Here is a 48,370-nt window from a genome sequence, read left to right as displayed (position 1 = left end):
AGTTACGCATTTTTTTATTTTTTCCTATCCCTTATCTGTCACAGCCTCTTTTCATCTTAGTAAATTATAGAAGCCTTCGTAAAATAAACATTTTTTTACAAACCGGATTCACACGATCTGCCTGCTTTATTCCTTTTTCACCTGGTTTCCAATACGGCATTGGCTACCCAACCCAGTTGACCGTTCATTTTACAGAACGACCGGTCCGCGCAGGTCTGAATGACCGCGACTTCCTCCCCTTGGCGCAAAGCCAGCCAACAGCTTGTGCTGTTAAAACAATGGGACTTCCCCTCGATCATCCGCAGCGCGCTGCGGGGGATTTCCAACAGGCGCTGCGTTGCTTTATGCCGCACGCGCAGAAACTCGTTGTTTTCTCCCACGACTTCGATCTCACTTTCAAAATACCGCACGAATACTTGTTGATCCTCCGGAGTTCCCGCTTGATCCGCAAGAACCCTCAGCCGCGGCAGGCGATCGGCGCTGGCCGTCTGAAATTGTCGAAAGTTTCCGTTTTGAACGATCAGAGCGTTCAGCTGACCATGCGCATGCATCCCGCATCCGCCGTCAATCGCCAGAATCTTCCGATCTTTCAGAAAATGCACACCGCAATTTCCCTGTCGGTCGCTTAACGCCACCGTCGGCATGTGGCCCACGATCACCGGGTATGGAAATTTCACGGAAGACTTTAACAAAAAATCATTATCTTTTAAAATCAGGCGCGGATCATTATTCGTTAAATTCTGAGCATCCTGAAGACTGGAATGCACTGCGGCATAACCCGGACCAGCAGCGATCAGCGGCAGATTCCGCAGAAACGCAAACTCTGCGGCATAGGCTTCTGTCAAACGCCGGCGCAAAGCTTTAAAATCTGTCTTTTCATCGATCGTCATGCCCTGTTCACAGGCCATCTCGCTGATCAGCGACCGCCGTGTACGCAGATAACTCAGCTTCATCGGCAGCGGTATTTTATCCTCCAGCAGCTGTTCTGCTTCATCGTTATTCCCTTTTAACACGATAACGCGTTCGTTACGCGCCAACGTCATTACCCACCGCAGCGTTTCCAGACTGGCGCTGCCTTTTTCGATCAGATCTCCCAGCAGAAACAAAGTATCCTGTCCGGGAATATAATGAACCTTTTCCAGCAACACTTCAAACAGGTCTTTTTCGCCGTGGATATCTGAGATGAAAATTGCCCGGTGATCGCGGAGATCCTGAATCCGGAGTAAAGAACGATCCAGCATCAGCCGCGGACGCCGCTGTGTTTCAGCCAGCTGCCGCGTTTATAGTAGATAAACAACGTCACGGCCGATAACGTCCAGGTCAGCGGATAACTCCAGAACACGACGACGATCGAATTGACGAACATCATCGCCACCGCCAGGAATACCTGCCGGATGATGCAGTAATAGAAAACATTGATCAGCATCGGCACCGTCGTATTCCCCGTCCCGCGCACCGCGCCGGTCAGCACCTGCGCAATATTCAGAATGGAATAGAAAGGAACCAGCGTGCGCATCATCCACGATCCATAATAAATAACGTCCGCTTCCTGCGAAAACATCCGGATGCACAGATCTGAGAACAGATAAGCTGGAATTCCGATGGCGATGACGATGCCAATCCCCATGAACATACAGGTATTGATCCCTTTTTTCACCCGCTCAATCTGCTTCGCGCCCATATTCTGACCGACAAACGTCGTGATCGCCAGCATGAAGCTGTTGACCGGCAGGCCGAGGAAATTATCAAACTTGTTCGCTGAGCTGAAACCGGCGATTGCCGCCGAACCAAACCGGTTGACATACGACATGACGAGCACATTGGAGAAGGAAACGATCATCTGCTGCAAACCGCTGGGAATCCCCAGCCGCACGATCTGCATCAACATCGGCTTGTCAATTCGGATTTTCTTCGGAATAATCTGATAGCTTTCCTTTGACCGCAGCAAGGTGACCGCCACCAGGATGCAGGATACCGTCTGTGCGATCAGCGTCGCCCAGGCCACTCCGGCCACGCCCATGTTCAGCTGGATGACAAACACCAGGTCCAGAATGATATTCAGCACACTGGCAATCGTCAGGAAGCACAGCGGGCGGCGGGAATCGCCGACAGCCTGCAGGATCCCGGCTCCGGAGTTATACAGCATCGTGGGAATAATACCCAGGAAATAAATTCGCAGATACAGCACCGCCATGTCCATGATATCCGCCGGCGTCCCCATCCATTGCAAAAACAGCGGCGTCAGCGTAATCCCGGCCACCATCATCAGCACGCCGAACAAAAACGTAAACGCCACAAACGTATGGACGGCAATATGCAGCTCCTTCAGCTTCCGCGCACCGAAGAACCGCGAAACCAGAACGCCCGCGCCGGCGGCGACGCCCATAAAAAATCCGATCAACATGTTGATCAGCGGCGTGCTCGCGCCAACTGCAGCCAGCGCCTGATGGCCGACGAAATTGCCGACGACGATCGAGTCGACGGTGTTATAGAGCAGCTGGAATAAATTTCCGAGAAGCAAAGGTATTGAGAATAACAGAAGTTCTTTCCAGATCACGCCGGAAGTCATGAGTCCACGTTGTTTTGATGCCATGTCTTTCCCCCTTAGCCGATTTCTTTCTATTTAATTAAGAGTAATTATAATCCGTTTTACTAAAATTGTTAATCCTTACTGGTAAATTCTGTGTCCGGCGACGGCCAGCGCAGCGTCACGAAACCACCCCGTTTCGTGGTTGTTTTTAACCATAAGGAGAGATCCTCTTCCTTGATCTGGCTCTCGTCAAAAAACGTGATCACCCCGGTTTGCGGATTCAGCCCGCTGATCATCACCCAGTGCCAGTCGTCGATCCGCTTCTCCGCCCCCGCACACAGATTAAGAAAGGCGACCGGCTCATCCCGTTTCAAAGCTTCCTCCAGAAAACGGCTGACTGTCATCCAATCAGGTCTTTGCGCCGGATCCTCCGCAACTTCCAGCGCCCGGATCTCAAAGTTTTCCTTTTTCACCGCGCGGTATTTTTCCAGGCCTTCCGTAAACATGGAAACCCGGTTCACCCCGCCGCGGCTGGGCGTGATATAGTACCACATCTCATTCATCTGATCGAGCAGTGCCTGCCGCCCGGAGTACAATGCCTCCCGTTGTCTCAGCCGCTGCTTCTGCATCTGATAAAAAATAAGCGAGGCGGCCGCTGTCGGACCGCAGCCTGCCTTCCGCTGCCATAAATCGCCATACCATTCCTGATTCGCGCCCCAGCTCGTCTGCCCGCTGACGGGATCGACCAAACACATCGCTTCGGGAAATAAAATCGCTGTCATTGCTTCCGCCCCTTTCTTCCTGTGTCCTCTTTTCGATATCCCTTATCATAGTCCTATCCGGGTGGAAAAGCAAACGCCTCCCGCCCCTTTAGACAGCACCCTCCTTCGCATTTTTCTTTCAACGGAAATTGCCCTGCAAAGACCTCGCAGTTCTTCTGAAACAGCGACGGCTTTTCTTTCCAACCAGGGTGAAGATGATATAATAAAGGTAATCAAACTTCGTTGTTTTTCCCCAGTCCCCGATTAGCCGGACTTCAAATCATTTTATCCAGACAGATCAGGGATCACGCTGCACTAATCCCGTCCAGATTGCTCCGGCTGTCGTTTCATTTCATTTTCATGATAGAAAGGAAGGAGAAGCATGAAAATTAAAAATACGGTCACCACACTGTTCGAAGTCATCGGGCTGATCGCGCTGTTGTTCGCCATCAACGCCCATCGCAAGGCCTTGCTTCTGTTTGATCCCAAAGTCTTGATTTCCGTTTATTTCTGTTTTGGCCTGCTTTGCGGATTCGTTTTCCATCACAAGGATTTCCGCAAGATTTCCGGGACTTCCTTGATCACCGCCCTGATCGCCGGGCTGATTTACTTTTTCCTGCTTTCGCTGACCGGACGGCAGTTCAACGCTTTCCATTTCATCCTGATCAGCGACGTTTCAATGACCGCCGCGGGTTGGGGTTTCGTCGAAATCCTTTTTTCCGGGGAATGACTCTATCTTTTAAAAATGGAATCTGCTATAATCCAGATAAGTTAATATGTTAAGCTAAGGAGTGAAGTGAAATGGAGTACAAGGTTGCCAAGTATTTCCAAATCGAACAAGATATCATCGCCGCCATTAAATCCGGCCAGCTGAAACCGGGCGATAAGGTCGACAGCGAGTCCGTGCTGAAAAAGAAATATAATGTCTCGACCATTACGGTCCGCAAGGCGTTTACCGATCTGATCAACGAGGGTTACCTCACCGGGATTCAGGGACTGGGTACCTTTGTCGCCAAGAAGCAGATGATCCGCGGACTGACCTCGCTCAGTTTCAGTGACGAGCTGCTTCAGCAAGGTTATGAAATTGACATGCATGTGGATAAAATTGAACTGATCACGAACGCTCAGATCGCTGAGAAATTGACGATCGATCCGGAGCAGCCGATTCTCTGCGTCCGCCGCATCCGTCTGGCGAATGGGGAACCGATCGCTTATCAAAGTTCATTTGTCGACAGCCGCCTGCTTTCGCTGGAACAGGCACAGACAGTCTATGATACCAAATCCTTCTACAAGACGCTGGCTCAGGTCAACGTCACGCCCGTCTGGGTTAATGAAAACTACTCGGTCCGGGAGATCGGCAATGTAGAAATTGCCCGGCTCATGAACATCCGCAAGAATACCGCGACGTTCTTCGTGAAGCGGCTGACCTTTGATCAGCGCGATGAAATTATTGAATACGCAGAGACCTATTTCAACAAGGATTGGTATTCCGTCACGGTCAATATCAAAATGTAGAGGACATTCTTCGACAGAATGTTCTTTTTTTGGCTGAAAGGGCTTGCATATTCTGAGGGGGCACCGTATAATGAAATCAGTTAATATGTTAACATATCAATATTATAAGATAATTAAGATTGTTCGTTAATATACTGACTGAGGAGGATTAAAGATCTATGGAAATTCAGAATTATAATCAGCGCTACGAACAGGCGGTCGTCGATCTGTGGAACGCCTGTCTTCCCTGCGATCCGCTGACCTTACAGAAGTTCCGCAAGCAGGCGCTGCTGGACGACAACTTCGATCCGTCGCTGTGTTATGTGGCGTTGGCCGATCAGGAAGTCGTCGGCTTCCTGTTGGCAACCCGCCGCAAATTCCCTTATCTGGAACGGGGAACGGAGCCGGACCGAGGCTGGATCAACGTCTTGTTCGTCGAAGCCGAACATCGCCGCCAGGGAATCGGCCGGGCCTTAGTCGAGAAAGCCGAAGCCGACATGAAGGCGCGCGGCGCTAAAAACGTCACAGTCGCCGCGTACAGCCCGAATTATTTCTTCCCGGGCATCGACAAGCAGAACTATCCGGAATCGGCCGCTTTCTTTGACGCGATGGGCTATCAAAGCGGCGAGGAAAGTTACTCAATGTGCAAGGATCTGCATGGTTACCAGCTCGATGAAGCGGCGCTGGCCCGCAAGGCGAAAGCTGAAGCCGCGGGTTTTCGGTTCATTCCGTTCAGCTGGAAGTATTGCGTCGATCTGCTTGAATTTGCCAAGGTCGAATTCGGCGGCGGCTGGAAGCGCAACCTGCTGATCAGTATGCAGAACAATCTGGCCGAAGACAATGTGCTGTTATGCGTCGATCAAAACGATCAGCTCGCCGGCTTCTGCATGCGTCAGATGGACGGCAATCCGATGCGGTTCGGTCCGATCGGTGTTATGGCCAGTCAGCGCAACTGGGGCCTGGGCAGCATCCTGCTCGATCTGATGCAGCTGGAAATGGAGAAGCGCGGTATCTATCACATGTATTTCGTATCGACCGACGCGCCGGGACGCCGTTTCTACGAGCGCCACGGAATCACTGTTTTCCGCACCTTCACCGATTACCGCAAGAATTTAGATTAACTGAAATCTGCACGAAAACCATGCTCTATTAAAGAAAGGAAGAACACATTATGACATCAATCCAACGCGTCGTCAGCATCGGCGCACATTCGCTGGACGCCGAGCTGATGGGCGGACCGCTGATTCTCAAATATGCCCGGCAAGGCGCGCACTGCACGCTGATCCACGTCACTCAGGGGCGGCTGGAGGATCCGGCCGCAACGGAAGAAGCGAAACAGGCTTACCTGAAAGATCTCTTGACCATGAACCAGAAAGCCGCGGAAAAGCTGGGCGCCGACACGATCTGGCTCGGCTATGTTTCCAGCAATATGCCTTCGCTGGAAGACTTCGCCCAGCGGATGGAACAGTATTTCGTCGATGAGAAAGTCGATCTGGTCATCACCCATTGGCGCGGTTCAATGCATCCGCGGCACATCAACACTCACGACGCCGTCGTCACCGCCGTCAAGCGGCTGCGTGAAAAAGGCAATCCGATCCGCCTGGTTTACGGCGAAACGTTTGAGGATCTCGTCGGCTTCCTCCCGCAGGCCTACTTCACGCTGAATCCAGAGGAAGTCACCCAGTGGTACGACGCGATGAAGGAATACGCCGTCTTCCGCGGCGAGGTCAACGACTTCCCTTATCAGCAGTATTATCCGACAATCGGCAAAGTTCGCCAGATTGAATCCAACAACAGCGGCTATACCGTCGCGTATATGTACGCCAGCCTGATCGAACCGCAGCTGTGGTAAAAAGAGAGGAGAAATAACCATGGGTAAAATTGTAGTCCGCGTCGATGACCGGCTGATTCACGGCCAGACCATCGTCGCCTGGTGTCCGACCTTGGCGATCCAGGAAATTATTGCGATCGACGATGAAAGCGCCAAAAATCCAATGCTGAAATCGATCATGACGATGAGCGTACCGCCGCTTTATAAAACGCACATTGTCACCACGGAGGAAGCCCGCAGCCTGTTAAGCCAGGACAGCGGAAACAACCGTCTGGTGATCGTGCGCTTCCCGAAGCAGCTGGAAGACCTGGAAGACACCGTTCTGAAAGCTGACTTCGTGATGCTGGGCAACATTGCCAAACGTCCGGATTCCGTGCATAAGGTTTCCGGCGCAACCGGCATCTTCTATCTCAGCCAGCAGGACGTGGAAGTCATCGATGCCTTGAGCGCCAAAGGCGCAGACGTCTGCTTCCACCAGCTGCCGAACACCACCCGGACAAGCTGGGACGCTTTCCGCAAAACGATTGAATAGAAAGTCAGAGGGGTAATTATGTCAATCATTCAAATCATCCTGATCGCAATCTTTGTGTATCTGGGATCCATCGGTTCTATCGTCGGCAACACCATCGGCTGGTACACCTTAGGCCGTCCGTTAGTCGCGGCGCTGGTCGTCGGCGTCATTTTAGGGGATATTCAGACTGCCATGGTCGTCGGGATTCCGTTACAGATCATGTATATGGGCAACGTCACGCCGGGCGGCGCGGTTGCCTGGGACTTATCGTATGCCACCTACATCGGTGTCGCCGCAGCGATCGTCTTCGGTCAGGGGATGGACGCTACCGGAGCGATCGGTCTGGCCGTGGTCTTCGCCGGAATCGGCGGACTGGTCGGTCAGGTCATGTGGAATTTGTCGTATGCCTTAAACCTGCCGCTGAACCGGGTTGCCGCAAAATATGCGGAAGCCGGGGATACCCGCAAAATGATCGTTCCAAACGTCTTCATGGGTCAGGCAATCGGCTTCTTATGCCGCTTTGTTCCGGCGGTGCTCGTTCTGACGTCGATGACGGCCGCTTCCGGCCAGGCTGATTTCGCAACGCTGATTCCGGGCTGGGTCACCACTGCGCTGAGCATTTTCGGCGGCATGATGGCTTCGTTGGGAATGGGCATCATCTTATCGTTCTTGTTAAAGAAGAAATATCACATCGTTATCTTTTTAGCCGGATTCATTCTCGTCACTTATTTCGGTTTAAGCACGATGGCGGTCGCTGTTGTCGCGATCATCACCGCAGTTCTCTACTATGTCGCAGCCTCCTCGCTGGCTGATCGGAAAGGAGCTTAATCATGGCTAAGAAAATCAGTGAAAAAACATTAAAGAAATCCTTCCGGACCTGGTTCCTCTGGAACGGCTGTTCCCAGCAGGCGGAATCGATGCTGGGCATGGCGTTCGGTCAGGCAATGGCCCCGGTCATTGAAGAATTATACGACACAAAAGAAGAACGGGCGGCTGCGCTGCAGCGTCATATCACGTTGTTCAATACCGAAGCGCAGGTCGGTTCGATCTGTAACGGCATTGTCTGCGGTCTGGAAGAAGCTAACGCTAACGGCCAGTGTACGCCGGAACTGATCAGCAGCGTCAAAGTTGCGCTGATCGGCCCGACATCCGCAATCGGCGATTCACTGTGGGTTGCGACGATCATCCCGATCCTGCTGACAATCTGCCTGTCGATCTCTCAGGCTTCCGCCAATATGCTTTGGCTGGGACCGGTCATCTACATGCTTGTCTATCCGATCGGCACCTGCGCGCTGAGCTGGTTCCTGTTCAAGCTGGGCTATAAGTCCGGTCTGGAAGGGATGCAGACGTTTATGGCAACTGGCCGGCTGAATTTACTGACGGACACAATGACCGTCCTGGGCCTGATCGTTGTCGGCGCCCTGACCGCATCCTTCGTTTCCTGCACACTGCCGATCCAGATCGTCAAAGACGTCTATGACGCCACAACCAACACGATTCTGGAAAGCCAGGTACTGTTCAACGCCGATTCCGTACTGAACTCCATCTTCCCGCAGATCCTGCCGCTGGGCCTGACATTAGGCGTCTATGGTTTGTATGCGAAGAAGAAATGGTCGCCGTTGAAATTGATGGGTCTGATCCTCGTTCTGGCGTGTGTCCTGACCTTCATCGGCTATGCCACTGGTTTCTACGCATAAATTGATGTTTCTGCGTTAATTCTAAATCTATCCGGTTTATCCACGCTTCCGGCCCTCCGGCCGGGCATGGATACTCCATCCGCGCTGCTTCACTCACAGCCTGGATGGAGTTTTTTTTATGGAAACAGGACAGCCGTGAATCGCTGTCCTGTTCTCTATTCTTTTCGGATTAATTTTCACTTTCAGGTTGACTGCCAACCTTCTCCGCCGGCGTTGTTCCATCGGATAGATGAAGGAAAGGATTGTTTGCGGCCGCTTCCTGTAAGGTCGCAAGCAGCGCATCTGCATAGCTGCCTAAATTTCCATGCAATTCGTCCTTATTCAGGAATCCTATTTCAACCTCTTCCTGCGTGGTACTCAACATATCATAGAGCGCGTCGAGATTCTTTCCATAATAATCGGGAAAGGCGAGCTGATCTTTGAGCTGTTGATGCAGCGTCTGTTTATCCCGGCAGCTGCGGCCGTCGATCAAAGCACGCTTCATTCGATTCCCCTTACCGCTTCAAAGCTCGCGTAATGATCGTCGGAATAATATATCAGACCGTCATCGGAAAAGACAAGGCGTTCCTTTCCCCGGTAGCCGCCTTGATAGTCAATATCACATTCATACCAAGTCCGGCCCTGAGCGTTGGGAAGCAGTCCTTCACGGTTGCCAAAGCGGTCGCCGCCGATGGATTTCCCTTCGGCCACATCCCACAGATTCCCTTTCGCATTATCCCACCCCAAAGCCTGGGCTTCCTTTTTCGTGATGTAGTTCTCCGGCAAATGTCCATAGGCTTCCAGATACTCTGCAACTTCCTCCTTCGTGGAATACCAGCCGTCTTCCTGGACCGTTATCGTTTCTTCTGTCGGCAGAGACACCGCTGGCGTGATCTGCGGCGACGGTGATGAAGCACACCCCAGCAAGCTCAGCACCATCATTAGCGCCAAGCCTAATTTCAATCTCAGTTTCATAAACACGCTCCTTTTTTACCATGATAAAACAAAATGGAAAAGAACGCAAAGTCCATTCCTCTCTTTCCACAACATAAAAAGATTTGTTTCTTCTTTAATCGTCATTTTTATAAGGAATCTCTTGAAGCTCACCTTTTCCCGGTGCTAGAATAGTAACGTTGTTGGCTGATGAAGCCAACAAAGAAAGAGGGGATTTGTTGATGATCATTGAAGGAAATCCAAAAGAACTCGCCGCGATGGAACAATTCCATAACGGCAATCGTCAGGCCGGTCTGGCGCTTCAGGAAGAATTCGCCGCCGCTTTCCGCGAAGAGTACAAGGAAAAGGATCATTGTCCATGCCGGAAAGCCTGCCGCTATCATGGCAATTGCAAGGAATGCGTTGCTATCCACCGCGCTCATCAGGAACATGTGCCGAACTGCATGCGGCCGCTGATCAACAAGAAGCTTAAGCTGCTTTCCGAATTGACGGAACACACCCTCGCCCGCGAAATCGAAGCGCCGCAGGAAATTGAACGGAAAGAATTCCAGACCGTAAAGTAAAAAAGAATTTTCCTCAGTCCTGACGGCTTCACCTAAACAATCTGAACAGACTTAGCGACAAACAGCCTGAAACTTCCATAAACCGGAAATCTCAGGCTGTTTTCATTTTGGTTTTCAAACTGGCGGAAATGATAAGCAGGCAGATGAAGTTCAGTTCGCTGAATCGAAATTCAATTGAGCCGCGAGCTCCGTCATCTCATTGCTTTCCAGGATAAATTTCCGCAGTTCCTTTTTCTTCGCCGCTTCCAGCGCAGCTTCTACCGTCTGCGGGTCCAGAAAGACCAAACAGCTGCGTTCGGTACCGAATACCGATTCGCCCCACACAACTTCGCCGTCTTCCGTTCCCGCTAAATCCCGGTAGACGCGGCTGCAGAAGGTTTCCATTTCAGCGATCAGCTGAGCGGCGCAAGCTTCCCGCTTACGGATATAGACTTCCGCTTCCTCAATCGGAATCCACCAGGCGTCAACCAGAACTCCGCCCTGAGTAACCGGGTAGCCCATAAAGGTTTCCGGGCCGTTGTGTTTGGCTTGAAGTTTTCGGTTCAGCGCCCGGATTCTTTTCTTTCTTGAATTCACCGACACTGCCGCTTAGCGCCGATCATTGCGCTGAACGATATTCAAAAGACGCAGAAACTGGGTAATCGCGACCGCCAGCGCCGCAACATACGTCATCGCCGCCGCAGACAGCACTTTCTTGGTCGAGCCCACTTCCTCACTTGTCAGTAATCCGCAGTTTTCAATCGCAGCCACCGCTCGATGACTAGCGTCAAATTCAGTCGGCAAAGTGACTAACTGGAATACGACGCTCAACGCGAAGCAGGCCACGCCGATATACGCGATCGTGATCGCCGAGCGGCCCATGCTGGAGAAAAGCAATCCCATTAAAATCAGCGGCGTGGACATCCGGGATCCGATATTCGTCAGCGGAATGATCGCGTTGCGGATCTTTAACGGTGCGTAACCCCGAGCATACTGGATCGCATGTCCGGCTTCATGCGCGGCCACACCGACCGCGGCAGTAGATGCTGAACCATAAACTGAATCGGAAAGCCGGATAACATTGGTGCGGGGATCGAAATGATCGGTCAGATTTCCTGATACCCGTTCGATCCGGACATCATACAAACCGTTGGCATCCAGTACTTCCCGCGCCGCGTCATAGCCGGTCATCCCGTTGCGCGTGCGCTGCTGGCTATATGTGCGGAACGTCGAATTCACCCGGGCACTGGCCCACATGGAAAATCCGATCGCCGCCAGAACTAATAAATAAAAAATATCGTAAAATGCGTAGAACATAGACATTCCTCCCTATCAGGCAAGTTTATTCTACACGATTTCACGAAACTTTCCACTAGACAACCGCACAGCTTTGTCAATCTCGGTGACAAACCGGGAATTTCGTAATGAAACTAACCAAGAACCGTTCTTTCCATTAAAACTCGCCCATCCTTATCTAAAGCTCGATAGATTCCCGGCCAACAGGAAACAGATGCCTCCGGAATTTCCAGAGCGATCAGCGCAAAATCATCATGCCACTGTTCCGCGATCCACGTTAAACCGTTATTCAGCTGAGCTTCCACCCGCGCTACACACGGATCCCTGCGCACGATCACCGCTATATAAATTCCGTCATTTTCCACCATTTGAAGATCATAGGCTTCCTCCGAATTCATCACGATGTTGATAAAACCGCCGAACGGCTCATAAACGAAGCCTTTCCGCTGCGCGCCCATGACTGCGATCTTATCTTGTTCCTGATTGGTATAGAGATAGATGCGCTTATTGCCAACCTGAACTTCCGCAATCTTTTCCTCAGGATCAAAATACAACCCCCGCAAGGAATCCTCCGTGCAAATTTGCGAGGAAAAATACCATCCCTGTGTCAAACCAAGAAAGGTCAGACTGGCTAAAATAACACAGAAACCGATTCCCAACTGAGCGCTTCGTTTCATTTTAATGCGTTTCATGGTTTTCTCACTTGCTTCTCTCGATTTCTTTTGTTACAGAGAGGATCATGGATAGATCCGCTTCTCAACAAGATTTCCCTGCGCATCATAGGCCCGGTAGGTTCCCACCCATGTCGCCTCTTCAGAGTTTTCCAGTTGCTGGACCTTGATTGAAAAATCATGCTCCCATTGATCAAAAACAATTACTGGCCGGTTTTTACCGGGATCTATTTCCACCTTCATGATTTCAGGCTGGCTGCGATGGATGACAAACAACTGATTTTTCCCGTCACTCAGTCCGTCGATTTGAAATGCTTCGTCAGCATCCGCATAATCATTGTGTGTGCTCCCTCCGGTCGTGACGTAAAAAATACCCGCCGTCTTCCGTGCGCCATGCAGCGCATATTGATGGTCATTGGCGTACAGATAATAATAACGATCCCCAATCTGAACCTCGTCGATCTTTTCAGCCGGACTGAAATACAGTCCCCGCAGCGAATCTTCCACGCACGCCTGGGGTGACAGATAATAACCGCTCATCCATCCCAACACGACAAGGGTGATCAGAATCAAGGCTACGCCTATCAAAATCTCTCTTTTCCTTTTCATTTTTTCAACTCCAATTGTTTCAGGTCTAACGTTACCCGCTGTCCGTCGATCAAGGAAAGCTCAATCACGTCGGATGCCGGCGCTGTGAAAGTAAGCATTCCTTTCGATCCGAATAAAGAGGTTGCTTCAAAATAAGGATAGACCGGGAGGCTGTCGTCTCCATTTTGGATAGAGAAGAAGTCCACCGACCAGCCGGAACGGGAATAGGACAGCTTGTTCCGGATATGATACGTTAAGATCAACTTTCCTTCATCAGATTTCCAAAGAGCATCCAACGTCACGGTATGTCCGGCTAATTCAACCTTTTCATTCACGACTGCGATCTTTTCGGCCTGTTCAGGAGTCATAGGCAAAAGGTATTGAATTTCATTCCATCCTACAGTAAGCAATAAATAAACTAAGACAATCCCGGCAATCGCCGCACAGGACATCGTGATCAGCCAGAGCCATCCTAAAAGCGGATGATGAATTCGGTTCAGTTCCTGGCCGACTGCCTGCGGATCCCCCATTCTCGCAGCCGCTTCCGCCTGCGCTTGTTCCGGAGTTAAGCCTTCTTCCTGCATCAGATCTTCGGCGCTGTCCTGCAGATGAGCGCGCAATTCATCGCCGATTCGGCCGCGGTCCAGAAAGAAATGAATCTGCGCCGTCACAGCTTGGACATAAGTCTCAATCGGATTCATGATCCGCTGCCCTGAAACGAAAGCACCTGATTGACCGCCGAAGAAAAATGAGACCATTGTTCCTGCTGGACTTCCAACTGCTTGACGCCCCGGGCCGTGATGGCGTAGTACCGGCGCGTGCGTCCGTTGACTGTTTTGTTTTCCGAACGGATCCAGCCTTCGTTTTCCATTTTGTGCAGAATCGGATACAACGTGCCTTCCTTAAAATCAAAAGCGTCGTTCGATCGGTCTTTGAGCGTCTTGATCAGCTCATAGCCGTAGCGCTCCTGTTCCTTCAACAAACTTAATACCAGCAAAGCGGAACTGCCGGCGATCAAGCCTTTATCATAATTCATAAACAGCCTCCTTTCATACCTAGAGTTTCTATGCTTTCATTATACATAGTATTTCTAGGTATTACAAGGCAAGATAAATTAATTCTTTCTGCCTTAGGTCAGTTTCTTGGAAACCAAAAGAAAAGCTGTGTTCCTGACACTTCAAGTTCACAGCATTCCGTTCAGTTTTGCCGCAGCTTTAAAAACGTCTTTCTGCCGCACTATTTAACTTTCTTTTCAACCCTGCTTCTGTTGAAAATAAGAAAATAATCAGAACTGAGCTAATTCGCTTTCTTCCATCACCATAATTCTTTACTAATCGAGCTTTTCTCCATTTGAAGCGATCACCCGTTTCAGCCAGGCATAGCTATCCTTTGGGATTCTCCTTCGGCTTCCCTGACCTACATCATTCTGATCAACATAGACAAACCCGTAGCGTTTGGAAATCTCGCAGGATGAACAGCTGATAATATCGATCGGCGACCATAGATAAATTCCCCGCAGATCTACGCCGTCCGCCAACGCCTCCTTCATCTGTTCAATATGCAGTTGGTAATATTCACGACGGTCATCATCATGGATGGCACCGTCAGCGGACAGTTCATCCTTTAACCCTATCCCGTTTTCCGTGATATAAATGGGTTTTTGGTAACGGTCATAATAAGCATTCAACGCAATCCGCAAACCGATCGGATCTATGGACCAGCCCCACGGATTAGCCGGCAGGCGAGGATTCCGGTAGGCGCCGTGCCCATCTTTCCAACTTTTCTGATCGCAGATCCGCGTATAGTAATAGGAAAATGAAAAGAAATCTGCCGTATTCTTCAGGCTTTCAAGCTCTTCCTCCTTCACTTCTAAATGAAAGCCTTGATCGTGGAAATAACGCCAGGCATACCCCGGAATTGTTCCCCGCAGCAGGACATCGCCATAGAAATACTGCATCTGATTACGCTGCTGCGCAGCCAACACATCACTAGGATCACAGGTTGCCGGATAAGCTGGACCGCCGCACAGCATCATTCCGATCTGAACGTCCGGATAGCGCCGATGCGCATATTCCGTGATTTGCGAACAAGCAATCATTTCGTTAATCACGCCCTGCATCTTCGCTTCGTTGAGATGCCTGACACGATCAGCCGGAATTCCCAGGTGATTAAAACTCTCATGATCGATTAAATTGATCTGATTCACCAGAATCCAGCGATGCACCTGATCATGATACCGGTCGAGCACCGTTTTTCCGTACCGGACAAAGAAATCAATTGTCCGCTTATCTGACCAGCCGTTATAATTTAAAGCCAAATCCAATGGCATTTCATAATGCGACAGCGTAATCATCGGCTGCATCCCGTTTTCCAGAATCGTTTTAATGACCCGATCATAAAATCGCAAGCCGGCTTCATTCGGTAAGTCATCATCACCATGCGGATAGATCCGCGACCAGTTGATCGAGGTCCGATATCCTGTCAGACCCAGACCGTTTTTACCTAACAGCCGCAGATCCTCCGGATACCGGTGATAGAAATCTGTGCCCCACCGCTTTGGATAAATTCGGTCCTTCGCTTCCAGCGCTTCCTGTATCTGAACCGTCGTCATTTCGGTATTGCATTTCTGATCCAGAGGCAGACTTTCAACATATTCATTGATATCCGCCAGACAGACGCCCTTGCCATCCGCTTGCCAGGCGCCTTCCATCTGATTTGCCGCAAAGGCTCCGCCCCAGATAAAATCGGAGGGAAAAGCAGATGTTGTTTCGTTCATGATTTCAACTCCTTTCGTTTACTGAGCGCCAGGAGTCCCGCCAGTTCCATTCCATAGGCGATGAAGCTGACGAGCATCCCCCATTTTCCATATTGAATCATCATCAAAAGGAACAATCCCAGGCCAAACTCCGACAACCGCTTCACCGTTTTTTCCGTTAACATCCGCCGGAACAGCTGAGCCAGAATCAGGAAAACCAGGATCAGCTCGATCAGTGCCAGAACCAGCTCCAGCGGCCCGAGAGAAGCATAAGCGGCGCTCAATATCGCGGCCGATGCCGCGGGAAGCTGAGCAGTCTGACCGCTGACCTCCAGCAAGCCATACTGAATCAGCGGAGAAGTACCAGCCATTGTCACGACAAACGTATTGATCAGCGCATAGCCGCCGTAAATCAAACTGACTCTGCCAAGTGAAGCCGGACGTGAACGGCGGAAAAACAACGCTGCGGTCAGCGTCCAGGTCAAGACCGCCGTGATCAAATAAAAGACCGTGGAGATGGGCGTATCCAGATTCAGCGACCAGGCATTTTTGAACACATTCAAAAACAGATTCGCGGTTAAATAAAATGCGGCTCCCAACAAGACGCCTGGGATTTTCGGTTTCTCTTTCGCTGTGAGAATCAGCGTGAGCGGCAGAGCCAGCCCCATAACGCCCAGGACTGACAACAAAATCAATTTCAACATGGCTGAGTTCTCCTTCCCCTTTGAAACCGATGAATCAGCGGGCCGGTCGTGACAATGGAAATCACCGTGCCGACGCCCGCGATGCCGCCGGCCAGACAGCCCAGCACCGTCAGCGCCAGATCCGCACCCCAGCGCAGAATCGAATACGATATGCCCAACCGGGCCTGTGCCGCATGAAGCAGGCTGTCCAGTCCATTCATGCCCAGCTGACAGCGGATCAGCATCGCCAAGCTGAAGGCGTACACTGTCTGCCCGAGGAGAAAGACGAGCAGGCGTCCGGGCAGACTGATTCCGGCGATCAGACTGCCGGTCAGCGCCACCGTGCCGTCAATCGCGAAGCCGGTGACCAGCGCTGAAATCACAGTGCCGGCCCCAAAGTAGTTCCGCGCTGTCAAAAACGCCGCCGCGATCAAAACCAGATTGTACAGCCGCGACGCCTGACCGTAGCTGATATGCAGCTGGCAATGCAGCCCATCCTGGAAAACCGTGACCGTGTCCGAACCGATATTCGCGTTTAAGATCAAGCCGACGCCCACGCCGATGCCCACGCCGGCCAGCGCTGCCAGAACCGCTGTCTTCCACGACAGGCTAGAGATCCGCTCCATTCGTTTCAATCACCCGCTTATACCAGTCAAAGCTCTTTTTCTTAAACCGTTTCCGGCTGCCTGTGCCGTCGTCGTTCAGATCGACATACACAAAGCCATAGCGCTTGGACATTTCGTTGGTCGTGCAGCTGACAATATCGATCGGTCCCCACGCGCAGTAAGCGAACACGTCGACGCCGTCGCGGATCGCTTCCTTGATTGCCTTGAGATGCGCCCGCAGATAATCAATCCGGTAATCATCCTCGACCGTTCCTGCTTTCAGCTCATCCAGCGCTCCCAGTCCATTCTCCGCGATCATCAACGGCAGCTGGTAGCGGTCATAGTACACGTTGAGCGAATTGCGCAGTCCCAGCGGATCGACGCACCAGCCCCAAATCGAAGCCGGAAGCAGCGGATTGCGGGAGATATCATTCAGATCAGCCGTGTTGTGAACCGCTGAATTCATCCGCGAGTAATAATAACTGAATGCCATATAATCGGCAGTATAGCGGTGAATCAGATCCAGTTCCTCCTCCGTCATCTCAATGTTCAGCTGATGATCCTCAAAATACCGCAGTGCATAGCCCGGATACTGTCCGCGGATGCGCACGTCGCCATAGAAGAACTGACTCATCTGATTCTTCTGCAGGGTGCTGAACACATCTTCCGGCGACGCAGTTTCCGGGTAGCAGTTATGATCAGAAATCATCATGCCGAGCTTGAATTCCGGATCGATCTCCCGTCCCAGCTTGGTCGCCAGCGAACAGGCGACAAACTGATTGTGAATCGCCTGGTATTTCGCTTCTTCCAGGTTGTCGACCTGATCGCACAAAATTCCCAGGGAATTAAACGATTCGACATAAATCAGATTGATCTGATTGATCAAAATCCAATATTTCACCTTTCCCTGATAACGCTCAAAACAAGTCCGGGCAAAGCGGGCGTAAAATTCGATCAGGCGTTTATCGCGCCACCCGCCGTATTCCGTCACCAGCTTTAACGGCAGTTCGTAGTGAAACAGCGTGATGATCGGCTCCATGCCGCTGGCCACAATCGTATCGATCAGCTCATCGTAGAATTGCAGGCCTTCTTCATTGGGCTGTTCGTCGTCACCGTTGGGATAGATCCGCGCCCAGTTGATCGAAGTGCGGAAGGCTTTCAGTCCCAGCTGCTTCATCAGCGCCAGATCATCCTTGTAGGTGTGATAAAAATCAATGCCGCTGCGCTTGGGGAACTGCCAGTCCTCGCTGATCGCTAATAATTCGTTTAACCGGGTGCTGGTCATTTCTGAATCCGCGTCGCGCTTGCCGCCGCGGACTAAATGGGGATTGTGCCAGTCTACGTCCGGAACGGACAGCCCTTTGCCGCCTTCGTTCCATGCGCCTTCCGCCTGGTTGGCCGCGATGGCGCCGCCCCATAAAAAATTGTCTGGAAATCCGTGTTTCATCGCTTCCTCCTTATTTACATTTCGTGTTTCACTTTCACATTTCGCACTCGTGCGTTTCTTCCCTTCATCCTGCCGGCCTTACCGCCGCTAGATTGTTGAGCCTGAAACAGCCTGATTGGAAAAGAAGCTGCCTGGGATGCAGGCAGCTGTCTGTCGTTTATGCGTGCCGCAGGAAATACAGTTCGCTGAGTTCTTTAATCAGATCGATCGTCGCCATTGTCGTCATCAAATGATCCTGGGCATGCACGACGATGATCGAAAACTCGGCGTGCATCTGTCCGGCAGCCTCCTCCTGAAGCATCGCGTACTGCACTTTGTGAGCCTCGTTAATTTTATTTTCCGCTTCTTCCATCTTCGCTTCATAGCCGGCGTGATCGTTCTGTTTCGCCGCTTCCAGCGCTTCGTAAGCGGAGCTTTTCGCGTCCCCGGCATACGAGATAATTTCAAAAGCTGTCATTTTGATATCGGTCATGTTTCTGCCTCGTTTCTTTTGTCTTATGCGGATGCGTGAGCGGACGCTTCCAATTCAGCCGCTTCCCCGTTTTCCTGCTCGATGCAGCGTTTTTCATAGATCTTGAAGAACGGATAATAGATCACCCAGTCGATGGCAAACATCACGACGACTAACAGGCAGGAGCGCCAGTCCAGCGTCGAGATGAACGCGCCCAGCACGGTCGGCGTTGTCGAGGTCAAAAACAGGAACGAATGATTGACCAGCCCCAGCGAGGTGCACAGCCAGCCCAGCAGGATATTGGCAGACGGCGCTAACATGAACGGAATGACCAGAATCGGATTCAGGAAGATCGGCAGGCCGAAGATCACCGGCTCGTTAATGTTGAACAGCGATGGGACGATCGCCACCTTGCCGACGGCGCTGAGCTGTTTCGACTTGCTCTTGACGCACATTGCGCACAAGGCCAGCGTGGACCCCGCTCCGCCGATGCAGGAATAATACGCCCAGAACGACTGGGTATAGACGTGCGGCAGAGCATTCAGCGCGGTACCGGCCGCGAAGGCTTCGGCATTGGCAGTCAGCGTGACCAGCTGGAGCGGATCCAGAAGCGGCCCGACGACCGTCGTCGGATGAATGCCGAACGAGAACAACAGGTTTTCAAACGCGGTCAGCACGGTGACGGCGACCGGGTTTTCCACCGCCACGGTAATTAACGTGAAGATGTACTGCCACAGCTCTGGCAGCAGCTTGCCGAAAGCCAGCTGGGAAATCACGCTCAGCGCATAGAAGAGTATCAACGCGTAGACATACGGGAAAATCGTACTGAACGTATTCTCAATGACCTGCGGAACGCTCGGCGGCATGTGAATCGTCCAGCCCTTCTCAATCGAAATCCGCATGATTTCCACCGATCCCAGAGCGACCAGACAGGCGACCAGAATGCCGACAGAGCCTAAATAGGCAATCGACATCGCGCTGGAAATGACCGGCGAGGCGATCAACAGATAAATCGAGGTCGCGCACACCGCGAAATTGACGGCGTTCTTTTTATAATGCTCGGCCAGCGAATACGCTACGGTGAAACAGATAAAAATTGAGATGATGCCCAGCGTCGCTCCATACGGCGCGTAACAGATGTCCTTGAAGTTCGTCGACATCTGGAACCAGGCGTTCATGAAGGCGTCAAAGAAACCAACGCCGGTCGCGTAGCCTTCCTGCCACGGACACTTATAGATTAAGAAAGCGATGCCGCCGACAAACGTAAACGGCAGCGCGCTGACGACGCCATCGCGGAGCGCCAGAAAGTGCGGTTCGGTTCCGAAGAAGGTCGCCATCGGCATACATAGTTCTTCAAACCGGTCGAGGAATTTCTTTTTTTCGTGCTGTTGTTTCGCCATGGAATAAAGTCCCCCTTTTCCCTTTTATTTTTGTTTCGCCTGTTCGCTGCGGCGAATCTGATCCAAAATCGCCTTACCGTTGCAGCGGCCGAAGTCTGCCGGTTCAATGTTCATGACCGTTAAGCCCTCATACGGCTCGGCCAGACTCTGCACCGTTTTGATCTGATAGCGAATCTGCGGCGCCAGCAGGACATAATCATATTTCCCCATGACCTTCTTCGCATCCGACAGCGACTTCGCTTCAATTGTCCACGGTTCGTCGCTTGTCAGGTTTTCTTTCATTTTCTGCAAGACGACGCTGGTGCTGGAACCACAGGCACAGACCAGTAAAATGTTCATTGCGTACTCCTCCTCTTTGCTTCTGACTTATTTATACCACCGGAAAGAAAACGGTGTAGGAAAGGAATTCCCTATCGAAAAGGTAAACATTATTTGAAGAATTTACCTTTGTGTTAAAGAAGATAAAGACAATTTCAAATTTTATAATTGTTTATAATGGAAAAGAAAAGAGGGGCGTTTTATGTACGAAAAAGACCGGCTGATCCTGCTTCAGAAGCTGATGGCTTCCTCGGAACCGCTGTCCAGCTCGGCGCTGGCTTTTATGCTGAACGTCAGCGTCAAGACATTGTTGAAATACATCAATCAGCTCAAGGATGAATTGATGGAAAACGGGGCTGATATTTTAATCAAGCGCGGATCGGGATCGGTGCTGATCGTCTACGATCCGGATAAATTCAATCACTATGTCCAGTCTTTAAGCGTGGGGGAAGGGGACGGCGTCGGCTCTCCGGAAAACCGCAAAAAGTATCTGCTTGCCCGGCTGATCACAGAAAACGAATATCTCAATTTATATGATCTGGCGGATGAAATTTATATTTCTCCTTCCTCGCTGCGTAAGGATCTCAAGGAGCTGAAACCGACGCTGGAACGTTATCATCTGACCCTGCAGCACAGCCACAGCAGCGGCTACCGGATCACCGGCAAGGAAAAGGATATCCGCCAATGTCTGTCCAAGGAAGCGTCGATCAGCGGGATCATCGACTTCCTGCCGCAGGAAACGATGTATAAATCCAGCCAGCTGAGCCTGATTCAGCACGTCATCGCAGAATCGCTGATGAACGCCAACATTTCAATCACCGCCGATTCCTGCAGTGCCCTGTCGCTGCATATTCTGATCGCGATCAACCGCGTGGAAACCAACAATATCATCAACCAGGAAGTCAGCGAAGCCATGCGCCAGTCGCTGGAATACAAAACGGCGATTGATATCAACCGCTCGATCGAGGAAATTTTCCATGTGTCGCTGCCGGAAGCGGAACTGTGTTATTTTGCCTTCCATATCAACGGGAAAAAGAAAATCAATGCCGATCATGGAAGTCTGGGTGAGGATCTGCCGCAGGATGCCGTTGTTTTTTATAATTTATTTCTGCGCAATATCTTGAAGCTGTCCAAAATCGATTTGTTTGAGGACAAGGATTTACGGGCGAATCTTTTAACGCACATCGTGCCGTTTCTGCACCGGCTGGAAAACAACATGCAGGTTACGCAGTCGAATCTGTCATCGATCCGCGACGAGTTTCCGTTCGCCAACGAGCTGGCCGTCTGCGGCCTGTCGTTTATTCCCAGGAAGTACGGCATCGCCGTGTCAGAGGAAGAAATCATGTACTTCACGCTGCACATCGCGCTGGCTTTGGAGCGGGGACCGGAAGCGCGGGTGAAAGTGAATATCGCCGTGATTTCCAACGATATTTCCAGTTTGTTTAAGCTGATCGCTTACCGGCTGAACAAAACACTGGCGGATTTTATCAATCTGATCAAGCTGTTTGATGCGAAATCGCTGGATGCGGAGGAGTTAAAAAAGTTCGATGTCATTCTTAACGCGACGGAAGTAAATCTGCGTTTCGATAAGCCGACGTTAAAAATCCAGCCGAGTCTTTCGGAGAATGATCTGCATATCCTGCGCCTGATGCTGAACAATCTGAACGAGAAGTTTCATCTGGACAAACTGATCCGTCCTGAGCTGTATCTGGAAATCAGCGCTTCTTCACGTCAGGAAGCCTTGATGAAGCAAATTGAACACATTCGAAAAAGTTTGCCGCTGCCTGCAGATTTCTATGATTCCGTCGCCGCCCGGGAGCGCATGGGGACAACCGAATATAATAATAAAATTGCGATCCCGCATCCGTTAAACCCGGAACAGCTGCCGAATTTTATCTCCATCTGCAAGCTGAAAAAACCGGTGACGTGGAACGCGAAACCGGTTCAGATTATTTTCTTGGTCTGTATCAATGAGAATCAGGCATTGACACGGATTTTCTTTGATAAAATCTCCAAAATTATTCAAAATAGTCATCTGGCTTTTGAATTGTTGGAAACGAGGAATTATGATGAATTTATGGCAAAGTTCAGTCAGTTCTAAAGGAGGGATTCGATGTTCACTACCTTTCCCAGCTGTCAGTTTCAGGCTGCCCATCCGCAAACTGCCGCTAAAATAAGGGATTATCTTAAATGCCGCTGGAACGCTGAAACGACAGGCTGCTGTCGGAGTGAGGAATTGAAGTTTCAGTGCGGCGATACATTGGTCACGGTCTGTCTTAGCTGCACAGCGATTCTTAAAGAGCGATTTCCTTCTTGTTCAGTCATAACACTTTATGACTTGTTGGAGCAGGATTGTGAGTTTTGCTGGCCTGATGCGCGCCAACAGGCAATCACAGTCCAGGACTGTGCCCGGGCAGATGCCTCTCTGCGCCGTCAGGTCCGCGGCCTGCTGACGAGAATGAATTATGCTGTGCATGAAATGGATGAGGCAGCACCGCCCACCTGCGGTACCCTTCTGATGAATCCGATCAGCGATCGAAATCGGCAGAGCGCACCGGCTTACTTTAAATCGCTGCAGGCTCAGGTAAAAATTCTGGATTCTGCCAAGCAGCAAAAGCTCTTGCAAGCTCAGGCTGGTTACTATCCCGACAAGCAAGTGGTCGCCTACTGCAACAGCTGTTATCAAGCGCTGGGTTCTTTGAATATCGAGCGTTTTCATCTGTTAGATCTGATTTTTATGAAAGGCTGATCCGCAGCTGTCCGTAATGAGTATATCTGGGATGTATGATTTTTTCTTAAAGTTTTATCACCAGAACGTGTGGGATGAAAAAACTAAATAATTTAAAATTTCTGTCAGTCTTAAGACCTTTTCGAGCGTATCACGCACGAAATTCATCGTTCTGGCCTGATCTGCGAGTTCTGTTCTGTTGACCTCAAACAAACGAAAGACCTCCTTTATCTAATAGTTTTTCAATATTTCTGGGAACATACAGATTCCATTTTACATCCAATACCGGGCTCTCATTTTTACAGTCTTCATAGAGATAGCGACAGCTTTTCCGATATTCTTTCCTGCAGAGTTCAAAGAATTTTGGGCTCAATTTCATATTCGGGAAAAACGTACAAAAGAAGCCTGCTTTCTGCCATAGAAATTGATTATCAAACGCCGTTAAGACCGCAATCAAATTTTCCTCATTCACAACAGTGATCATGGAAAGGCAGCGCAGCAGTTCTTCAAGGCCGCCGATTTTATCAAAATCCTTAATGTTATCCGCAATCGTGCGCTCAAGATCTGTGACTCGAATCCGTCCGGACTGTCGAATCCCTAAATTTATTTTTGGAGATACACGCCGATAGTATCTCCCGTCGAAATCAAATGAACGGAAACGATGAGCAGATGTCACATAGACATCCGCAAACACTTGATTAGTCAGTCCGTAATACTCAAATGCTGTGTGATGAGAAACGCAGGCATCCGCGGTTATTCCTGAGGCAATCTCAAAACTATTGCAGACAGACGTGCCAGTTTCAAGATTCACTGCCACGTAGTAATTTTTACGAACGTCGGTTATCCATCCTCTTTTTTTATATGTGTAAAGCAAAGTATCCGCAGTCCGGATATTATGCGTAAGAGCAGCAACATCCTCACGACTGAAACATCCCATCTTTAAAAGTTTTACATAATAATCCATAGGCTCACCTCTTTTTAAAATTGACACAATTTACTTTATTATACAAGTAATTTGTGTCAATTTTAAAAGAATCATGATTAAAATTCAAGTTCCTGTAAAAAATTGAGATCTCAGTTTTAAGCAGAACTGAGAATAAATCATAATTCAGACTGGCGAGCGAAGTCTTTGTCAGCATTAAAGACACAATCAGAATTATTAAATCCTATATTGATTATAGCAGGATCCGCAGGCGTATTCATCTCATTTGAGTTCCATTAGCTGAAACCCTTGTTTATATTTCATTACAAAAAAATCCTCTGCCCCCTGAGGGAACAAAGGATTGATAATTCATTGTTCTAAATTACCGCTGAACACGCCCGGAGCCGTCGCCGCCCGCCAGCGCTTCAACTTCCTCGGCGCTGACCAGATTGAAATCACCGTTGATCGTGTGCTTCAATGCCGAAGCCGCGACCGCGAATTCCAGAGCTTCACCCTGCGTCTTCTTGGTTAACAGGCCGTGAATCAGGCCGCCGGAGAACGAATCGCCGCCGCCGACCCGGTCGATGATCGGATTGATCTCATACCGCTTGGACTGATAGAATTCCTCGCCGTCATAAATCAACGCCGACCAGCCGTTATGCGTGGCGGAGAAGCTTTCGCGCAGCGTCGTGCAGACTGTCTTGAAACCAAACTGGACGCGCATCTGCTCGAAGATTGTCTTGTAGCCGTTCAGGTCCAGCTTGCCGCTGGAAACATCCGTGCCTTCCGGCTTAAAGCCCAGGCACAGCTCTGCATCTTCTTCATTGCCGATGCAGACATCGACATACTGCATCAGATCTTTCATGACCGCCTGCGCTTCCGCCGGTGTCCACAGCTTTTTACGATAGTTTAAATCGCAGGAAACGGTAACGCCGTGCTTCTTCGCCGCGATGCAGGCCGCTTTGGTCAAAGCCGCACCGTTGGCGCTGATCGCCGGCGTGATGCCTGACCAGTGGAACCAATCGGCCCCTTCCATGATCTTATCGAAATCGAAATCATCGACCGAAGCCTCGGCAATCGAGGAACCCGCACGGTCATAAATAACCTTGGAAGCTCGCATCGACGCTCCGGTTTCCAGATAATAGATGCCGACCCGGTCGCCGCCGCGGGCGATGTAATCGGTATGCACGCCATACCGGCGCAGGGCGTTCACCGCCGACTGACCGATTTCATGCTTCGGCAGCTTGGTGACATAATACGCATCATGACCATAATTAGCCAAAGAAACCGCAACATTCGCTTCACCGCCGCCGTAAACGACGTCAAAGGAATCAGACTGAACAAAACGAGTATTGCCCGGCGTGGACAAACGAAGCATAATTTCGCCTAATGTAATGATTTTCATAATTGAGATTTACCCCTTTCCTTATGCCGCATTTTTCAGATGGATCGCAAAGCCGCCGATTTCACCTTCAAAGTAAGCAAATTTCAGATGACCCTTGGCATCGAACTGTTTCGTTTCTTCAACGAATTTGTAACCCCGTGCTTCAAAGTAACGGACAGCGCGATCCACAGAATTCACGGTATAACAGATATGTCCATGCGTGCCGCGTCCGTTCTCATTCATGACTTCCACAGTCTCGCCCGCAAAGAAGCTCTTGGATGTGGCGCGGACGTCGCACTGAAGCAGACCCGCCATTTCGTTCGCAATCCCCTCGGAGGTCGACGGCGTGGCGTTGATGCCGACATGATCCAGCTTCAGCCCCAGCATCGTCTTGACTGCGTTCTGCGTCAGTTCCTTAATCTTATCGAATTCCCCGTTGGCAATCAGCTTGGAATCGATCATCCAGGTACCGCCGCACGCTACGATCCGGTCATAGGCCAGGTAATCGCAGATATTATTTTCCTTAACCCCGCCGGTCGGCATGAAGTTGACGTTCACATACGGAGCCGCCAGCGCCTTAATCATTTTCAGGCCGCCTAACGGCTCAGCCGGGAAGAATTTCACCGTGGTCAAGCCAAATGACAACGCTGCTTCAATATCGCTGGCATTCGCGCAGCCTGGCAGAATCATGATGTTTTTAGACTGGCAGTAACGAACGATCTCCGGATTCAGTCCCGGCGAAACGATGAACTTCGCGCCCGCTTCGATCGCGTCGTCGACCTGCTTGGTCGTCAGAACGGTGCCTGCACCCAGGATCATGTCCGGGAACTTTTCATTGATGATCTGCATCGCACGCTTGGCATGTTCAGTACGGAACGTCACCTCAGCGACAGGCAGTCCACCTTCGCACAGCGCCTTGGCCAGTGGTTCAGCGTCTTCAATCCGGTCGATTTTGATGACCGGCACAATGCCGATCCGGCTGATTTTTTCTAAAATTGCATCCATGATTTCCACTCCTTTTTCTTGAATGAGTTGATACACTTCTAGTATACATGCTTTCCCGGGTTTGTAAAGAGATGTTCTAAATTTTTTTTAGATATTTAGTAATATACTAAAAATATTTTAGGTTTCACTCGGACTATCTTGACAATTTACCACTCCTCTGAAACAATATTCGTTAGAGAATAAAGGAGGGATCGCCAGTGAATTCAATCGAAGAACAACGTCTGCTTTTTTCTCAGATCCTGGATCTGTTGGAACATCATTTCGGACCGCAATGCGAGATCGTGCTGCATGACAACACAAAGGATTACGCGCATACGATCATTGATATCCGCAACGGTCAGATCAGCGGAAGAAAGATTGGCGACGGCGGCGGAGCCTGGGGGCTGGAGGTTCTTTCCAGCGAACAAACCGATACTCACCGCTATAATAAAGTCATGGTGACCGACGACGGCCGGATCATCCGCAACAGCTCGATTTTCTTTCAGGACAGCGAAGGGAAGAATATTGGTTCGCTGTGTCTGAATACCGATATCACGCCGCTGGTGGAAGCGCAAAAGAACCTGGATGCGTTTACCCTGCTTCCGCAGGAAGAAAAAAAGATTGGCGAGGAACCGTTTACCAACGACGTCAATCAGATTCTGGAGCTGCTTCTGCAGGAATGCCGCAAGCGGATGGATAAGCCGGCTAAGGAAATGAACAAGGAAGAAAAGATGGAAATCGTGCGTTTCCTTGATCACAAGGGCGCCTTCCTGATCACCAAGAGCGGCGATAAGATCTGCGCTTTCCTCGACATTTCCAAGTTTACGCTTTACAGCTACCTGGATACCATCCGCAAGGAAGATAAAGAATGAATCCCACGCTGCGCAGCGCCGGTTTGACCTGCCTGAAGCTTCTTAATGAAGCCGAATATGAAGCCTGGTGGGTGGGCGGCTGCGTGCGCGACACATTGTTGAGCCGGCCGGTTCAGGATGTCGACGTGACGACTTCCGCTTTGCCTGAACAAACGATTGTCTGTTTCCGCAATGCCGGCCATCCGGTCATTCCGACGGGATTGAAGCACGGCACCGTGACGGTCATGATTCAGGATATCCCGATTGAAGTCACTACTTATCGATCTGATTCCGATTATCAGGATCACCGTCATCCGGAATCTGTTCGCTTTACACGTTCCTTATGGGAAGACTGCGCACGGCGGGATTTTACGATCAACGCGCTGTGCTGGCATCCGGATCTCGGACTGCGCGATTATTTCCACGGCCAGCGGGATCTGAAAAATAAAGTCATTGCCTGCATTGGTAATCCTTACCAGCGGTTTGACGAGGACGCGCTGCGAATTCTGCGGGCATTGCGGTTCGCTTCCACCTTAGGCTTTGCACTCGATCTGGGTACGCGTCAGGCGCTCTTTCATCAGAAAGAATTGCTGCGGGTGTTGTCTGCCGAGCGCATTGCCCGGGAAATGGAAAAAATGGTCGTCGGACTCCGCTGGCCGGAAATCTTCGCCAACAACTATGAAATTCTGGCGGTTCTGTTTCCGCAGCTTCCTGCCTTGCAATCACCGCAGTCAATTCAAAAAGCGTTCGATGCGTTCCGGTTCTGTCCGCCGGTGACGCTGCCCAGGCTGGCCTGTTTCTTTCTGGAAACGGAACAAACACCTTTGGTCTATTGTATCGATCAGGCTCAGCATTGGTCTCAGCAGCTGAAATTTTCCAATCAGAATAAGAAAAATCTGATCCAGCTTGTCCGCTATCAGAATCACCCGATTCCTCAGGACCGCGTAAGTCTGCGGCTTTTGATCCATGAACTTCCGGATCGATTCGGAGAATGGATTCAGCTCCAACAAGCCTTAAACCGGCTTACGCCTGAACAAGCCGCCCACCTGATCGCTGCCAGCGAAGAAATCCGCGGACACGATTGCCTGACCCTCAAGCAGCTGGCGATCAACGGGGCCGACCTGATCGCCGCCGGCTGTCCGCGTCCTCAGATCTCCGCACTTTTAAAGCAATCGCTGACCGCGGTGATGGAGGATCAGATTCCGAATCAAAAAGCTGCGCTTTTGTGCTTTGTCCATCAACAACGAAAGCCGGAACACCAGGAGTAAATCTCTGGGGAACCGGCTTTTTTTGTCTTCTTAATGATTTATGAAATTAGCCGCTCTTTTTCTTCCCGCCGTTAATTCCAGTTCGTTGTGAAATAACCGTTTTCCTGAACGAATTCCAACGTGCGCCACATTTCCACGGCACGGGTTAATCCTTGTTCATAATCCGGCATCGGCCAGCGGAAGAACTCGAAGGTCGCGGTACCCGGATAATCGATGGCTTTGAGCGCTTCGATCACTTCGATCCAATTCACCGTGCCGAAACCGATCGGCAGGTGCTGATCCTTTTTCCCATTGTTGTCATGCAGATGCACTTCATACAGCTTCTTCCCCATGCGCTGGATCGCAGCCGGGATATCCACACCGTCCACGTTCGCATGGCCGACGTCCAGACAGAAACCGACGTTCTCCAGATTCACTTCTTCCACCAGCGCAATCAATTCGTCGATCTGACTGTAAAAACGTCCTCCGTAGATATTCTCGACCGCCAATCGAATTCCTTTCTCCGCGGCTTGCTGACCAAACCAACGCAGGTTTTCCACAACCCGCCGGTGGGTTTCTTCCGCGCCCCATTTTTCCACCGACGCCTGATGGACGATTTTATTCTTCTTAAATCCGCCGTCGGAGAACGTCCCCGGATGCACGACGAACACGCCCGGATCCAGGACACTGTAAATATCCAAGCTTTTCTGCATATAATGACGAACCCGTTTTTGTTCAGGATCCTCCTCATCCAGCACTGAACCGACGAAATGATAAGACGACAGCTTCATGCCTTTCCGGACAGCCAGCGCGTGAATCTGATCGGCAAATTCCTGATCTTCGGCATCCTTTTCCGGATACACCTCCTGATCCCAATAGGTATTGAACGTATGAATTCCCAGTTTCAGCGCCATTTCCATTAACGCTTCCGCTTTGTTGAGATCCAGCTTGCCCTCGGCATTGCTAAAATCAAAGTGCAGTGAACATTCTCGCATAAAATTAAAGCTCCTCTCTGGATCTTATTATACCGCAGTTTTCCTCTGACTGAACGACCTTCGGGTAAATCTTCCGTTCATTCCCACCGAAAAACAAACAAACCAGAGATCCTTTTCATCCTGATCCCTGGTTTGCATTTCTTGATTTCATTCTATCTCGCTGGTCGATCTAGTTTTTCTATTCCTCTTTTAAAACATTTATAAGTCTGGATAAACGTTCAGCTTAATTCAAGTCCCGTTTCACTACATTGTGAACGATCTGCTTGGCCAGCGCTTTTCCCTGGGCAAACGAACCGTCGATGCCGCATTCGCCGGCTAAAACTTCTCCAGCCGCAAACAGATAAGGAATGGCCTCTCCGCTCTCCTTAACCACCTGCATCGTATCATAATCTACGACCAGGCCGCCGATGGTAATATGTGCCGCAGGAACACACGGATAAGCATAATATGGACCTTCCGCAATTTCACTGTTCGGTTCAAATGTTGTACGGCCAAATTGCGAATCCTCATGGGTTTTCGTCATTTCATTATACGCCTTAACCGTAGCTTGCAGAGCCTGCGGATCCATGTTAATCTGCGCCGCCAGTTCTTCCAGCGTATCCGCCATGTACAGTTCGCCATTCTTTAACATGTTTTCCACATCCGTGCCGCCCTGTGTTTTACCATCCTGAATTCCGCTGTTATTCGAACTGGAGATGATATAGGCCTGATCGCCGGTCTGTTCAAAGATCGCCGCCGAAATATCCCAGCGGGTTCCTGTTTCATTCGTGAACCGCTGACCTTCCTGATTGACCATCAGACATGATGCCGATGCGCCGACAATGGCTTCCGTAGAACCCGTTTTGATATCCGCCATCGGGAACATCATTTCTGCTTCCATCTGATCGACAGCTGCACCTAATTTCTGCGCCATGACAATGCCGTCGCCCGTCGCACCCGCAGTATTGGTGCTTAAAACGTCTTCCGTCATGCCTTCCCATAACTCATTGTATTCCACTAACATTTTGCCATTGCCCGCAAATCCGCCCGTCGCTAACAGCACACCCTGACGTGCCTTGACGTTGTATTGAGTTCCGTCTGCACTGACCGCATGGACACCGGTTACCGCACCTTCCTCGTCGACAAGCAATTCCGTCACCGGCGTGCTGGTATAAATGTCAATCGGATACTGATTCTCTTCAATGTTTTTTTCAAAATAATGGAAATAGCCTTCACCCGAGTAAAAGTTTTTTACACTGGTCCAGCGCGGCCAGCTGTATCCGACAATACCATGCGCCTTTTCCCATTCAACGCCCATCTCTTCGATCCAATCGTCGAATTCCTGCAGTGTTTGTGCAAAATACAAATAATCTTCGAGGTTGCCGCCATCTGTGCGAACTCCTTCGATCGCCATCCATAACGGACTGTCGAAAACCTTCGTGCGATCGGTAGCCTTCCAGGCTTCAACTTCCGCCGTAAATTGATCCCAGACCGCCGCTTCTTCCTCACTTTGCGGTCCCTCTTCTAAAGCATTCAGCACTCTGGCTTCATAACCCGCATCATTGTCGGCCTTGAGTTCTTCCGGTAAGCCCAAGTTTTCAATAAAGCCGCCGCTGACGATGGCATTCCCGCCGATATTCGCCTGTTTTTCAAAGACGATGACAGAGTCCGCCCCTTCATCTGCGGCGCTGACCGCAGCGGCCATACCGGCTGCGCCGGCGCCGACAATCACCAGATCGGTCGTCAAATCAATGACTTCTTCCGACTTCTGGGTATTATTCGCCGCTTGCTTTAACTGTTCAACATCACCGCCGGCCTGTCTGACGGCGTCTGCTGCAGCTTCTAAAATCGCATCTGAGGTGATCGTCGCTCCGCTGATCACGTCGATATTCAAACTCGGTTGATCCACGATCTGTTGCGGAATCTGTTCCAACGGTGCATCCGAAATATTCGGTGTTTCGTGATGCTCCGTCACTTTGGCGGAAATAATTGCCTGATCGGAAAATTCCATTGTCAGCGCAAGTTTTCCCCCTTTTCCATTTTCGGAGATGCCGGTATACGTTCCGGCCTGATAGGTCTGGCCTTCCGGTTGTTTCGCAGACTGCGAACAGCCGCTTAACAGTGAAGCTACCAAGCCAAAAGCCAGGACTGTTTTCAACACTTTCTTCATAAGTTCCTCCCTCATTTCCTCTCTATTCTACCAGTCTTCATGAGGGAACCTCCGATCAGCTTTAGAATTCATTTCCAGTTTTTGAAAAGATTTTCTAAAACTGAAAATCGCTCTTTTTTAACGTCTTCAAAACAGGTATACTAAAGACAAGACCCGCAAAACGAAGCGGACAGGAGCCTTTATGTTAATCTATTATATCTTGAATTTATTAAGCAATACTCGTTCGCGGAATGATACATACGGGACCATCGCCCGGCAGTTAAGCCGGAATATTTCGAAACTGGACGACTATTCCCTGACAGCGCTGGCTGAGATCTGCAGCGTATCGCCTGCTTCTTTATCCCGTTTTACCCGCTTAATGGATTACCGCAATTACAGTACAATGGCCAACCAGCTTCAGGAGGCAATCCCGGATTACGTGCATGGCGACGGACAGCTGCTTATCAAGAGCCCGCTTCCCCATGAAAAGGGACAAACCGCCATGCGCAGGCAGCTGGATCAGATGAATGAGCTGGCCTTTCAAGCTGTGCAAACCGTCGATTTAACAGAAGCTGCCCATTGTTTAATCCAGTCCCCAAAAGTCGCAGTCTTTGGATCGCCAAAACCGCAGGCCGCCTTGATGCTGCAGATGGAGCTGGGGATGCAGGCAATCGAATGCACGAATTATTATGCGCCGGAAGATCAATATCCCGAGATGCAGGCGTTAGAGGCAGGCTGTACCGCAGTTGTTTACGATTGTTACGATCATGACTCAATCCTGCCTTATATCTTATCGCTGCGGAAACCGGACGTAAACCTGATCTTAATTTCCTGCTCAGAAAAACTGAAAGCTACTTATAATCCGGATTTTTTCCTGGCCTATCCCAATCTGAACTTTGCGATGAATCTTGCTTTAGCCGATCAGATTACCCTTTACCTGGTTTCCGAATTACAGGCCGCCGCCGAAGCTCGGTAAAGTTTTTCCTGCCCGCTCCGCTTGGAGCGGGTTTTCTTTTTGTTATTCCGTTTGTTATTCCATTGATTATCCCGAGGTTCATCTCGACCAGAATGCGAGTTCTGCGTTTCTCTCCAAGTTTACTTTCTTCTCGGAAATGAAAAAAGAAGTCTTCCAAGGGGGAGGACTTCCAGTCTTTGACGTTTCGAAATTATTTCTTTTCACTTTGAAATTGGAAGCGATGAAGCAGCTGTTGAAACAACAGAACCTCGGCATCGGAGAAACCGTCCATGCACTGCATACAGTAGCGTCTGAACTCAGTTTGGATGAGATCTGAAGCGGATTTCCCTTTCTCTGTCAGGAAGATGTTCATTACTCGGCGGTCCTTGTCATTGCCTATCCGCATCACGAGATCTTCACTCTCCATTTCTGAAATGATTTCTGAAATTGTGGAGCGCTTGCTTGCGGAAATGACCGCAATTTCCTGTTGATTGATCCCGTTATGATCAGACAACAGATGCAGGATTTTGAGATGGGATAACTTCAGATCCAAAACTTTCAGCGCGTCCGACTTCACTTCGTAAAACTGCTTGATCAGGTCGGAAAACATGATAAACGCTTTCGTATCTAAATTCACTACGTCCCGAATTTGATTCATGAACTCACTCCTTTCTTTTTTCTTATTATAAATCAAAAGTCCAGACGAACGATAGAATTTTACCGAATTCAATGTGAATTAAACGTTTTATTTCACTTTTCAGGCTAGACAAAAGAAAAGAACAGGAATCCTGCTCTTTTACTTAAGAATCGGTGTGATTTCAATCACTGGAATTTCTACGGGATTGTAGATCCGCGGTAAATACCACCGCTGGCACAAACCGCGCGAAACGACCAGGTCTGAGTTCTGCTCCCGATATAAACCGCCGGCCCGCTTTGGAAACCAGCCTTGCCGAGGCGCGAACAAGCCGTTAATCAGTCCCGGAATCCGGACCTGTCCGCCATGGGCATGTCCGGAAACGATCAAATCAAATCCAAACTGCGCATAGATTGGCGACCGTTCCGGCCGGTGCGCTAACAAAATCGTGTATTCCGGACAATCCTGCATCGATCCCAATTCGTTCATCAGTTGGACTTCTTCCTGTTGATCCCGGTCAATATACGCATATTTGCGCGGATCATCAACGCCGCACAGCGTCAGTTTCGTCCCGCGGATTGTGATTGTTTCCCTGGTTTTATCCAGAACGGTAATTCCAGCCTGGCGCACCCGCGCTTTAACCTCCGGCAGCGTGATCAGAGTCTCGATATTTTCATGATTGCCTGTGCAGTAATAACACGGCGCTATCGCTGAAACCTGATCGAGAAACATTTCCGCACCCTGCAGCGGTTTGATATCGTCGATGATATCTCCCGGCATGAGAATGAGATCGCACCGGGACTGCCGCAGCTTATCCAGCAGCCGTTTTTGATCCGGACCATAGACCGTGCTGTGCAGATCGGAAACGACCGCCAGTCGGACCGGCGCTTTGATTTTCGGACTGGACAGCGTATAGGATCGGAATCGGATTGGAAAACTGACGAGCCAGCCGATCAACAGATAGGCGGCGGCCAGGCCGAGAAAGAGAAGGGCCAGCTTCATCGCCCGCCTCCTTTTGTAATGTCTGCGGTATCGTTATGCGGTTGCTTCATTCTATTTCTCCTTTTATTCAAAGATGTGGCTTCCGCGTTAAAACCGCGGAAAACCTTTCCTTTTTAATAATCGCCCATTGCGATCATTCCGTCAATCACCTTCTGAACGCCAGCGATGTTAGCGGCTGTCACATAATCCTTCGGATCCAGCTGATATTGCCGGATTGCTTCCTGGCATTGCTTATGAATAGAGATCATAATCCCGCGCAGCTTGTCGTCGACTTCTTCAAACGACCAGGCCAGACGCATGCTGTTCTGGCTCATTTCCAAGGCGGAAGTCGCGACGCCGCCGGCGTTGGACGCCTTGCCCGGGGAGAACAGAATTCCCTGCTGACGATACAAAGCGATCGCTTCGTTATCGTTCGGCATATTCGCGCCCTCGGCGACAAGCTGGCAGCCCGCATCGATTAAGCGCTGAGCGCGCTCCTTGTTGATCTCGTTCTGTGTCGCGCATGGGAAAGCCAGATCAACCTTCAGGCTGGCGTCATAGACCGAGCCTTCATGATATTCGCCATGCCCTGCCATTTCCGGATACGCCGAAAGCGAGGTGCGCAGCTGTTCCTTGATTTTCTTCACGGTATCCAGATCCAGCTGTTCATCGACGATATAGCCTTTAGAATCACTCATCGCGATGACCTGAATTCCGTTCTGCAGCGCTTTTTCCGCGGCATAGATCGCGACGTTGCCGCTGCCGCTGACAATCGCTTTCTTCCCCTGCGGATCCATCTGCGCCGCTTTCATCATTTCCAAGACGAAGTAGATCAACCCGTAGCCGGTCGCTTCTTTACGTGCCAGACTGCCGCCATAGCCTACGCCCTTGCCAGTTAACACGCCACGCTCGCTAACGCCCTTCAAGCGCCGGTACTGACCATATAAATAACCGATTTCCCGTGCGCCAACACCCATATCGCCGGCCGGCACATCGACGTCCGGACCGATATGCTTGGACAATTCAATCATAAAGCTCTGGCAGAAGCGCATCACTTCCGCATCGCTCTTGCCTTTCGGATCGAAATCGCTGCCGCCCTTACCGCCACCGATCGGCAGCGTCGTCAGCGCGTTCTTGAAGATCTGTTCAAACGCCAGGAATTTCATCATCCCCAGCGTCACCGCCGGATGAAACCGCAGACCGCCTTTATAGGGACCCAAGACGCTGTTATATTGAACCCGGTAACCGCGGTTGACATGCATCTGCCCCTGATCGTCCATCCACGGTACTTTAAACTGGATAATCCGTTCCGGTTCTGTCAAGCGTTCCAGGATCGCCATTTTCTCATATTCCGGATGATGATCGAAAATCAGGCTGACCGACGCCAGCACTTCTTCCACCGCCTGCAGAAACTCGGGCTGCGAGGCGTCTTTTTGTTTCAGTTGATGTAAAACTCGTTCACAATATGAATTCATTGTTATCCCACCTTTTTTATTATGATATGCTACTCAGACTGAAAATTCAATGAAAAAAAGAGGGACATTCCTTTCGGATATTCCCTCTCTCGTTCATTTTAGACCGCTGGTTCAGCGTGGTTGCCGAGCATTTCTTCAGGAAGCTTGACATCTTCTTCCAGATCGACGGAACGTTCTTCCCGTTCCTCGCGCAGCTCCGCTGCCCGTTCTTCGATCATGCGCGTCGTTTCGCGCTCGAATTTTGAGCCGGTTCCCGCTGGGATCAGCTTGCCGATGATAACGTTTTCCTTCAGACCGATCAGATGGTCGACCTTGCCCTTGATCGCCGCTTCGGTCAGGACCTTGGTGGTTTCCTGGAAGGACGCCGCCGACAGGAAGGAATCGGTTTCGACAGACGCTTTTGAGATACCCAGCAGCGTCGGCCCGAAGACCGCCGGATGCTTGCCCGCTAACAGACAAGCGCGGTTGATGCCGGTGATGTTGTTCAGGGACAGCGTCTGGCCTGCGCTTAAGCCGGTATCGCCGCCGTCGATGACAATGATCTTCCGCAGCATCTGACGGATCATGACTTCGATGTGCTTATCGGAAATTTCGATACCCTGGGAAGCGTAAACCTTTTTGACTTCCTTCAGGATATAGTTCTGAACTTCCATCACGCCTGCGACTTCCAGCAGTTCCTTCGGGTTAACCTGACCTTCGGTCAGCTTATCGCCCGCAACGACCTGGGACCCGACTTTCAGCCAGGAACGGATCGTCTGCGTCAAATCGCATTTGTGTTCGATGCTTTCCTTTTCGTTGGTGACCACGATGCGCATGCCGCTCTTGTTTTCCAGTTCGCTGATCTCGGTGATTTCACCGTCGATCTTGGACAGAACCGCGACATGTTTCGGGCAGCGGGCTTCAAACAGTTCTTCAACTCGCGGCAGACCCTGCGTGATATCACCGTCGTTACCGGAAGCGACGCCGCCGGTATGGAATGTACGCATGGTCAGCTGTGTGCCTGGTTCACCAATGGACTGCGCGGCCATGATGCCGATCGCTTCGCCGGCTTCCGCCAGCTTGCCGGTCGCCATGTTGCGGCCATAGCACTTGCGGCAGACGCCGTTGGTGCTTTCGCAGGTAAACGTATTCCGGATATAAGCTTTGGTGACGCCGGCATTGACCACGCGCTGCGCCATCGCTTCATCCATATAGGTATCCGCTTCGACCAGAATTTCACCGGTGTTCGGATCAACGATCGCATCCTGGCTGTAACGGCCGATTAAGCGTTCAGCCAACGGTTCGAGGATCGTGTTGGTCTTGCGGTCGACGATATCCTCAACCAGATAGCCGCGGTCGGTTCCGCAGTCTTCCTCGATGATGACGACATCCTGAGCGACGTCGACCAGACGGCGGGTCAGGTAACCCGATTCAGCCGTCTTCAGCGCGGTATCGGTCAGACCTTTACGCACGCCGTGAGTCGAGATAAAGAACTCGGACACATTCAGACCTTCACGGAAAGAAGAGTAAATCGGAACTTCGATAATCGAAGGCTGGTATTCTTTCTTGGACTTCGACTGCGTCGGACGGGCCATCAGACCACGCATGCCGCACAGCTGAGTAAAGTGGGATTTGTTGCCTCGCGCTCCGGATACCGCCATCATGTTGATCGGGTTCTTACGCGGCAGGGATTTCATAACGGCATCGCCGATTTCATCCTTGATATCTGCCCACAGCTTCGAGAAGTGACGTTCCCATTCCGGCGGCGTCAACATGCCTCGGCTCAGCAGCTTATCCAGCTTATCCGCCTGAGCGCGGCCTTCCTCAACATATTTCTGTTTGTTCGGGACGACATTGATATCCGCCAGGGATACGGTCATGCCCGCAACCGTGGAATATTCAAAGCCGAGGTCCTTGATGTTATCCATGATATCGGAAGTGCCTTCCGTTCTATAACGGTTGAACACTTCAGCGATGACGTTCGACAAATCCTTCTTTTTGAATTCCGGATTCAGCGGCATGGCAGCGATCGCTTCCTTGATGTTCGTGCCTAACGGCAGGAAGAACTTATCCGGCGTCGCCTGTAAGCTTGCCTTGTTGACGTCATTGATATACGGGAAGTCTGCCGGGAACATTTCATTGAAAATGACCTTGCCGACTGTCGTTACCAAGTACGAATGATTCTGCTTCTCCGTGAAGCAGCTCTTATGCAGAGCGTATCCCGGCAGGGCAATGCGGGTATGCAGATGCACCTGCTTATTCTGATACGCGATTAAGACTTCGTTGGTGTCCTTGAAGACGTGGCCTTCGTTGGTGCCGAACCGGCGCCACATTTCAGCCGCTTCATGATCGCCCAGCGTATCCAGAAAATCAGCCTTCGTAAAGAATTCGTCGGCCGTTTCTTCCATGTTCAGATAGAAGTTGCCCAGGACCATGTCCTGGCCCGGCGTAACGATCGGCTTACCATCCTTCGGACCCAGAATGTTGTTGGAACCGAGCATCAGGATTTCCGCTTCGGCGCGGGCTTCTTCGGACAGCGGCAGATGGACAGCCATCTGGTCGCCGTCAAAGTCGGCGTTGAACGCCGTACAGACTAATGGATGCAGACGGATTGCACGGCCTTCGACCAGCTTCGGCTTAAACGCCTGGATGCCCAGACGGTGCAGCGTCGGCGCACGGTTCAGGAAGACCGGGTGATTATCAATGACCTGTTCCACGACGTCCCAGACGCGCGGATCCTGGCGGTCGATCAGCTTCTCCGCTGTTTTCGGATTGCCGGCGATGCCCTGGTTCACAATTTCATTGATGACAAACGGCTTGTACAGCTGAATTGCCATTTCACGCGGAATACCGCACTGATACATCTTCAGGTCCGGTCCAACCGCGATAACGGAACGGCCGGAGAAGTCGACACGCTTCCCTAAAAGGTTCTGACGGAAACGTCCCTGCTTACCCTTTAAGGAATGCGACAGGGATTTCAGCGCCCGTCCGCCCGCGCCGGTGATCGGCTTGGAACGGCGGCCGTTGTCGATCAAAGCATCGACCGCTTCCTGCAGCATACGTTTTTCGTTCTGAACGATGATCGCCGGAGTTCCCAGCTCCAACAGCTTCTTCAAACGATTGTTCCGGGTGATGACACGGCGGTACAGATCGTTCAAATCGGAGGTGGCGAAACGGCCGCCGTCCAGCTGCAGCATCGGGCGTAAATCCGGCGGAATGACCGGCAGTACGCTTAAGACCATCCATTCCGGCTTGTTGTCGGAATGCCGGAACGCGTCGATGGTTTCCAGGCGCTTGATCAATTTCTTGCGCTTGTCGCCGTTCGCGTTTTCCAGTTCTTTAATGACGATCTCATGTTCTTTCTCAATATCGACCTTTTCCAACAAGGTCTTGACCGCTTCCGCGCCGGTCTGGGCGACAAAGCTGCCCGGACCGTACAGTGCGGTGTTCTCACGGTATTCTTTTTCTGACAGGATCTGTTTGACAGCCAATGGCGTATCCATCGGATCGGTAACGACCCAGGATACGAAGTAAACGACTTCTTCCAGCGCCTTCGGCGTGATGTTGAGCAGCAGGCTCATGCGGCTTGGAATGCCGCGCAGATACCAGATGTGCGCAACCGGAGCTGCCAGTTCAATGTGACCCATCCGTTCGCGGCGGACGGAACTCTTGGTGATTTCTACGCCGCAGCGGTCACAGATTACGCCTTTATAGCGTACTTTCTTGTATTTTCCGCAATAACATTCCCAGTCTTTGGAAGGACCGAAAATCCGTTCGCAGAATAAGCCGTCCCGTTCTGGTTTTTGAGAACGGTAGTTAATCGTTTCCGGCTTTTTGACTTCGCCATAGGACCATTCGCGAATTCGTTCCGGGGATGCCAGACCGACCTGAATGGCGGCAAATTTATTGACACTCATCGCTTACGCCTCCTTTACTCAACGTCTTCGTCATCAAATCCGATTACAGCCGCTTCTTCCGGCAGATCCTCCTCGTCGATGACCTGGGCCGGAACCTCGGCCGAGGTTTCGGATACGACGTTCTCCAGGGCTGCAACTTCATTAATCTCGTCTGCTTCCATCTTCTTCATATCGACTTCCAGACCTTCTTCATCCAGCATCTTGACGTCGATCGCCAGCGCCTGCAGCTCATGCTTCAAGACGCGGAACGATTCAGGAATGCCCGGTTCCGGCAGATCCTTGCCCTTGATGATCGCTTCGTAGGTCTTCGTGCGGCCGACGATATCGTCCGACTTCACAGTCAGGATTTCCTGCAGCGTATGCGCGGCGCCGTAAGCTTCCAGCGCCCAGACTTCCATTTCGCCGAAACGCTGGCCGCCGTTCTGCGCCTTACCGCCTAACGGCTGCTGCGTAACTAAGCTGTACGGGCCGGTTGCACGGGCATGCAGCTTATCGTCGACCATGTGCGCCAGCTTAATCATATACATGACGCCGACAGAAATCCGTTCGTCATACGGTTCGCCGGTCTTGCCATCGTGCAGCACCAGCTTGCCGTCCTGGGAGGTCTGCGCCTCTTCCATGATCGATTTCAGTTCATCATTGGAAATTCCGTCGAAGACCGGCGTCGCAAACTTCACGCCCAACGTCTTCGCGGCCATGCCCAGATGGATTTCCAGAACCTGTCCGATGTTCATACGGGATGGAACGCCGAATGGGTTCAGCATGATATCGATCGGTGTGCCATCCGGCAAATACGGCATATCCTCGATCGGCAGGATCTTGGAGATAACGCCCTTGTTGCCGTGACGGCCGGCCATTTTATCACCTTCAGAAATCTTACGTTTCTGAACGATATAGACTTTAACGACTTCATTGACTCCCGGCGGCAGATCGTGACCTTCATTGCGCTTGAAAATGCGGATTGAATGGACGATGCCGGCGCCGCCATGCGGTACTTTCAGCGAATTGTCGCGGACTTCTCTGGACTTTTCACCGAAGATCGCCAACAACAGCTTTTCTTCCGGGGAGATTTCGCTCTGGCCCTTCGGGGTGACCTTACCGACCAGGATGTCGCCTTCCTTGACTTCCGCACCGACCATGACGATGCCGCGGCCGTCGAGGTGGCGGCAGGCATTTTCACTGACGTTTGGAATGTCGCGGGTAATTTCTTCAGGTCCCAGCTTCGTTTCGCGGCATTCAATGTCGTATTCCTCAATATGAATAGAAGTGTAGACATCGTCGCGGACCATCCGCTCGGACATGATGATCGCATCTTCGTAGTTATAACCGTGCCAGGTCATGAACGCGATCGTCACGTTCTGGCCTAACGCCAGCTCGCCTTTTTCCATTGAAGGACCGTCGGCCAGGATATCGCCGCGTTCCACACGTTCGCCATGCTTGACGATCGGCCGCTGGTTGATGCAGGTGCCGGCGTTGGAACGGCGGAATTTCTGCAGCTCATAAACGCGCTGTTCGCCTTCATCTTCGGTGACGACAATTTTATTCGCGTCCACATAGGTGACGACCCCGTTGCCGGTGCAGATGCAGGCGCTGCCGGAGTCCCGCGCAATGCGGTGTTCCATACCGGTTCCGACATACGGAGAATGCGGATTCAGCAGCGGTACAGCCTGACGCTGCATGTTCGCGCCCATCAGGGCACGGGAAGCATCGTCGTTTTCCAGGAATGGGATACAGGCGGTTGCGACGGAAACGATCTGTTTCGGTGAAACGTCCGCCAGCTCAACCTGATTGCGGTGAGCCATGATTGTTTCTCCCGCTTTTCGGGCAACGACCATGTCGTTGATCAGACGGCCGTCATGCACTTCGTTCGCCTGTGCGATGACGTAGTCGTTTTCTTCATCCGCCGACAGGTAAACATAGTCTTCCGTGACTTCGCCGTCTTCTTTAACAAGACGGTACGGCGTTTCAATAAAGCCGTATTCATTGATCTTCGCATAGGTTGTCAGGTTGGAGATCAGACCGATGTTCGGACCTTCCGGCGTTTCAATCGGACAGATCCGGCCGTAATGGCTGTTGTGAACGTCACGGACTTCGAAGCCGGCGCGCTCACGCGTTAAGCCGCCTGGGCCCAGCGCGGAAATACGGCGCTTGTTGGTCAGCTCCGCCAGCGGATTCTGCTGATCCATGAACTGCGACAGCTGCGAGGAGGAGAAGAACTCCTTGATCGCCGCGGTCAGCGGACGGATATTCGTTAACTGCTTCGGCGTCAGACCTGCCGCCTCGGCAATTGACATTCTTTCTTTAACGACCCGTTCCATTCGGCTTAAGCCGATCCGGAACTGGTTCTGGATCAATTCGCCGACCGTGCGGATCCGGCGGTTGCCCAGCATATCGATATCATCGACACTGCCGACGCCGTCCATCATGTTCAGCTCATAGCTGTAGAAGGCGTACATGTCGGAAATCGTGATCGTCTTTTTCTGGTTGATCGGGTCGATCGCCACGATCTTGATCGGATTGCTGCAATCCGCAGACGTTGAAACCTGAATCGTCTGCACGGCCGCGCCGACCAGCCAGGCTGTGATCGCCTGATTCTGATGTGCGCGTTCGATGATGACCTGTTGCTCGGAAGCGCTCAGCTTCGAGTAATCCTCATCCGGGATGTAGCGGTCTACCACCAGCTCGCCGTTGTTGGTCATGTCTTCGTTATTCGCCGTCAACCGGCCGATCACGAAGAAACGGTGACCGTAATTCAGGACCGCGGAGGCGTTTTCCGCCGTCAGTGCGACCGGCTTGGCCACCAGTCCGGAATAAACGCGAACTTCTTTGACTTCCTTCGCCAGGGCTTCAATATCTTTTTCCGTCAGAACGGTACCCTTTTCAAACAGGCGGTCGCCGCACTCGACGTCGTTGGCCAGAATCCGGCCGATCAGCCCCAGACTCCAGGATGTATCCATCATGGAAGTATCTGGATGCGAGAATTCATGCACGAACGGGAAAGCTGTTACATGGCTGCCCTTGAGCATTTCCACGCGCAGGACGTTTCTTTCCTTCTTCGTGACAAACGTGCCTTTTTCAAACAACACTTTGCCTTCGCCGCTCAGAACGTCTTCGGCCAAATAGGTGCCTTCCATCCGATCCGTCAGCGACAGTTTCTTATTTAATTTGTACCGGCCGGCCTTGGTCAGGTCATACCGGCGGTGATCGAAGAACTTGGCGTTCATCAAGTTAACCGAACCGTCGATCGTCGGAACTTCATCGGAACGCTGGTTTTCATAGATCGCCAGCAGCGCCTCGTTGCTCGTCTTGATCTTATCGGCGGCCAGCGTGTTGCGGATTTCTTCATAGTTGCCGAAGAACGAGGTATATAAAAGCATATACAGGTTCAGGAATTCGCGCGGTTCACCCTCGACGATGTTCTCTTCGAACACTTCCAGTCCCAACGCTTTTAAGAACCGGCGGATTTCCGCCGTATCAAAACCGTCTTCGCTCTTTTCCAGGTTCAAGGACATACCGATCGCCTTGAACAGGATAGTGGATAAAATTTTACGTTTGCGGTCGACTGACATGTTGACAATCCGGCCTAACGCCGCCTTCTTGCCGTCAGTCATGAACTCCAGCCACGTGCCGCGGCTTGGGATCAGTTCACAGTTGTAGCTATCTTTGCCAGTTTTATCTTCGGAAGCAATATCAAAATAAGCGCCTGGCGAACGTACAATCTGAGAAACGATAACACGTTCAGCGCCGTTGATAATGAAAGTTCCGGTTTCCGTCATCATCGGGAATTCGCCCAGGAAAACATCTTCCCACTTTGTCAGTACTTCACCGGTTGTATTGTCAACCATTTCCAGCTCCATTTTCGCTTTCAATGGCGCGGCGAAATTCGCCTCCCGGTATTTGCACTCGTTGACGGTATACTTTGGCGTGCCGAATTCGTAATCTACGAATTTCAGGCGAATATTTCCACCGTAGTTCTGAATCGGGTAAATATCTTCAAAAACTTCCCTGATGCCTTCTCTGATAAACCATTCAAAAGACTGAGTCTGCACTTCAACCAGATCAGGAAGATCGAGGTTGCCGCTGACCTTGGAATAATTCCGGCGTTCTGCCTTTTTACCCAGTTTTTCAATACGGTAGTTCTGCATTTTTTCCATGTACGCCATCCTTTCATAACAGTGTTAACAACGGCTAAAAGGGCCTGAAACCCCCTTAACTTTTATACATTTTTGCAATTTAATATAGTACCAAACTTAACACAAGTTGTCAATCTGTTTTTGTCGATTTTAAAATGTAATATCCCTTTTCCTTGTTGATCACTTCGCAGTTGCCAAATATTTCCTCTATTTTAGCTTTAGCGCTGAGCGCGCCCTGCTGCTTGCGGATCACCACATACAGATGTCCCTGCGGACGCAAATGGTCATACGCCTGCTCAAACATCGCATAGATCACTTTTTTGCCCGCCCGGATCGGCGGATTGGTCAGAATATCGCTCAACGTTTCAGTGACATTCCCAAAGATATCCGATACCCGAACTTCAGCCTCCACGCTGTTCTTCTGCGCATTAAGAACAGCCAGCTCGACCGCCCGGGGATTGACATCCACCATCAGCATTTCAGCGTCCGGAAACATTTTTTTCACCGTGACGCCGATCACGCCGTAGCCGCAGCCCAGATCTAATATGTGATCTCCCAGCGGTTCTTCTTTTATCGTTTTCAACAGGACATACGATCCAAAATCCACTTCACTTTTACAGAACACGCCGTTATCCGTGATCAAAGGGATAATAAAGCCCGAAAACCGGAAAGAAATCTCCTTCCGGTTTTGTGGTAGTTGACGATTGTCAGTAAAGTAATGACTCATTCGATCGCCTCCCATGGGCTAATTGCATTCCGCCGTCGTGACGGAATTGTTCTGTTGTCGGATTGTACGAAACTTATTTAATTTCGACAGAAGCGCCGGCATCCATCAGTTTCTTCTTGATTTCTTCCGCTTCTTCAGGCTTGATGTTTTCCTTGATCGCGCTTGGGCACTTGTCAACTAAGCCCTTCGCTTCAACCAGGCCTAAGCCAGTGATTTCACGAACAACCTTGATGACGCCAACCTTCGAAGCGCCGACTTCCTTCAGGAATACGGAAACTTCAGTCGGTCCTGTAGGCGCTGCAGCTTCAGCCGGAGCCGCTGCTGCAACCGGAGCCGCAGCCGTTACGCCGAATTCTTCTTCGATCGCTTTTACCAGTTCGTTCAGTTCCAGAATTGTCATCTCTTTCAGAGATTCGATGATTTCAGCATTTGTTAACTTTGCCATGTTCTTATTCCTCCTTGGTCAGTTTTGTTATTCAGCAGCTGCTTCTTCAGCAGGAGCAGCTTCTCCGTCTTTGTCAGCGACTGCTTTCACAGCGCAAGCGAAGCTGCGGACAGGCGCCTGCAGGCAGCTCAGCAGCATCGACAGCATACCATCACGGTTCGGCAGGCTGGAGAGTTCCTTAATCGTATCGACGCCGACGACTTTACCTTCGACGATCGCACCTTTCAGAACCAGTTTGTCGTGCTTCTTGGCGAACTTCGCCAGCACGCGGCTTGGCGCAACAGCATCATCAGAGAATGCGATTGCGTTTGGTCCGGTCAGCTGTTCTGTCAGTTCGTTGAATCCGGCAGCCTCAGCGGCACGCTGGGACATGGAATTCTTGTAAACCTTGAATTCAATGCCTTCAGCCCGCAGGCTTCTTCTCAACTCAGTGACTTCGGCAACTGTCAGACCACGGTATTCAACAACGACTGTTGACTGGCTGGCGGTCATTTTTTCCTGAATTTCGGAAACGACTGCCTTTTTAGATTCTAATACCGCATCTTTCATTCCGTACACCTCCATTTTATACTGTCACAATATACCTGAATATAAAAACCCGCACTCAAGACAGCACGGGTTTTGAAAGTTCAAAGTTGATCTTCCTACCTCGGCAACCTGATTAAGCCGTTAGGCCGTTGCTGTCTATGGTATATTGATAACAAACTAATTTTAACAGGGTTTGCGTAATTGTCAAGCAATTACTCAGCAGCGACACGAATCGCCGGTCCCATCGTTGTGGAAACCGTGATGCTCTTCATGTAGTTACCCTTGACTGCCGCCGGACGTGCCTTCGCGATCACGTTGTACAGCGCTTTCGCGTTTTCCGCCAGCTGTTCGTCAGTGAAGGAGCACTTGCCGATCATAACGTTGATGTTGCCTTCTTTGTCAACACGGTAAGTAACCTTACCTTTCTTGATTTCGTTGACAGCGTTGGCGATGTTCATCGTGACGGTGCCCGTCTTCGGGTTCGGCATCAAGCCCTTAGGACCCAGGATCTTACCCAGCTTGCCGAGTTCGCCCATCATATCCGGAGTCGCGACGATCACGTCGAATCCGAACCAGCCCTTTTTGATATCTTCCAGGATTTCCTTGCCGCCGACAAAATCTGCGCCGGCATCCTTGGCTTCCTGTTCCTTCGCACCCTGAGTCACGACTAAGACCTTCTGGGAGCGGCCTGTGCCGTTCGGCAGAACCATCGCGCCGCGGATCTGCTGATCAGCGTGACGTGGGTCGACGTTCAGGTTGAAGGAGATTTCGACAGATGCGTCGAACTTTGTTGTGTTGATTTTCTTCGCCAGAGCTACCGCTTCCGTCAGGCTGTACAGCTTCGCTGTGTCGACCTGCTTCAGGGCCTCTGTGTATTTCTTACCTCTTTTTGCCATCGTGATGTCCCTCTCTTATTCCATGCCTTCGACAGCGACGCCCATATTGCGCGCTGTTCCGGCGATAATCCGCATTGCTGCTTCTACATCATTGGCGTTCAGATCCGGCATCTTGTACTCAGCGATTTCTCTGCACTTTTCCAGAGAGATCTTTCCGACGATGTTGGCTTTGGCACTGCCCGATCCGGACTTGATACCGGCAGCCTTCTTGATCAGTACTGAGGCTGGTGTCGTTTTCAGAACGAAATCAAAGCTCTTGTCTTCATACGCTGTGATGATGACAGGAACGATATCGCCTGCACGATCCTTGGTCGCATCGTTAAATGCGTTGCAGAACTGCGGCATGTTGATGCCTGCAGAGGCCAGCGCCGGTCCCGGACGGGCTCCGCCTGCCTGGAACTGGAGCTTACAAATCTTTGCAACTTTCTTGCTCACAAGACATTCCTCCTTAAAATTGATTGTCTGTGCTGTGGTTAGTGGACAGGTGCAACACCGTCCTCCCACGCATAATAAAACTTGCTGCCTTCGACAGCATTACTATTCTAAGCGGATTTAACCCTTTAGTCAAGGGATATTTTCGATTTTGACCGGATTTATCAACGCGTCACACGAATGACAGGATCGCCGGTCTTAACCACCCCGGTCTTGGCAATTTCCAGCTGATACCCGCCGCCGTTGGTTACGACCAGCATCGTCGTCAGATCGATATGATTTTTCTCCATAAATCCCCGATCAATCCGGATCAGCGGTTCTCCCGCCCGGACTTTTGCACCAGGCTGAACATAAACTTCCAAGCCTCGGCCCTGAAGCTCCACAGTATCCATGCCGACATGCAGCAGCACCTCAACGCCATTGGCGCCTTTTAATCCGACCGCATGACGCGTTGCCGCTACAAGCAGCACTGTGCCGGTCAGCGGCGACAGAATCTTTTCGCCTTCAAAACGAAATGCAATTCCCTCGCCCATCATCTTCTGCGCAAATACCGGATCCGGCACTTCTTCCAAGGGCAAACTGATGCCGTCAACCGGTGCCAGGATGTCGCAATACGCAGGTTTCTTAAATAAATTAAACATGGCAGCCTCCTTGCGCAAGCTCATCCAAAGTTCTGCTTAGATTGATAAGCAGGAAAGATTCGGATGATTTGCGATGTTTCATTGTTCTCATTTTAAAGAATACCGTTCTAATTCGCAACGGTTAATCCTGTTGTTTAAGGATTCCTTCATTTTTCTCTGTTCTTTCTACTTATTTTTTCTGAATTCAGGTTACTTTCCTGATCTCAAATTCTCAAGCTTTTAGATAATCAGCCGCTTTGTACTGGCGGTATTGCCGATGTCTTCAGCCTAAATTACAAAAAGCCGGAATCCATGCCTTTCTTGGGACGTATTCCGGCCTGGCATACATAAGCAACGCTCAGCTTAAGAAACAAAAGTAATCCAGCTGCCTCGTCTATTCCGCCAATCAATTTTATCAACAATTTTCATAAATAGAAATTAGAATAGGAAGCTCGATTCTAGCTCCTTATTCTCGTTGCAATCTGATCCGCGGTCCATTCAGGATGTTCTTCATGACAGATAAATATCTGACGAATTAAAGTTTCATCTTCATCTAAAATCTCCGCGATCTCTGGAACGGACTTGCCTTTTTTCACATTTTTCAGCACCAGTTTAATGACTTTGCATAATTCGCCTCGTTCCAAGCCTCGTTCTATGCCTTGTTCCAAGCCTTCCTGCTTACCCATCCGTTTGCCCTGTTCCAGCCATTCCCGCTGACGATCCGCTCTTTCCAGTTCCGCCATGATCGCCTTTGTTTCTCTGAAGTACGCTTCAAAGTCCATCGTCATTTCACTCATCTTCCTGACCACCTTTCTGAGATTCTCATCGTGTTCGCATATCTGTCGAATCCATTCCCGTTTTTCCGGGTCCGCCAAGTTTCCATATAGGATTGCCCA

The 48,370-nt window shown here is 50.8% G+C and carries 48 protein-coding genes and 1 other annotated feature; of the genes, 13 read left to right on the top strand and 35 right to left on the bottom strand.

Features of this window, described 5'->3' with window-relative positions; all coding sequences use genetic code 11:
• Nucleotides 1-137 precede the first annotated feature (137 nt).
• From DWY25_RS15745 to DWY25_RS15735, 3 genes are all read right to left on the bottom strand, one after another.
• On the bottom strand, nt 138-1,241 hold the full coding sequence (locus DWY25_RS15745) for a metallophosphoesterase (protein ID WP_117896024.1): 1,104 nt from the start codon (nt 1,239-1,241) through the stop codon (nt 138-140).
• Nucleotides 1,241-2,593, bottom strand: a complete 1,353-nt coding sequence (locus tag DWY25_RS15740; RefSeq protein ID WP_117896023.1) for an MATE family efflux transporter — start codon at nt 2,591-2,593, stop codon at nt 1,241-1,243. Before DWY25_RS15740 ends, DWY25_RS15745 begins: the two co-directional genes overlap by 1 nt.
• A 68-nt stretch (nt 2,594-2,661) precedes the next feature.
• Nucleotides 2,662-3,312: a hypothetical protein gene (locus tag DWY25_RS15735; RefSeq protein ID WP_117896022.1), complete on the bottom strand. Its 651-nt coding sequence runs from the start codon at nt 3,310-3,312 to the stop codon at nt 2,662-2,664.
• A gap of 361 nt (nt 3,313-3,673) precedes the next feature.
• On the opposite strand from DWY25_RS15735, the gene DWY25_RS15730 reads away from it, so the two are divergent.
• The 7 genes from DWY25_RS15730 (at nt 3,674) to DWY25_RS15700 (ending at nt 8,824) form a co-directional block, all read left to right on the top strand.
• Complete coding sequence (locus DWY25_RS15730; protein WP_117896021.1) at nt 3,674-4,021, top strand: hypothetical protein; 348 nt, start codon at nt 3,674-3,676, stop codon at nt 4,019-4,021.
• 71 nt (nt 4,022-4,092) lie between these two features.
• Nucleotides 4,093-4,806: a GntR family transcriptional regulator gene (locus tag DWY25_RS15725; protein WP_117896020.1), complete on the top strand. Its 714-nt coding sequence runs from the start codon at nt 4,093-4,095 to the stop codon at nt 4,804-4,806.
• A 158-nt stretch (nt 4,807-4,964) separates the two neighbouring features.
• Nucleotides 4,965-5,906, top strand: coding sequence for a GNAT family N-acetyltransferase (locus DWY25_RS15720; RefSeq protein ID WP_117896019.1), 942 nt, complete (start codon nt 4,965-4,967; stop codon nt 5,904-5,906).
• Nucleotides 5,907-5,956: 50 nt separating this feature from the next.
• Entirely contained in the window at nt 5,957-6,637 is a 681-nt protein-coding gene (locus DWY25_RS15715; protein ID WP_117896018.1) for a PIG-L deacetylase family protein, read from the top strand.
• A gap of 19 nt (nt 6,638-6,656) precedes the next feature.
• On the top strand, nt 6,657-7,148 hold the full coding sequence (locus tag DWY25_RS15710; protein ID WP_039863533.1) for a PTS sugar transporter subunit IIB: 492 nt from the start codon (nt 6,657-6,659) through the stop codon (nt 7,146-7,148).
• An 18-nt stretch (nt 7,149-7,166) separates the two neighbouring features.
• Nucleotides 7,167-7,955, top strand: coding sequence for a PTS sugar transporter subunit IIC (locus DWY25_RS15705; protein ID WP_117896017.1), 789 nt, complete (start codon nt 7,167-7,169; stop codon nt 7,953-7,955).
• Nucleotides 7,956-7,957: 2 nt separating this feature from the next.
• Nucleotides 7,958-8,824, top strand: a complete 867-nt coding sequence (locus tag DWY25_RS15700; protein ID WP_117896016.1) for a PTS system mannose/fructose/sorbose family transporter subunit IID — start codon at nt 7,958-7,960, stop codon at nt 8,822-8,824.
• A gap of 169 nt (nt 8,825-8,993) precedes the next feature.
• Here DWY25_RS15700 and DWY25_RS15695 read toward each other — a convergent pair whose 3' ends face one another.
• Both DWY25_RS15695 and DWY25_RS15690 read right to left on the bottom strand, forming a co-directional pair.
• Nucleotides 8,994-9,308, bottom strand: coding sequence for a barstar family protein (locus tag DWY25_RS15695; protein ID WP_220412967.1), 315 nt, complete (start codon nt 9,306-9,308; stop codon nt 8,994-8,996).
• Complete coding sequence (locus tag DWY25_RS15690; RefSeq protein WP_117896015.1) at nt 9,305-9,778, bottom strand: ribonuclease domain-containing protein; 474 nt, start codon at nt 9,776-9,778, stop codon at nt 9,305-9,307. Before DWY25_RS15690 ends, DWY25_RS15695 begins: the two co-directional genes overlap by 4 nt.
• A 200-nt stretch (nt 9,779-9,978) precedes the next feature.
• On the opposite strand from DWY25_RS15690, the gene DWY25_RS15685 reads away from it, so the two are divergent.
• Nucleotides 9,979-10,320 (top strand): hypothetical protein, encoded by a 342-nt coding sequence (locus DWY25_RS15685; RefSeq protein ID WP_039863535.1) that lies wholly within the window; start codon nt 9,979-9,981, stop codon nt 10,318-10,320.
• Nucleotides 10,321-10,470: 150 nt separating this feature from the next.
• Here the strand turns inward: DWY25_RS15685 and DWY25_RS15680 are convergent, their stop codons facing one another.
• The 13 genes from DWY25_RS15680 to DWY25_RS15620 all read right to left on the bottom strand — a co-directional run bounded on the left by DWY25_RS15680 (nt 10,471) and on the right by DWY25_RS15620 (nt 20,534).
• Nucleotides 10,471-10,896, bottom strand: a complete 426-nt coding sequence (locus DWY25_RS15680) for a hypothetical protein (RefSeq protein ID WP_117896014.1) — start codon at nt 10,894-10,896, stop codon at nt 10,471-10,473.
• Between the two features lie 12 nt (nt 10,897-10,908).
• Nucleotides 10,909-11,616 carry a zinc metallopeptidase gene (locus DWY25_RS15675; RefSeq protein WP_117896013.1) on the bottom strand — a complete coding sequence of 236 codons (708 nt, stop codon included), beginning with the start codon at nt 11,614-11,616 and terminating at the stop codon, nt 10,909-10,911.
• Between the two features lie 113 nt (nt 11,617-11,729).
• A complete protein-coding gene (locus DWY25_RS15670; RefSeq protein WP_117896012.1) occupies nt 11,730-12,287 on the bottom strand; it encodes a hypothetical protein in 558 nt (185 codons plus the stop codon).
• A gap of 45 nt (nt 12,288-12,332) precedes the next feature.
• Nucleotides 12,333-12,875: a hypothetical protein gene (locus DWY25_RS15665; RefSeq protein WP_117896011.1), complete on the bottom strand. Its 543-nt coding sequence runs from the start codon at nt 12,873-12,875 to the stop codon at nt 12,333-12,335.
• A complete protein-coding gene (locus tag DWY25_RS15660; protein WP_117896010.1) occupies nt 12,872-13,555 on the bottom strand; it encodes a permease prefix domain 1-containing protein in 684 nt (227 codons plus the stop codon). Before DWY25_RS15660 ends, DWY25_RS15665 begins: the two co-directional genes overlap by 4 nt.
• Nucleotides 13,552-13,890: a PadR family transcriptional regulator gene (locus DWY25_RS15655; protein ID WP_006057303.1), complete on the bottom strand. Its 339-nt coding sequence runs from the start codon at nt 13,888-13,890 to the stop codon at nt 13,552-13,554. The genes DWY25_RS15660 and DWY25_RS15655 overlap by 4 nt, the downstream gene beginning before the upstream one ends.
• Before the next feature lie 294 nt (nt 13,891-14,184).
• Nucleotides 14,185-15,630 carry a glycoside hydrolase family 1 protein gene (locus tag DWY25_RS15650; RefSeq protein WP_117896009.1) on the bottom strand — a complete coding sequence of 482 codons (1,446 nt, stop codon included), beginning with the start codon at nt 15,628-15,630 and terminating at the stop codon, nt 14,185-14,187.
• Nucleotides 15,627-16,313, bottom strand: coding sequence for a hypothetical protein (locus tag DWY25_RS15645; protein ID WP_117896008.1), 687 nt, complete (start codon nt 16,311-16,313; stop codon nt 15,627-15,629). Before DWY25_RS15645 ends, DWY25_RS15650 begins: the two co-directional genes overlap by 4 nt.
• Nucleotides 16,307-16,918, bottom strand: a complete 612-nt coding sequence (locus DWY25_RS15640) for a YczE/YyaS/YitT family protein (protein WP_117896007.1) — start codon at nt 16,916-16,918, stop codon at nt 16,307-16,309. Before DWY25_RS15640 ends, DWY25_RS15645 begins: the two co-directional genes overlap by 7 nt.
• A complete protein-coding gene (locus tag DWY25_RS15635; protein WP_117896006.1) occupies nt 16,902-18,344 on the bottom strand; it encodes a family 1 glycosylhydrolase in 1,443 nt (480 codons plus the stop codon). Before DWY25_RS15635 ends, DWY25_RS15640 begins: the two co-directional genes overlap by 17 nt.
• Nucleotides 18,345-18,501: 157 nt before the next feature.
• Entirely contained in the window at nt 18,502-18,816 is a 315-nt protein-coding gene (locus tag DWY25_RS15630) for a PTS sugar transporter subunit IIA (RefSeq protein WP_117896005.1), read from the bottom strand.
• Nucleotides 18,817-18,839: 23 nt separating this feature from the next.
• A complete protein-coding gene (locus DWY25_RS15625) occupies nt 18,840-20,195 on the bottom strand; it encodes a PTS sugar transporter subunit IIC (protein ID WP_117896004.1) in 1,356 nt (451 codons plus the stop codon).
• A gap of 24 nt (nt 20,196-20,219) precedes the next feature.
• Nucleotides 20,220-20,534, bottom strand: coding sequence for a PTS sugar transporter subunit IIB (locus DWY25_RS15620; RefSeq protein ID WP_117896003.1), 315 nt, complete (start codon nt 20,532-20,534; stop codon nt 20,220-20,222).
• Nucleotides 20,535-20,715: 181 nt separating this feature from the next.
• Between DWY25_RS15620 and DWY25_RS15615 the strand changes: the two genes are divergently transcribed.
• Together DWY25_RS15615 and DWY25_RS15610 are read left to right on the top strand one after the other, a co-directional pair.
• Complete coding sequence (locus DWY25_RS15615) at nt 20,716-22,614, top strand: BglG family transcription antiterminator (protein ID WP_117896002.1); 1,899 nt, start codon at nt 20,716-20,718, stop codon at nt 22,612-22,614.
• A 12-nt stretch (nt 22,615-22,626) separates the two neighbouring features.
• Entirely contained in the window at nt 22,627-23,262 is a 636-nt protein-coding gene (locus tag DWY25_RS15610; RefSeq protein WP_117896001.1) for a hypothetical protein, read from the top strand.
• Between the two features lie 184 nt (nt 23,263-23,446).
• On the opposite strand, the gene DWY25_RS15605 is transcribed toward DWY25_RS15610, so the two are convergent.
• The 3 genes from DWY25_RS15605 to eda form a co-directional block, all read right to left on the bottom strand.
• The gene (locus DWY25_RS15605; protein ID WP_006057317.1) at nt 23,447-24,205 is read right to left on the bottom strand and encodes a type IV toxin-antitoxin system AbiEi family antitoxin domain-containing protein; all 759 of its coding nucleotides are present in this window, start codon (nt 24,203-24,205) and stop codon (nt 23,447-23,449) included.
• Nucleotides 24,206-24,545: 340 nt separating this feature from the next.
• On the bottom strand, nt 24,546-25,568 hold the full coding sequence (locus tag DWY25_RS15600) for a sugar kinase (RefSeq protein WP_006057319.1): 1,023 nt from the start codon (nt 25,566-25,568) through the stop codon (nt 24,546-24,548).
• 21 nt (nt 25,569-25,589) lie between these two features.
• Nucleotides 25,590-26,552, bottom strand: a complete 963-nt coding sequence (gene eda / locus DWY25_RS15595; protein WP_117896000.1) for a bifunctional 4-hydroxy-2-oxoglutarate aldolase/2-dehydro-3-deoxy-phosphogluconate aldolase — start codon at nt 26,550-26,552, stop codon at nt 25,590-25,592.
• Between the two features lie 197 nt (nt 26,553-26,749).
• Here eda and DWY25_RS15590 point away from each other — a divergent pair, with 197 nt between their 5' ends.
• Nucleotides 26,750-27,403 carry a helix-turn-helix transcriptional regulator gene (locus DWY25_RS15590; RefSeq protein ID WP_006057321.1) on the top strand — a complete coding sequence of 218 codons (654 nt, stop codon included), beginning with the start codon at nt 26,750-26,752 and terminating at the stop codon, nt 27,401-27,403.
• Nucleotides 27,400-28,650, top strand: a complete 1,251-nt coding sequence (locus tag DWY25_RS15585) for a CCA tRNA nucleotidyltransferase (RefSeq protein ID WP_117895999.1) — start codon at nt 27,400-27,402, stop codon at nt 28,648-28,650. Before DWY25_RS15590 ends, DWY25_RS15585 begins: the two co-directional genes overlap by 4 nt.
• A gap of 71 nt (nt 28,651-28,721) precedes the next feature.
• On the opposite strand, the gene DWY25_RS15580 is transcribed toward DWY25_RS15585, so the two are convergent.
• On the bottom strand, nt 28,722-29,624 hold the full coding sequence (locus DWY25_RS15580; RefSeq protein ID WP_117895998.1) for a sugar phosphate isomerase/epimerase family protein: 903 nt from the start codon (nt 29,622-29,624) through the stop codon (nt 28,722-28,724).
• Nucleotides 29,625-29,847: 223 nt separating this feature from the next.
• Nucleotides 29,848-31,773 carry an FAD-dependent oxidoreductase gene (locus DWY25_RS15575; RefSeq protein ID WP_181981864.1) on the bottom strand — a complete coding sequence of 642 codons (1,926 nt, stop codon included), beginning with the start codon at nt 31,771-31,773 and terminating at the stop codon, nt 29,848-29,850.
• A 181-nt stretch (nt 31,774-31,954) separates the two neighbouring features.
• Between DWY25_RS15575 and DWY25_RS15570 the strand changes: the two genes are divergently transcribed.
• A complete protein-coding gene (locus DWY25_RS15570) occupies nt 31,955-32,728 on the top strand; it encodes a MurR/RpiR family transcriptional regulator (RefSeq protein ID WP_117895996.1) in 774 nt (257 codons plus the stop codon).
• 190 nt (nt 32,729-32,918) lie between these two features.
• Here the strand turns inward: DWY25_RS15570 and DWY25_RS15565 are convergent, their stop codons facing one another.
• The 12 genes from DWY25_RS15565 to DWY25_RS15510 form a co-directional block, all read right to left on the bottom strand.
• Nucleotides 32,919-33,365 (bottom strand): MarR family winged helix-turn-helix transcriptional regulator, encoded by a 447-nt coding sequence (locus DWY25_RS15565; RefSeq protein WP_050766895.1) that lies wholly within the window; start codon nt 33,363-33,365, stop codon nt 32,919-32,921.
• A gap of 138 nt (nt 33,366-33,503) precedes the next feature.
• Nucleotides 33,504-34,343 (bottom strand): metallophosphoesterase, encoded by an 840-nt coding sequence (locus tag DWY25_RS15560; protein WP_117895995.1) that lies wholly within the window; start codon nt 34,341-34,343, stop codon nt 33,504-33,506.
• A gap of 113 nt (nt 34,344-34,456) precedes the next feature.
• Complete coding sequence (gene gdhA, locus DWY25_RS15555; protein ID WP_117895994.1) at nt 34,457-35,797, bottom strand: NADP-specific glutamate dehydrogenase; 1,341 nt, start codon at nt 35,795-35,797, stop codon at nt 34,457-34,459.
• 98 nt (nt 35,798-35,895) lie between these two features.
• Nucleotides 35,896-39,693 (bottom strand): DNA-directed RNA polymerase subunit beta', encoded by a 3,798-nt coding sequence (rpoC, locus tag DWY25_RS15550; protein ID WP_117895993.1) that lies wholly within the window; start codon nt 39,691-39,693, stop codon nt 35,896-35,898.
• A 14-nt stretch (nt 39,694-39,707) separates the two neighbouring features.
• Nucleotides 39,708-43,847, bottom strand: coding sequence for a DNA-directed RNA polymerase subunit beta (gene rpoB / locus DWY25_RS15545; protein WP_117895992.1), 4,140 nt, complete (start codon nt 43,845-43,847; stop codon nt 39,708-39,710).
• 109 nt (nt 43,848-43,956) lie between these two features.
• Entirely contained in the window at nt 43,957-44,553 is a 597-nt protein-coding gene (locus DWY25_RS15540; RefSeq protein ID WP_039863549.1) for a class I SAM-dependent methyltransferase, read from the bottom strand.
• A 73-nt stretch (nt 44,554-44,626) separates the two neighbouring features.
• Complete coding sequence (gene rplL / locus DWY25_RS15535) at nt 44,627-44,998, bottom strand: 50S ribosomal protein L7/L12 (RefSeq protein WP_006057333.1); 372 nt, start codon at nt 44,996-44,998, stop codon at nt 44,627-44,629.
• A gap of 27 nt (nt 44,999-45,025) precedes the next feature.
• Nucleotides 45,026-45,547, bottom strand: coding sequence for a 50S ribosomal protein L10 (gene rplJ, locus DWY25_RS15530; protein ID WP_117895991.1), 522 nt, complete (start codon nt 45,545-45,547; stop codon nt 45,026-45,028).
• A gap of 33 nt (nt 45,548-45,580) precedes the next feature.
• Nucleotides 45,581-45,706 (bottom strand) — a sequence feature (ribosomal protein L10 leader region).
• A 32-nt stretch (nt 45,707-45,738) separates the two neighbouring features.
• Nucleotides 45,739-46,422 (bottom strand): 50S ribosomal protein L1, encoded by a 684-nt coding sequence (rplA, locus tag DWY25_RS15525; RefSeq protein ID WP_117895990.1) that lies wholly within the window; start codon nt 46,420-46,422, stop codon nt 45,739-45,741.
• 15 nt (nt 46,423-46,437) lie between these two features.
• Nucleotides 46,438-46,857: a 50S ribosomal protein L11 gene (gene rplK / locus DWY25_RS15520; protein WP_006057336.1), complete on the bottom strand. Its 420-nt coding sequence runs from the start codon at nt 46,855-46,857 to the stop codon at nt 46,438-46,440.
• 161 nt (nt 46,858-47,018) lie between these two features.
• Entirely contained in the window at nt 47,019-47,495 is a 477-nt protein-coding gene (locus tag DWY25_RS15515; protein WP_244926000.1) for a PTS sugar transporter subunit IIA, read from the bottom strand.
• Between the two features lie 437 nt (nt 47,496-47,932).
• A complete protein-coding gene (locus tag DWY25_RS15510) occupies nt 47,933-48,271 on the bottom strand; it encodes a hypothetical protein (RefSeq protein WP_117895988.1) in 339 nt (112 codons plus the stop codon).
• Nucleotides 48,272-48,370: the final 99 nt, after the last annotated feature.

This window comes from Holdemania filiformis, assembly GCF_003459085.1.
In the GTDB taxonomy this organism is placed as follows: Bacteria; Bacillota_I; Bacilli_A; order Erysipelotrichales; family Erysipelotrichaceae; genus Holdemania; species Holdemania filiformis.
The sequence above is the reverse complement of the archived record's forward strand: the minus strand, read 5'-3'. Positions and strand labels throughout refer to the sequence as shown.

Excerpts from the sequence above, each read along its gene's own strand:
- DWY25_RS15690 (WP_117896015.1), bottom strand. The coding sequence starts at position 9,778 with ATGAAACTGAGATTGAAATTAGGCTTGGCGCTAATGATGGTGCTGAGC.
- DWY25_RS15620 (WP_117896003.1), bottom strand. The coding sequence starts at position 20,534 with ATGAACATTTTACTGGTCTGTGCCTGTGGTTCCAGCACCAGCGTCGTC.
- DWY25_RS15675 (WP_117896013.1), bottom strand. The coding sequence starts at position 11,616 with ATGTTCTACGCATTTTACGATATTTTTTATTTATTAGTTCTGGCGGCG.
- DWY25_RS15605 (WP_006057317.1), bottom strand. The coding sequence starts at position 24,205 with ATGGATTATTATGTAAAACTTTTAAAGATGGGATGTTTCAGTCGTGAG.
- DWY25_RS15635 (WP_117896006.1), bottom strand. The coding sequence starts at position 18,344 with ATGAAACACGGATTTCCAGACAATTTTTTATGGGGCGGCGCCATCGCG.
- DWY25_RS15715 (WP_117896018.1), top strand. The coding sequence starts at position 5,957 with ATGACATCAATCCAACGCGTCGTCAGCATCGGCGCACATTCGCTGGAC.
- DWY25_RS15575 (WP_181981864.1), bottom strand. The coding sequence starts at position 31,773 with ATGAAGAAAGTGTTGAAAACAGTCCTGGCTTTTGGCTTGGTAGCTTCA.
- DWY25_RS15600 (WP_006057319.1), bottom strand. The coding sequence starts at position 25,568 with ATGAAAATCATTACATTAGGCGAAATTATGCTTCGTTTGTCCACGCCG.
- DWY25_RS15730 (WP_117896021.1), top strand. The coding sequence starts at position 3,674 with ATGAAAATTAAAAATACGGTCACCACACTGTTCGAAGTCATCGGGCTG.
- DWY25_RS15585 (WP_117895999.1), top strand. The coding sequence starts at position 27,400 with ATGAATCCCACGCTGCGCAGCGCCGGTTTGACCTGCCTGAAGCTTCTT.
- DWY25_RS15745 (WP_117896024.1), bottom strand. The coding sequence starts at position 1,241 with ATGCTGGATCGTTCTTTACTCCGGATTCAGGATCTCCGCGATCACCGG.
- DWY25_RS15740 (WP_117896023.1), bottom strand. The coding sequence starts at position 2,593 with ATGGCATCAAAACAACGTGGACTCATGACTTCCGGCGTGATCTGGAAA.
- DWY25_RS15515 (WP_244926000.1), bottom strand. The coding sequence starts at position 47,495 with ATGTTTAATTTATTTAAGAAACCTGCGTATTGCGACATCCTGGCACCG.
- rpoC (WP_117895993.1), bottom strand. The coding sequence starts at position 39,693 with ATGAGTGTCAATAAATTTGCCGCCATTCAGGTCGGTCTGGCATCCCCG.
- DWY25_RS15700 (WP_117896016.1), top strand. The coding sequence starts at position 7,958 with ATGGCTAAGAAAATCAGTGAAAAAACATTAAAGAAATCCTTCCGGACC.
- DWY25_RS15655 (WP_006057303.1), bottom strand. The coding sequence starts at position 13,890 with ATGAATTATGATAAAGGCTTGATCGCCGGCAGTTCCGCTTTGCTGGTA.
- DWY25_RS15685 (WP_039863535.1), top strand. The coding sequence starts at position 9,979 with ATGATCATTGAAGGAAATCCAAAAGAACTCGCCGCGATGGAACAATTC.
- DWY25_RS15510 (WP_117895988.1), bottom strand. The coding sequence starts at position 48,271 with ATGAGTGAAATGACGATGGACTTTGAAGCGTACTTCAGAGAAACAAAG.
- DWY25_RS15670 (WP_117896012.1), bottom strand. The coding sequence starts at position 12,287 with ATGAAACGCATTAAAATGAAACGAAGCGCTCAGTTGGGAATCGGTTTC.
- DWY25_RS15665 (WP_117896011.1), bottom strand. The coding sequence starts at position 12,875 with ATGAAAAGGAAAAGAGAGATTTTGATAGGCGTAGCCTTGATTCTGATC.
- DWY25_RS15630 (WP_117896005.1), bottom strand. The coding sequence starts at position 18,816 with ATGACCGATATCAAAATGACAGCTTTTGAAATTATCTCGTATGCCGGG.
- DWY25_RS15695 (WP_220412967.1), bottom strand. The coding sequence starts at position 9,308 with ATGAAGCGTGCTTTGATCGACGGCCGCAGCTGCCGGGATAAACAGACG.
- DWY25_RS15650 (WP_117896009.1), bottom strand. The coding sequence starts at position 15,630 with ATGAACGAAACAACATCTGCTTTTCCCTCCGATTTTATCTGGGGCGGA.
- rplJ (WP_117895991.1), bottom strand. The coding sequence starts at position 45,547 with ATGAAAGATGCGGTATTAGAATCTAAAAAGGCAGTCGTTTCCGAAATT.
- gdhA (WP_117895994.1), bottom strand. The coding sequence starts at position 35,797 with ATGAATTCATATTGTGAACGAGTTTTACATCAACTGAAACAAAAAGAC.
- DWY25_RS15615 (WP_117896002.1), top strand. The coding sequence starts at position 20,716 with ATGTACGAAAAAGACCGGCTGATCCTGCTTCAGAAGCTGATGGCTTCC.
- rplA (WP_117895990.1), bottom strand. The coding sequence starts at position 46,422 with ATGGCAAAAAGAGGTAAGAAATACACAGAGGCCCTGAAGCAGGTCGAC.
- DWY25_RS15735 (WP_117896022.1), bottom strand. The coding sequence starts at position 3,312 with ATGACAGCGATTTTATTTCCCGAAGCGATGTGTTTGGTCGATCCCGTC.
- DWY25_RS15660 (WP_117896010.1), bottom strand. The coding sequence starts at position 13,555 with ATGAATCCGATTGAGACTTATGTCCAAGCTGTGACGGCGCAGATTCAT.
- DWY25_RS15705 (WP_117896017.1), top strand. The coding sequence starts at position 7,167 with ATGTCAATCATTCAAATCATCCTGATCGCAATCTTTGTGTATCTGGGA.
- DWY25_RS15710 (WP_039863533.1), top strand. The coding sequence starts at position 6,657 with ATGGGTAAAATTGTAGTCCGCGTCGATGACCGGCTGATTCACGGCCAG.
- DWY25_RS15625 (WP_117896004.1), bottom strand. The coding sequence starts at position 20,195 with ATGGCGAAACAACAGCACGAAAAAAAGAAATTCCTCGACCGGTTTGAA.
- DWY25_RS15540 (WP_039863549.1), bottom strand. The coding sequence starts at position 44,553 with ATGAGTCATTACTTTACTGACAATCGTCAACTACCACAAAACCGGAAG.
- DWY25_RS15645 (WP_117896008.1), bottom strand. The coding sequence starts at position 16,313 with ATGTTGAAATTGATTTTGTTGTCAGTCCTGGGCGTTATGGGGCTGGCT.
- DWY25_RS15610 (WP_117896001.1), top strand. The coding sequence starts at position 22,627 with ATGTTCACTACCTTTCCCAGCTGTCAGTTTCAGGCTGCCCATCCGCAA.
- DWY25_RS15570 (WP_117895996.1), top strand. The coding sequence starts at position 31,955 with ATGTTAATCTATTATATCTTGAATTTATTAAGCAATACTCGTTCGCGG.
- DWY25_RS15640 (WP_117896007.1), bottom strand. The coding sequence starts at position 16,918 with ATGGAGCGGATCTCTAGCCTGTCGTGGAAGACAGCGGTTCTGGCAGCG.
- eda (WP_117896000.1), bottom strand. The coding sequence starts at position 26,552 with ATGGATGCAATTTTAGAAAAAATCAGCCGGATCGGCATTGTGCCGGTC.
- rplL (WP_006057333.1), bottom strand. The coding sequence starts at position 44,998 with ATGGCAAAGTTAACAAATGCTGAAATCATCGAATCTCTGAAAGAGATG.
- DWY25_RS15560 (WP_117895995.1), bottom strand. The coding sequence starts at position 34,343 with ATGAAGCTGGCCCTTCTCTTTCTCGGCCTGGCCGCCGCCTATCTGTTG.
- DWY25_RS15580 (WP_117895998.1), bottom strand. The coding sequence starts at position 29,624 with ATGCGAGAATGTTCACTGCACTTTGATTTTAGCAATGCCGAGGGCAAG.
- rpoB (WP_117895992.1), bottom strand. The coding sequence starts at position 43,847 with ATGGAAAAAATGCAGAACTACCGTATTGAAAAACTGGGTAAAAAGGCA.
- DWY25_RS15725 (WP_117896020.1), top strand. The coding sequence starts at position 4,093 with ATGGAGTACAAGGTTGCCAAGTATTTCCAAATCGAACAAGATATCATC.
- DWY25_RS15720 (WP_117896019.1), top strand. The coding sequence starts at position 4,965 with ATGGAAATTCAGAATTATAATCAGCGCTACGAACAGGCGGTCGTCGAT.
- DWY25_RS15565 (WP_050766895.1), bottom strand. The coding sequence starts at position 33,365 with ATGAATCAAATTCGGGACGTAGTGAATTTAGATACGAAAGCGTTTATC.